The following is a 56,953-nucleotide window of genomic DNA, read 5'->3' as shown; positions in this document are numbered from 1 at the left end:
AGCAGCGCCGCGACGAGGGTCGTGGTGTCCATGCCGAGTTCGGCGAGGATCGTGGCGACCGCCAGCGGATGGGTGATGTACGGATCGCCGGACTTGCGCTTCTGGCTGGCGTGCCGTTCCTCGGCGACGTCGTAGGCCCGCTGCAGCTGCGAGAGGTCGGCCTTCGGATACAGCTCGCGGTGGATGGTGACCAGCGGCTCGAGGACCGGCTTGAGGCTCGTGCCCCGCTGACCGGTGATGCGTCGCGCCAGGCGGGCGCGTACCCGCCTCGACGCGGAGGTCGATGCCGGTGTGGGGGTCGGGTTCTGACCGGAATTGTGGGACCGATCGAGATTCTGGGTCATGCCTCCACCTCCCGTCGCGGCTGCGAACCCGGTTCGTCACCGATGCGCATGTCCGGACCGTACGGGCCCGGCGGGTTCACCGGCACCTGTGGCAACTCTATCTCTCAGATCCGCACGAGAGACGTGAGCGGGTACTTCTGTAGCCGCGCCCGACCACCGAGGGCTTCGATCTCGGTGACGACGGTGATCCCGACGACCTCGGCGCCGACGCGTTCGAGCAGTTCGACGGTCGCGGCGAGGGTTCCGCCGGTCGCGAGGACGTCGTCGACGACGAGCACCTTGCGGCCCTGGAGGGCCATCCAGTCGCCCGGGATCTCGATCGCGGCGGTGCCGTATTCGAGGCTGTATTCACAGGTCTGGACGGGCGGCGGGAGTTTGCCCGCCTTGCGGACGGCGAGCACACCCACCCCGAGGGTGCGGGCGATGCCGCCGCCGAGGAGGAAGCCGCGCGCATCGATACCGGCGACGAGTTCGGCGTCGGGCGCCGCGGAGGCCAGCGCCGCGATCACGGCCGAGAAGGACGGTCCGTCGGCGAAGACGGGCGTCAGGTCGGCGAAACGGACACCCGCGGTCGGGAAATCGTCGACCCATCGGGTGTGTTCGGCGACGGCCACGGCAGCTTCCTCGACGAGCCGCGGGTCGCCGATCCGTTGAGCGTTCATCCTCCGAGTATCCACCGGTCCATGTTCCAGCCCGCACCCGCGGTCGTCGGGTTGGGCACCCCGGCATGCATTCCCGCCGCGAACCCGATCGTGCGGGGCTGCGCGAACAGGGGCAGGGTGGGGACGTCGCCCCACAGGATGCGTTCGGCCTCGGTCGCGAGTCCCGCGATGGCCGCGTTGTCCTTCGCCACGAGCAGGCCGTCGAGCAGTTCGTCGACGCGGCCGATCGAATAACCGCCGACGTTGCTGCCGGCCCCGGAGTGCAGTGCGTCGCGGGCGTGCTCCATGTCGGCTGCGCCACCGGCACCGGCGGCCGTGGCCGTCCCGACGAGGATCGCGTCGACCTCCCCCGCCGTCAGCTGCGACGGCGTGAAGGTGTCGGAGCCGGCGTCGACGATCTCGATGCCCGCCTCGCGGCAGGACTCGCCGATCAGCTCGACGGTGCGCGCGCGGCGCTCGTCCGGTCCGAGATAGCCGATACGGACCTGCATCCGGTCCTGACCGGAGGCCTCGCGTTCCGAACGCGCGGCGTCGATGTCCACCTCGGCGTAACGTTCGGCCGACGGCGCGGTCTGCGGGTACAACGGCGAATCGGGCGCCAGGAGCCTCGACGTGATCGGGCCCGTGACGCCGTCCGACTCGTCGGAGGCGCCCAGCTCGTCGAACAACTGCGTCCGCGGCACGCACAGGGCGACGGCGCGACGCGCCGCCGGGTTCTGGAACACCCCGCTCGTGGCGAACACCAGCTGTTCGAGATTGCGCGAGACGACCGTGGAGACCTCGGCGTCGTCGCCGAGATTGCTGTGGCCGATAGATCCCTCGGCGGCATCGACGACGTGGATGCGGCCGTCCTCCGCCGCCGCGGACGCGTCGGTCCCGCGCGGCCATACGACGATGCGATCGGTGCCCGGGGCGTTCCCCCACCACCGTTCGTTCGCGACGAGCGTCAGACCGTCCTCGGCGGTGTACGACTCGATACGGTACGGACCCGCCGACGGGAAGAGGGCCGGGTCGATCTCACCCGGGGTGAGAGACCAGCCGGTGTTCCAGAACTCCGCGATGCGCCGGACGGCCTCGGTGTCGTTCGTCGTGATCGCCCCGACCAGGTCGGACACACCCGACCGTCCTGCCGCCACGTGGGCCGGCATCAGCTCGGTGGCCCCGAACAGCGCCTTCCAGTTCGTGTCCTCGCGGCCGGGTCGGAAGACGACGGTGGCCTCCTTCGACCCGGGCTGACAGTCGACCCGGTCGATGTCGGCGTAACCACCACGATGGGCAGCGTCGAACAGCGGGACCTGCTCGCCGGACTCGTCGGGAGCGGTGAAGCGTCCGCTCGACGCAGCCCAGGCCAGGACGAGGTCGTCGCAGGACATGGGCACACCGTCGGAGTAGACCGCGTCCGGCGACAGGCGGTACTGCACGGTGAGCCCCTCACCGGGCACGACCGAGGCAGTGCCGATGTCGGTGTCCGCGATCACCCGGCCCTGCGGACCGACGTAGCCGAAGCCCGGCAGCACCCGGGCGAACGCCTGGCGCGCGCCCGAGGCCGCACCGTCGACGGTGTTCGCGTTGTAGGTCGTCACCGTGTTGTCGATCGCGTACCCGATCGAGTGCACCGGTTCCTCGTCCGTGCCGCACGCGACGGTGGAGAACGCGAGTGTCGAGGCCACCGCCGCGCACGCGAGGAGCGTGCCGCGGCGCCTCGGCGACCGCCTCGTCGTCGGGTCGTTCCGCTCGCTCACCGCCATGTCAGGACCTTCTCTTGCCGCGCTTTCCGGTGGGTCGTGCCCCGGGGGCAGGGCCGCGACGGACCGTCGCCCGGTCGGGCAGGGATCCGGCGCCCTGCACCGTCGGCACCACCTTTGCGTCGACCGCGTCGGCCGACTGCGATCCGGCCGGCGTCCCGGCCTTCGCCGCGCGGGCGGCGGCCTCCTCCCGCTTGGCGAGCACCTTGCGGGTGTGCTTCGCGACCGGACCACGCCATTCCTCGAGCGTAACCAGCAACGGGGTCGCGAAGAAGATCGACGAGAAGGTACCGACGACGATGCCGACCAACTGGACGAGGGCGAGGTCCTTGAGCGTGCCCACACCGAGGAGCCACACCGCGATGACCATCAGCGCCAGCACCGGCAACACCGAGATGATCGTGGTGTTGATCGAGCGCATGAGCGTCTGGTTGACGGCGAGGTTGGCCTGCTCGGCGTAGGTGCGGCGGTGCAGGTGCAGGATGCCGCGGGTGTTCTCCTCGACCTTGTCGAAGACGACGACCGTGTCGTAGAGCGAGAAACCGAGGATCGTGAGCAGACCGATGACGGTCGCAGGACTGACCTCGAAGCCGACGAGGGCGTAGACACCCGCTGTCACGATGATGTCGAAGAACAGGGCGGTGATCGCTGCGATCGCCATGTTCCGCTGGTATCGGATCGTGATGTAGATGCTGACGATGACGAGGAAGACCACCAGCGCGATGAGCGCCTTGTTGGTGATCTGGCTTCCCCACGTCTCGCTGACGTCGGCGACGCTGATCGAGTTGCGGGACGGCTCACCGTCCGGCCCGGCGGGCTGGAACTCCTCGAACAGCGCGGTCTGCAACTCGGCGACCTGCTCGCCGTCGAGGGTCTCCGACCGGATCTGGACGGTCGCTCCGTCGCCGGCGCCGACAGTCTGCACCGCCTCGGGTTCGAAGCCGATGGTGTCGCTGAATACGGTCTCGACTTCCTCGACGGAGACGCCCGGCACGGCCGGCATCTGGATGCGGGTGCCGCCCTCGAAGTCGATACCCCAGCTGAATCCGCGCAGCAGCATGCTGAGCAGGGCGATCAACACGATCACCGCGGTGACGATGTACCACCGCTTGCGGCGTCCGACGATCTCGAAGGCGCCCGTGCCGGTGTACAGACGGGACAGTCGGCTGTGCTGCGGCGCGGCCGTCGTCGTGGTCGTGTCGGTCATCGTCACGCCTCCTTCGCAGCGGTCGCGGCGACGAGACGACGCTCGTCGGCCACCTGCTGGATCGCGCCCAGACCGTTCACGCTCGGCTTGGACCAGAACTTCGACTTCGAGGCCAGGAACACCAGCGGCCAGGTCACCAGGAACACGACGACGACGTCGAGGATCGTGGTGAGGCCGAGGGTGAACGCGAAGCCGCGGACCTGACCGACGGCCAGGACGTAGAGCACGGCGGCGGCGATGAAGCTGACCGCGTTACCGGAGAGAATCGTGCGGCGGGCCCGTGCCCAGCCGCGCGGCACCGCGGAACGGAAACTCCGCCCCTCGCGGATCTCGTCCTTGATCCGTTCGAAGAACACGACGAACGAGTCGGCGGTCATGCCGATACCGATGATCAGACCGGCGACGCCGGCGAGGTCGAGCGTGAACCCGATGTATCTGCCGAGCAGCACCATGACCGCGTAGACCGCCATTCCCGAGAGAACGAGCGACAGCGCGGTGAGCAGTCCGAGCATCCGGTAGTACGCGAGGCAGAACAGGAGCACCAGCGCCAGACCCACCGCACCGGCGATCAGCCCGGCCTCGAGCGAAGCCAGACCCAGAGTGGCGGAGACGGTCTCGGCTTCGGATGCCACGAACGACAGCGGCAACGACCCGTACTTGAGGGTGTTCGCCAGCTCTGCGGCCTGCGTATTCGTGAACTGGCCGGTGATCGAGGTGGCGCTGCCGGCGGGGGTGGCGCCCTGGATCACGGGCGCGCTGACGACCTTCGAGTCGAGCACGAAGGCGGCCTGCTGACCGATGTTCGCGGCGGTGAACTGCGCCCACGTATTGCTGCCCTCGCTGTCGAAGGTCAGGCTGACCTCGTAGCGCGACTGCTGCTGATTGAAACCGGAGGTCGCGTCCTCGATCTGCTGGCCGTCGATGATGCTCGGGCCCAGCAGGTAGATCGCGGTGCCGTCGGTCGAGCACGCGACCAGCGGAAGCGCCGGGTCGTCGTTGCCGGCGAGCGGGTCGGCCGCGGAGCAGTCGAGGGCGAGAGCCGCCGCCTGCTGCACGGCGGGGTCCTCGCTCTGACGGGTGGCCTTGGCCGTGGCGATGTCTGCAGCCGCCTGTTCCTGCGGCGTGAGCGAGCCGTCGTTCTCGGGAGCCTCGGGTGCTCCGGAGGGCTCGGCCGGAGCCTGGGGCGCCTCGACGGGGGCCTCGGGCGTCTCGGCCGGTGCCGGGGCATCGGTGGGCGCGGTGGGATCCTGCGCCGGGAACGGACGTCCCTGCGGTTCGGGTGCGTCGGCGGGCGGAGCCTGGTCGGCCGGCGCGGGTTCACCGGGTGCCGGTTCGGCAGGGGCCGGTTCTGCGGGCAGTCCGCCCTCGGGGGTACCGGCACCGGGCTGCTCGGCGAGATCCTCGGCGGTCATGTTCGCGTCGATCGGTCCCCCGATCACCGGCCTGATGTACAGCCGGGCGGTCTGGCCCAGCGTCCTGGCCTGGGCGCTGTCCTCACCCGGGACGGTGATCACGAGGTTGTCGCCCTCGACGATCACCTCCGAACCCGACACACCGAGCCCGTTGACGCGGGTCTCGATGATCTGCTGGGCCTGGCGGAGGCTGTCCGGACTCGGGCTGCTCCCGTCGGGGGTTCGCGCGGTGAGGGTGACGCGGGTGCCACCCTGCAGGTCGATGCCCAGCTTCGGGGTGGGCGACTTGTCCCCGGTGAAGAAGACCAGTGCATACAACGCGGCGAGAATCACCCCGAACAGGGCGAGAGCGCGCACGGGATGCACCGATCCGTTGGAAGGTGCCACGGTCTGTCAGTCTCCTCGATGCGAGTGAGTGGTGGTCGGGTGCAGTCGCGCGGCGCTCGGCACCGGCACCGGAGACTCCGGTGCCGAAACCGTGCGTCGCGAATCGGCTGTCAGTACTCGGTCGGACGTCCCTCCGGCGGGTTCGCATCGTCGTCCTTGCGGAGCAGATCCGGATCCTGCGGGGTCTCGGTCTCGACGCGCTCCCGGATGACCAGACGCGACCAGGTCGTGACGACACCCGGCGCGATCTCGAGATCGACGGTGTCGTCGGCGAGGGCGGCCACCGTGGCGTGCAGACCCGCGGTGGTCATCACGCGGTCGCCGATGCGCAGGGAGTCCTGCAGCGCCGTCACCTTCTGCATCTCCTTCTTCTGACGCCGCACGCCCAGGAAGGTCGGGACGAGCAGTGCCAGGATCAGGAGAGGGAAGAGCAGTTCCATCGTTGAAGTCAGTCCTCGGTCGTTGTCGGTGGGTGGTGACGCGAGCGACACCAGCGGGTCGTGGTGGCGCATGCGGCACCACGACGTCGGGATCGGCCTCCACGGACCGACGCAGTAGACCAGTGTGCCATTCCCCGGGCGAGGGCCCTACCTCCGTACGTCCGGATCGTCCGGGTCGGACGGATCGACACCGCCCTCGAGGGTCGTGTCCGGGTCGTCCTCGAACAGCTCGAGCTGTGGTTCGCGCGCACGCACCTCGATGCCCCCGGTGGCGGCCTCCGGCGGCGGGGTGAGGCCGAGCTGCAACCAAGCGGCCTGCGTGGCCACACGTCCGCGCGGAGTGCGCGCGACCATGCCGGCACGGACCAGGAACGGCTCGCACACCTCCTCGACGGTGGCGGGCTCCTCCCCCACGGCCACCGCGAGTGTCGACACGCCGACCGGGCCACCACCGAAACTGCGGACGAGTGCGCCGAGAACGGCGCGGTCGAGACGATCGAGACCGATCGGGTCGACGTCGTACACCTCGAGCGCGGCCTGGGCCACGGCCCGGGTCACGACACCGTCGGCGCGCACGTCGGCGTAGTCGCGGACGCGGCGCAGCAACCGGTTGGCGATACGCGGCGTGCCGCGGGAGCGACCGGCGATCTCCGCGGCGGCGTCGTCGCGGAGATCGATCCCGAGGATCGATGCGGAGCGGTCCAGGATGCGCTGCAGCTCGGGGGGCTCGTAGAAGTCCATGTGCGCAGTGAAACCGAACCGGTCGCGCAGCGGGCCGGTGAGGGCACCGGAACGGGTGGTCGCACCGACGAGGGTGAAGGGTGCGACCTCGAGCGGGATGGACGTCGCGCCGGGCCCCTTGCCCACCACGACGTCGACGCGGAAGTCCTCCATCGCCAGATACAGCATCTCCTCCGCCGGTCGGGCGATGCGGTGGATCTCGTCGATGAACAGCACGTCGCCCTCCGCGAGGTTCGACAGCATCGCAGCGAGATCACCGGCGCGTTCGAGCGCGGGACCGGAGGTCAGTCTCAGTGACGTGCCGAGTTCGGCGGCGATGATCATCGCCATCGACGTCTTGCCGAGACCGGGCGGACCGGACAGGAGGATGTGATCGGGAGTGCCGCCGCGCAGCTTCGCTCCTCGCAGAACGAGCTGCAGCTGTTCGCGGACCCGCGGTTGCCCGATGAAGTCGTCGAGACTGGTCGGGCGCAGACTGGTCTCGATGTCGCTGTCGGAGGGCAGATGCTCCGCCGTGACCGGCGACCGCTCGCGGTCGGCCGATGCAGCATCGAATTCGCGGGCCGCTCCTGCGGCCTCGAACTCACGGTACTCGTCGGTCACCGCGACCTACCCAGCAGCTTGAGCGCCGAGCGCAGTGCCGTCGAGACGTCGGCGCCCGGCTCCTCGGCAAGGACCTTGTCGGCGGCCGGTTCGGCCTGACGCGGCGTGAATCCGAGGCCGACCAGCGCCTCGACGATCTGGTCGCGCAGCGGCGAGGCACCGGCCGCGACAGGCGACGATCCCGTGGCACCGAAGGCCGCGACCTTGTCGCGCAGTTCGACGATCATGCGTTCGGCACCGCGCTTGCCGATCCCGGGTACCCGCGTCAGCGCTGCGGTGTTGCCGTCGGCGAGAGCCGCACGCAGCGCATCGGGTTCGAGGACGGCGAGCGTGGCCATGGCGAGCCGGGGGCCGACGCCGCTGACCGTCTGCAGCAGGCCGAACAGTTCGCGCGCCTCGGCGTCCACGAAGCCGTACAGCGTCATGGAGTCCTCGCGCACGATCATCGCGGTGGCAAGTCTGGCCTGCTCGCCGCGCCGGAGACCGGCGAGGGTCGCAGGTGTGGTGTTGATCCGATAGCCGATCCCACCCGCCTCGATCACCACGTGGTCGAGGGCTATGTCGAGTACCTCGCCGTGTACCGAGGCGATCACCGGCTACCTGCCTTCCGTGCGGCCGACTGTTCGCGCAGCCGCTCCTCGTAGCGTTTCTTCTGCTGGGCGGCCGCAGCTTCGGCGGCCGCGAGTCTGGCGATCAGCGGGGCCCGCCAACAGTGTGCGACGGCCAGCGCGAGCGCGTCGGCGGCGTCGGCGGGCTTCGGCGCGGCGTCGAGCTTGAGGATGCGGGTGATCATCGTGGTCACCTGCTTCTTGTCGGCCGTGCCACTGCCGGTGACCGCGGCCTTCACCTCGCTCGGCGTGTGGAACATGACCGGGATCGAGCGACGCGCCGCAGCCAGGGCGACGACGCCGCCGGCCTGCGCGGTGCCCATCGCGGTGCGCACGTTGTGCTGGGAGAACACGCGCTCGATCGCGACGACGTCGGGCTTGTAGCGGTCCATCCACTCCTCGACCGAGTCGGAGACCTTGAGGAGCCGGTGCTCGAGGTCGAGTTCGGGCGAGGTGCGGATGACACCGACGGCGACAGGGATCACGTCGCGTCCGCGTCCCGTGTCGACCATCCCCAGACCACATCGGGTCAGACCGGGGTCGACACCCATCACGCGCACCCGACTCACCTCTCGACACCCGAATACGGCCGGGTTTCCGACGCCTTCGACGGACCCGACCTTGCTTCGCACGATTGCGAACGCCTGTTCGAGAGCATAGCGGCCGGGATCGGGTGCCGGGAGACCGACACGCGACCCCGGCCGCTGTGACAAGTACGACGAGCGTCGCTCGTGGACGACTACGACGAGAGCGTCGCTCAGGCGTCGAGTTCGGCGAGGACGTCGTCGGAGATGTCGACGTTCGTGTAGACGTTCTGCACGTCGTCGCAGTCTTCGAGCGCGTCGACCAGCTTCATGACCTTGCGTGCACCCTCGGCGTCGACCGGCACCTCGACGGACGCCCGGAAATCGGGGTCGGCCGAGTCGTAGTCGATGCCGGCGTCGACGAGAGCCGTACGCACGGCGATCAGGTCGGACGCCTCGGAGACGATCTCGAAGGAGTCGCCGAGATCGTTGATCTCCTCGGCACCCGCTTCGAGGACGACCTCGAGGATCTCGTCCTCGGAGCGGCCGTTCTTCTCGAGCACGACGACGCCCTTGCGGGTGAACAGGTAGGCGACCGAACCCGGATCGGCCATGTTGCCGCCGTTGCGGGTCATCGCCGTGCGGACCTCGCCCGCGGCGCGGTTGCGGTTGTCGGTCAGACACTCGATGAGCAGCGCGACACCGTTGGGGCCGTAGCCCTCGTAGGTGATGGTCTGCCAGTCGGCACCGCCGGCTTCCTCACCGCCGCCACGCTTGCGGGCACGCTCGATGTTGTCGTTCGGGACCGAGCTCTTCTTCGCCTTCTGGATGGCGTCGAACAGGGTCGGGTTACCCGCCGGGTCGCCACCACCGGTCCGAGCCGCCACCTCGATGTTCTTGATGAGCTTCGCGAACATCTTGCCGCGCTTGGCATCGATGACCGCCTTCTTGTGCTTGGTGGTGGCCCATTTGGAGTGGCCGCTCATTCGCTTCGAGCCCCTTCCGGAGAAGTGTGGTCGGCGTCAACCGACAGGTCGGAGAGTCGATTCTACTCGCTCCCGGTGTGGGCCACCGGCACGGTGGCCGTGTCGTCATGTCGCCGAGGCCGTCGGGCGCACCCGAGGTCGGGTCGCCGAGCGCACGGTCTCCACGAACAGCCGATGCACGCGATGGTCACCGGTGATCTCGGGGTGGAAGGACGTCGCGATCACAGCGCCCTGCCGCACTGCGACCACCCGACCCGCCGCCGGCCCGTCCGGAACCGTGGCCAGGACCTCCACGTCGGGCCCGATCTCCTCCACCCACGGGGCTCGGATGAACACCGCGCGCACCGGCCCGTCGCCGAGACCCGTCATCGGCAGGTCGGTCTCGAACGAGTCGACCTGCCGGCCGAAGGCGTTGCGGCGCACCACGATGTCGAGGGCGTCGAGGTGTTCGGCGTCCTCGGTGGTGTCGAGCACCCGGGAGGCGAGCAGGATCATGCCGGCACACGAACCGTAGGCGGGCAGCCCGGCCTCCAACCGGGCCCGCAGCGGTTCGAGCAGATCGAACACACGCAGCAGACGGCTGACCGTAGTGGATTCGCCTCCCGGAAGGACGATGCCGTCGACCTCGTCGAGTTCGCGTTCGCGACGCACCGCGATCGTCCGCGCGCCTGCCTCCTCGAGAGCGCTGCGATGTTCGCGGACGTCGCCCTGCAATGCCAGGACGCCGATCGTGGGAGAGGAAATGGTCACCGTTGCCTGCCTGTCCGTTCGGGGTCGCCGATGCGCAGGCACTTTGTAGGGACGTCTTCGTCGGGGACGCCCTCGTTCAGGACTCGCGCAGGTACCGCGTGAGTCCTTCCTGCACCACCGCCGCGACCATGTTGCCGTTGCGATCGAAGATCCGCCCCTGGGTCAGTGCGCGCCCCAGCCCGGCGGAGGGTGACGTCTGGTCGTAAAGCAGCCAGTCGTCGGCGCGGAACGGCCGCAGGAACCACATCGCGTGGTCCAGCGATGCACCCTGCGTCCGTTCGTCGTCGTGGCCGACACTCGCCGAGCCGAGCAACGTCATGTCGCTCATGTACGCGAGCGTGCACACGTGGAAGACCGGGTCGTCGGGGAGGATCTCGCGGGACTTGAACCACAGCTGCTGCTGTGCAGCCATCCTGCTCGACGAGTCCATCCGGTCGCGGGGAACGAACCGGAAATCCCATTCGGCCCATTCCTTCTTCGCCCACAGCAGGGTCGCGTCGTCGACCACAGTCTCCGGATCGGGCAGTTCCTCCGGAGCCGGCACCCGCGGAATCGTGTCCTGGTGCTCGATCCCCTCGTCGCGTACGTGGAACGACGCCGACATCGTGAAGATCGCCTTGCCGTCCTGGACGGCCGTCACGCGCCGGGTGCAGAAGGAGCGGCCGTCGCGGATCCGGTCGACGAGGTAGACGATCTGCATCGTCGGGTTCCCCGGCCGGAGGAAGTAGCCGTGCAGCGAGTGGACCCCGAATGCGGGATCGACGGTGCGGACCGCCGACACGAGCGCCTGACCGGCCACCTGACCACCGAACGTCCGCGGCAGCAACGTCTCCGTCGCTATGCCCCGGAAGATGTCGTTCTCGATCTGTTCGAGCGCCAGGATCTGCTCGATCTTCGCCATGGGAACTCCTTCTGTGCACCGTACGCAAGAAGGCTAGCTGCACGGAGGTGTGCCGAACGCCGTGTCCCCGGAAGGTGGCGAGAGAACCGGGATCGCTATCGAGTAGCGAATATGACACCCTCGGTAGAACGGAGGGGGTGCAATGCGACAAGTCACCGATATGGTGCGCAGGAACAGCGTGACGATCACGGGCAACCGACAGGGCCCGGTGGTCGTCCTCGCGCACGGTTTCGGCTGCGACCAGCACCTGTGGCGCCTGATGATCCCGCTGCTCGAACCCGACTTCACCGTGGTGCGGTTCGACCACGTCGGCTCCGGGCGTTCCGATGCGACCGCCTGGGACTCCCAGCGCTACTCGCGGATGGAGACCTACGCCGAGGACGTCGTGGACCTGTGCCGGAGCCTGGATCTCGGGCAGGTGCTCTTCGTCGGCCACTCGGTGAGCGCATCGATCGGTGTCCTCGCGGCGGCCGCTGCCCCGGAGGTCTTCTCCGGTCTCGTGCTGCTCGCGCCGTCCCCGCGCTTCACCGACGATCCGGCCAGCGGATACCGAGGTGGGTTCAGCACCGACGACATCGACGAGCTGCTCGAATCCCTCGAGGCGAACTATCTGGGCTGGACCGAGTCGATGGCGCCGGTCATCATGGGCAATCCCGAGCGACCGGAGCTCGGCGACGAACTCGCCGAGATCTTCTGCCGCACGGATCCCGAGGTGGCGCGCGCCTTCGCCCGGGTGACCTTCCTGTCCGACAACCGCTCCGACCTGGCCGCGGTGTCGGTGCCCACGCTCGTCGCCCAGTGCGCCCACGATGCGATCGCTCCGCGCGAGGTCGGTGCCTTCGTTCACGAGCAGATCCCCGGGAGCGAACTCGTGACCCTGAACGCGACCGGCCACTGCCCGCAGCTCAGCGCACCCGAAGAGACAGCAGCCGCGATCGCGGCGTTCGCGCGCCGATCGGGGTGACGGCGACGACCGATCGAACCCTCGATCCCCGTATCCGACACGGCGATGCGCTGTACGACAACGCGCCGTGCGGATTCCTGACGACGCTCCCGGACGGCCGGATCACGGAGATCAACCGGACCTTGACGGACTGGCTCGGGTTCACGAGCGACGAACTGCTCGGCAAGCGGTACTTCTCGGACCTTCTCAGCGTGGGCGGCCGCATCTACCACGAGACCCACTACGCGCCGCTCCTCCTCATGCACGGACAGATCAACGGGATCGCCCTCGAACTCGTCCGTGCCGACCGGACCCGGCTGCCGGTCCTGGCCGCCTCGGTGGTCGAGCCGGACGCCGAGGGCAGGCCCACGCTGATCCGCACGATGCTGTTCGATGCCCGCGAGCGCCGCGCCTACGAGACGGAACTGCTCCGTGCCCGTCGCGAGGCCGAACTCGAGCGTGAGCGGCTCCGCACGATCAACGCCACACTCCAGGCGACCCTTCTTCCGCCGAGCCTGCCCGCGGTACCGGGACTCGAGGTCGACGCGTACTACCACATCGCGTCCCCCGACGAGGTCGGCGGCGACTTCTACGACCTGTTCCCCGCGCGCGCCGGCACGTGGGGGCTGTTCCTCGGCGATGTGTGCGGAAAGGGCGCTTGCGCAGCGGCGGTGACGTCGATCGTCCGCTACACGCTGCGCGCCGCGGCGGTCTACGAGACGGTCCCGTCCGCGGCGCTCAGGACGCTCAACACCACCCTGCTCGACGAACGCGACAGCGAAACGCGAGCTCCCTTCTGCACGCTCACCTTCGGCACGGTCGCGCCCGATCCGGACACCGGACGGGTCGACATCCGTCTCGCCTCGGGTGGGCATCCGCCGCCGCTCCTCGTGCGCGCGAACGGCAACGTCGACTATCTCCCCACGATCGGCGGACAGCTGATCGGAATGCTGCCCACGCCGCGGCTCGTCGAGCACACCTTCGCGCTGCGCCCCGGCGACATGCTGCTGCTGTACACCGACGGGGTGACCGAGGCCCTCGTCTCCGGTGAGACCCGTGAACGCTTCGGGGAGGACCGGCTCCTCGAGCACGTCCGCGCATCGAAGCCGACGAGCGCGGCGGAAGCGGTCGGGGCCGTCCGCGAGGCGCTCGCGACGCTCGGGGCGGGCGTGCAGGACGACGTCGCCCTGCTCGCCCTGCACGCGCCCCGGTAGAACGATCACCAGCCGCGTTCGGCGAGCCGGTGGGGCTGCGGGATCTCGTCGACGTTGATACCGACCATCGCCTCGCCGAGGCCCCGCGAGACCTTCGCGAGCACGTCGGGATCGTCGTGGAAGGTGGTGGCCTTGACGATCGCGGCCGCACGCTGGGCGGGGTTGCCCGACTTGAAGATTCCGGATCCGACGAACACGCCCTCGGCCCCGAGCTGCATCATCATCGCGGCGTCGGCGGGGGTGGCGATGCCACCGGCGGTGAAGAGGGTGACGGGCAGCTTGCCGGCGCGGGCGACCTCGACGACGAGGTCGTAGGGGGCCTGCAATTCCTTGGCGGCGACGTAGAGCTCGTCCTCGGGAAGCGAGGTCAGACGCCGGATCTCCTGGCGGATCCGGCGCATGTGGGTCGTGGCGTTCGAGACGTCGCCGGTGCCGGCCTCGCCCTTGGAGCGGATCATCGCCGCGCCCTCGTTGATACGGCGCAGTGCCTCTCCGAGATTCGTTGCGCCGCACACGAACGGCACGGTGAACGCGAACTTGTCGATGTGGTTCTCGTAGTCGGCGGGGGTGAGCACCTCCGACTCGTCGATGTAGTCGACCCCGAGGGCCTGCAGGACCTGCGCTTCGACGAAGTGGCCGATGCGCGCCTTGGCCATGACGGGGATCGAGACGGCCTCGATGATGCCGTCGATCATGTCGGGATCGCTCATGCGCGACACGCCGCCCTGCGCGCGGATGTCGGCGGGCACGCGTTCGAGGGCCATGACCGCCACCGCGCCGGCGTCCTCGGCGATCTTCGCCTGTTCGGGGGTCACCACGTCCATGATCACCCCGCCCTTGAGCATCTCGGCCATGCCACGCTTGACGCGGGCGGTACCGGTGACGGGGGCGGTGTCGGGGCTGGTCACGATGGGAGTCCTCCTCGGTGGACGGATCGGCGAAAGCTGCCGGCGCACGGGCGACGGGCAGCGGAACCGAGCCTAGGGGCGCAGCCGAGCCGGTCCTATAGCCAGTTCGGAACAACTGGACTGCCGCACACCGGTCCACTCCTCGGACGGGCACTGAAGATCCTGCGCATTCCCGAAAGGAACCGTCCAGTTTCACGAACTGGATCTCTACGTAAGAGGCCCTGCGACCGGACCGAAAGGGTTCAAAATTTCACCGGATCGCGCGGATCTCCGGCTCCAGCCGCCGCGTCGCGACCTGCCTCGCCTCATCGAGGAGCTCGGGCAGATCGTGCGGGTAGACCGGGTTCCCGGACCGCACCAGCGCCTGCAGTTCGTCGTCGTCGAACCAGCGATGGTCGAGGCGCATGCTCCGTTCGAGATCGGTGAAGCCGTCTGCAGCGGGTTCGAAGGACGGCACCCGCACCGAGAAGAACAGCTCCTCCGAGTGCAGGACCTCACCGTTGAACGGGAAGACGGCCACGCGCCGCCACATCGGCCCGCACAGGAGGTCGCGCTCGACCCGCAGACCGGTCTCCTCGGCGAGCTCCCGGAGCGCGGCCGTCGCCAGGTCCTCGCCGGGCTCGACGGCGCCACCGATCGTGAACCAGAAGTGCCGCTCGGGCACCGCGGGGTCGTGTCCGCGCAGCAGCAGGACCCGGCCGTCCTCGTCGAGCACGACGACGCGAGCCGACGTGCGTGCCCGATCCGGCACCGGGGTGGTTCGCGAAGCGGGAGCAGGGGCCGCTCCTGAGGAAGGGGACGTGCCGGGAACGGCCGGAGGCGCGGTGGCGACCGCACCCGCCCGCTCGGCAATCTCGAAATAGGTGGGCAGCGGCGCGGTTCCCCCGAGGTGCAACCAGCGGACCGGCCGTCGGGTGCGCAACGCCAGGGTGTCGCGCACCGCGTCGTTGTGGAAACGACGGGCGATGAGCACCCGCGCCTCCGCGTCGGCGAGCTCGGCCACGAGTTGGGGGCGCAGCCGGCCGGTCTCGAGCCGTGCCAAGGAGGCCGACAACGCGTTCTCGGCCTCCTCGCGCCGGGCGCGGTCCGCACGTTCGGCAGTATCGGCGAGCAGGGCGAGTGTGCGTCCCTCCGGGACCGGGATCGATGCCACGATGCTCCGCACGACCGCCGCGCGACGCGCCAGGGCCGCATCGAGTGCCTGCCAGGACAGATCCGAGCGCACATGGAGGCGGTCGAGTCGGTTGGCGGTGGAATAGGCCCACACACCGATCGCCACGACCACGGCGGCGATCAGCGACAGGACGAGGATCGTCACCGCGCTGACGGTCACGACCGGACCTCCCGCACCGGGCCGGCACCGACGGTGACGGTCTCGTAGACCCGCAGGATCTGATCTGCGACCACCGGCCAGTCGTACGCTTCGACCACCGTGGATCCGAAGTCGACCAATGCCTGCCGGCGGTCGTCGTCGTCGAGGACCTCGAGGAGTCCACGCGCGAGCGCATCGGCATCGGCGACCGGGACGAGGACCCCGGCCTGCCCGTCGCGCAGTACCCGGCGGAAGGCGTCGAGCTGGGAGGCGACGACCGCCGTCCCCGCGGCCATGGCCTCGACGAGCACGATGCCGAAGCTCTCACCACCGAGGTTCGGCGCGCAGTACACGTCGGCGCTGCGCATCGCGGACGCCTTCTCGTCGTCGTCGACCTGCCCGAGCAGCCGCAAGTGCCGGAAGTAGCGTCCCGCTTCCTTCCGCAAGCGGTCCTCGTCACCGCGCCCGACCACGAGGATCTCGATGTCGGGATGTCGGGCGACGAGCGCCGGCAACGCGCCGAGCAGGATCTCCATGCCCTTGCGGGGTTCGTCGTACCGGCCGAGGAAGAGCACCGTGCGGCCCGCTCGCGGGTAGCCCGGCAGCAGCGGGGCGTGCCGGAAGAACGGCACGTCCACACCGTTGGGGATCTCGACCGCATCGGCACCGAGAGAGGTGACCTGCCACCGCCGGGCCAGCTCGGACACCGCGATCCGGCCGCTGATCTTCTCGAGATAGGGCTGCAGGACACCCTGGAAGGTGCTGAGCACCAGCGATTTCGTCGTCGACGTGTGGAAGGTCGCGACGATCGGTCCTTCCGCCACCTTGAGCGCGAGCATCGACAGGCTCGGCGCGTTCGGTTCGTGGATGTGGAGGACGTCGAAATCGTTGTCGTTGATCCAGCGGCGGACTCGGGCATAGGAGACCGGACCGAAACTCAGGCGCGCGACGGACCCGTTGTACGGGATCGCGACGGCGCGACCGGCGGAGACGACGAAGTCGGGCAGGGGCGTCGTCTCCGACGCGGGTGCCAGCACACTCACCTCGTGCCCGCGGCCGATGAGGACCTCCGCGAGATCCACGACGTGTGCCTGTACTCCACCGGGAACGTCGAAGGAGTACGGGCAGACCATCCCGATCCTCACCTACGCCTCCATCCGGGCGCGGCGAGCCTCCGACAGGTCGTCGAGCCACAACGGCTGCAGCATGTGCCAGTCCTCGGGGTGGGCGGCGATGTTGGCGGCGAACCGGTCGGCGAGGGCCTGTGTGGCAGCGTCGATCCCGACACTCACGTCGAGCTCCGGATCCACGCGGAACCCCCAGCCGTCCTCGGTGAACCAGCAGTGCACCGGCAACAGTGCCGCACCGGTGTCGATGGCCAGTTTCGCCGGTCCGGCGGGCATGCGGGTGGGTTCGCCGAAGAAGGTGACCGGCACTCCCTTGCGGGCGAGGTCGCGTTCGCCGAGCAGGCACACGATCCGGTTGTCGCGCAACCGCGCGGCAAGCTCCCCGAACGGCGGCGTCTCCCCGCCGCTCGAGGGGAAGATCTCGAAACCGAGACCCTCGCGGTAGTCCACGAAGCGGCGGTAGAGGGACTCCGGACGCAGGCGCTCGGCGACCGTGGTCAATCCGCCGAAGTAGCGGACGCACCACACGCCGGCGAGATCCCAGTTCCCACTGTGGGGCAGCGCCAGGATCGCGCCGCGACCGGCGGCGAGCGCCGCCTCGATGTGCTCACGGCCCTCGATGGACGAATCGATCGACTTCGCGGTCGCGTCGAGATCCATCGACGGCAGGCGGAACGCCTCGCGCCAGTAGCGCGCGTAGGACCGGACCGACCGGCGGATCAGATCGTCGGGCACCTCGTGCGGCTGCACCCCGAGCACCCGCGCGAGGTTGCGGCGCAGTTGCTGCGGTCCGCCGCCACGGCGCGCCGCATGGTCGGCGCCGGCGTCGAACAACCGTCGCGCGACGCCGTCGGGCAGTGCCCGGACCAGGCGCCAGCCACCCGCGTACGCGAGATCGGACGCCTTCTCGCCGACACTCACTGTGCTCCCCCGTCGTCCCGGGTCTCCGTCGTCCGCCCGGCCGGGGGCGTGATGGGAAGCAGTTCGCGCGCACCCGCGGAGTTGCGGACGGCGAGCACCCGCTGGAAGACGGTGATCACCGATCCGACGACGAGCAGCCACATGGCGATGTGGATCGCCCAGTCGAGTCCGAGGCCGGTGAGACCGGCGCCGACGAGCACGATCACGAGCCGGTCGGGTCGTTCGATCAGACCGCCGTCGGCGGACAGTCCACTCGCTTCGGCCCGCGCCTTCGCGTACGAGATGACCTGCGAGGTCACCAGACAGAGCAGGGTGGCGACGAACAGCGGACGGCTCTGCTCGTGGTAGACGGACCACCACGCGAGACCGGCGAAGATCGCGCCGTCGGCGACCCGGTCGCAGGTCGCGTCGAGAACCGCGCCGAAGCGCGTTCCGCCACCGCGGGCCCGGGCCATGGCTCCGTCGAGCATGTCGAACATGACGAACAGCCAGATGACCATCGCACCCCAGAACAGGTGTCCCATGGGGAACAGGGTCACGGCGGCGGCGATCGTGGCGACGGTGCCGACGAGTGTGACGGCGTCCGGAGTCAGGCCGGTACGGATCAGCGCCTTGCCGAGCGGCGCGGTGACCTTCGACACCGACGCACGCCCGAAGAAGCTCAGCATCCCGCGACCCCTGTCTTCCTGTCCGACCGTTGTGTCCGGAATCCGATCCTGCCACGAGTAGGGCCGGAAATGCGCAGTCGGCCCGCAGCGGATCGACACGCGAACGGCACCACGGCCGTACGATGCGATCGCGACGACTCGGGGAGGGCTGTCACTCGTCCCATGCCGAGGCGAGCAGTGCACGGGTGTCGCGCAGCAACTGCACCATGACCTTCGACCCACCGAGGACGGTGATGAAGTTGGCGTCGCCGCCCCAGCGCGGCACGACGTGCAGGTGGAGATGCTCGGCCAGCGAGCCTCCCGCCGCGGCACCGAGGTTGAGGCCGACGTTGAAGCCGTGCGGACGCGAGACGCGCTTGATGACGCGGAGCGCCCGCTGCGCGAACTGCATGAGTTCGGCGCTCTCCTCGGGCGTCAGGTCCTCGAGGTTGGCCACCCGGCGATACGGTACGACCATCAGGTGCCCCGGGTTGTACGGGTACAGGTTGAGCACCGCGTACACCGTTTCGCCGCGAGCGACGACGAGACCTTCCTCGTCGGACATCTTCGGGATATCAGTAAAGGGTTCGTACGGCTCGTCGCGACCTCGCGGGGACTCGGTGATGTACGACATCCGGTGCGGCGACCACAGGCGCTGCAGGTGGTCGGACTCCCCCACACCGCGATCGACCATCGACGCGGGACTGTCGTCGGTCGCGGGGATGTCGGCTGGCCCCGGAGTGCGATCGCCCGTCACGACGGGCTGCCTTCCCCACCGGAACCGACGAGCTCGGCGGTGGGCGAGGCGTTCTCGCGGCGACGGACCCATTCGGTCACGATCCGCACGGCCTCGTCGACCGGCACGCCGTTGACCTGCGTGCCGTCGCGGAAACGGAAACTGACCGCGCCCGCCGCGACGTCGCGCTCACCGGCGAGCAGCATGAACGGCACCTTCTGCGTGGTGTGGGTGCGGATCTTCTTCTGCATACGGTCGTCGGAGACGTCGACCTCGGCCCGGATCCCCTGAGCCTTCAGCTTGCCCACGACGTCGAACAAGTGGTCCTCGAAGTCCGCGGCCACAGGAATGCCCACGACCTGGACGGGCGAGAGCCACGCCGGGAAGGCACCGGCGTAGTGCTCGGTGAGCACGCCGAAGAACCTCTCGATCGACCCGAAGAGCGCCCGGTGGATCATGACGGGCCGGTGTTTCGCCCCGTCGGTGCCGGTGTACTCGAGCTCGAATCGCTCCGGCAGATTGAAGTCGAGCTGGATCGTCGACATCTGCCAGCTGCGGCCCAGGGCGTCCTTGACCTGCACCGAGATTTTCGGACCGTAGAAGGCCGCACCGCCCGGATCCGGGACGAGGTCCAGACCCGAGGCCTCGGCGACCTCACGCAGGGTGTCGGTCGCGACGTCCCACAGCTCGTCGCTGCCGACGAACTTCTTGGGATTCTTCGTCGACAGTTCGAGGTAGTAGTCGTCGAGCCCGTAATCCTTCAGCAGGTCGAGGATGAACTTCAGGACGCTGGTGAGCTCGGCGCGCATCTGCTCCGGGGTGCAGAAGATGTGCGCGTCGTCCTGCGTCATGCCGCGCACACGGGTGAGTCCGTGGATCACACCGGACTTCTCGTAGCGGTAGACGGATCCGAACTCGAACATGCGAAGCGGCAGCTCGCGGTACGAGCGGCCTCGCGACCGGAAGATCAGGTCGTGCATCGGGCAGTTCATCGGCTTGAGGTAGTAGTCCTGACCCGGCTTGCGAACCGTGCCGTCCTCGTTGAGCTCCTCGTCGATGTGCATCGCCGGGAACATGCCGTCGCGGTACCAGTCGAGGTGACCGGAGACCTCGTAGAGGTGGCCCTTGGTGATGTGCGGCGAGTACACGAACTCGTAGCCGGCCTCGACGTGCCGCTGACGCGAGTAGTTCTCCATCTCCTGGCGGATGATGCCGCCCTTCGGATGGAAGACCGGCAGTCCCGAGCCGAGCTCGTCGGGAAACGAGAACAGGTCGAGTTCGGTGCCGAGCTTGCGGTGGTCGCGGCGCTCGGCCTCGGCGAGGAGTTCGAGGTGCGCGTCGAGCGCCTCGGTGGACTCCCAGGCCGTGCCGTAGATGCGCTGCAGGCCGGCGTTGTCCTGGTCGCCGCGCCAGTAGGCCGCGGAACTGCGCGTGAGCTTGAACGCCGGGATGAACTTGGTGGTGGGCACGTGCGGGCCGCGGCACAGGTCCTTCCAGACGAGCTCACCCGTGCGGGGGTTGAGGTTGTCGTAGATGGTCAGTTCCTTGCCGCCGACCTCCATCACCTCGGGGTCCGGCTCGAAGTCACTGCTTCCTGCCTTGTCGTCGATGAGTTCGAGTTTGAACGGTTCGTCCTTCAATTCCTCGCGGGCGTCCTCGAGGCTGTCGACGACGCGACGCGAGAAGCGCTGGGCATCCTTGACGATCTTCTTCATCCGCTTCTCGAGCTTCGCGAGATCTTCGGGCGTGAAGGGACGCTCGACCTGGAAGTCGTAGTAGAAGCCGTCGCGGATGGGCGGGCCGATGCCGAGCTTCGCCTCCGGGAACTCCTGCTGCACGGCCTGTGCGAGCACGTGGGCGGCCGAGTGGCGGATGACGCTGCGACCGTCCTCGGTGTCGGCGCCGACGGCCTCGACCTCGACGTCCGATTCCGGCGTCCACGAAAGATCGTGCAGCGTGCCTTCCGAGTCGCGGACGACCACGATCGTCTCGGGCCCCTTGGTGGGCAGACCCGCGTCACGGACCGCCGCGCCCGCAGTGGTCCCCGCGGGCACCCGGACGGTCGTGGCTGGTTTCGTGGATGCGGGCGTGGTCACTGTGACGGACTCCTCGGCTCGATGCCTGATACGTGGTCGTCGCCGGACGCGTGCTGCGGTCGACGATCGCGAGCACACGGCAACTTCATCATGCTATCGACATCCGCCCGGGCAGCGAACACAGGGAGCCGAGCGGAGAAACTCAGAGGTGGTTGAGACCCGTCAGCACCCGTTCGAGCAGTTCGACGTTCGGTCCCACCTTGTCGGCCGTGCGGTGCACGGTGATCTCGCCGGTCGCCGCGAGATCCCCGACGAGCACGCGCGCGACACCGAGCGGGATCTGCGCGAGGGCCGCGATCTCCATGATCGATCTCGGCTGGGCGCACAACGCCAGCACGAGGCGATGCTCGTCCATCGCCGGACCGGACTCACTGCCCATCGCGGAGGGGACGGCCGACACGAGCACTTCGAGAGGCAGCTCCACCTCGGCTCGGGTGCGTCCCCCGCTCCGCACGAACGGGCGCACGAACGACGACGTCTCTGGCTGGTTCATGTCCTCGATTCCCACACTGGTCCCGGTGCCCGCATTCCGGCCGGCCGGCTGCTCTGCACCGCCCGACAACGCTCTGTCGACCGGCTGCGCTGTGTCGACCGGCTGCTCTGCACCGCCCGACAACGCTCTGTCGACCGGCTGCGCTGTGTCGACCGGCTGCGCTGTGTCGACCGGCTGCGCTGCGGGACGGTACATCTCGGCTGCCGTGACCTCGTCCACGACGGGGCCCGGCTCGCGGTGATTCCGTACCGGCACGGCGTGATCCGCCGGCCGCCGACGTCGACGGGACCGACCGGATCCGAATCTCGCTCCGGTCGCCCCCACGACCGGCCATTCGCTGTCCGCAACGCTCATCCGGACGTGCCCTCCTCGACGACCACGATCCTGCCATCACTACGCGCACTTCGGCCACAAGCACCACAGCTGTGCCCACACGACACGCGTGGTCGGGCCCGAGGGGGCCGTTGCGGTTCGAAGGAAACAAGCGCTCGCGGGCGACCACCCGACCGGGCGCCACGCACGCTCAACGATTTCATCAAGGTACGAAAAAAGGCACCCCTGCGGGGGTGCCTTTCGTCACTGCTGATCTCGGTGGTCCCGGCTGGGATCGAACCAGCGACCTCCCCGGTGTGAACGGGACGCTCTTCCACTGAGCCACGGGACCGGGCCGCTCCGCAGCGGCTCGAACGAGATGGAACACTAACACGCTCCCGCCATGAAGACGAATCGCCTGGTCCCAGCGTTTCGACGCGGATGTTCCGTGCAGCGCGTTCGGGTGGCGCCTCTCGCGCGCGTACGCGAGCGGGCAGGAGACCGTGCTCGTAGAGACGAGAAGGCGCACCCGGAGCCCCGGGACGTGGACGGCCCTCAACTCGGGAGGACCGGGGAACGCAAGTGTCGGCCGGAGCGACACGAGCGGGGGACGCGGGCTCGGCCTCCGAAGCCCTATTCGTCGCCTCCCGCAGGGGTCATCAGCCCGTCACCTTCGCGAAATCTACCGGTTTTCTGCCGTTGACCTGCGGATTTGTGCGTTTCGTAGATGCTCGGCTACTGTTTTGAACCGCACCACGGAGAGCACGACGCCGAACGGTGCGAATGCGGATGTAGCGCAGCTGGTAGCGCATCACCTTGCCAAGGTGAGGGTCGCGGGTTCGAATCCCGTCATCCGCTCGAGAGGTTGGACTCGACCTTTTACGGTGGAGTGGCCGAGTGGTGAGGCAACGGCCTGCAAAGCCGTGCACACGGGTTCGATTCCCGTCTCCACCTCGCGCGATTAGCTCAGCGGGAGAGCGCTTCCCTGACACGGAAGAGGTCACTGGTTCAATCCCAGTATCGCGCACCAGGTTCGACCAGCACGTGGGCCGAGCCGGTTCACCGAAAGAACGTGCACATGCGGATGTAGCGCAGCTGGTAGCGCATCACCTTGCCAAGGTGAGGGTCGCGGGTTCGAATCCCGTCATCCGCTCCATTCCGGCGATCACCATGCCGGCGCGATTAGCTCAGCGGGAGAGCGCTTCCCTGACACGGAAGAGGTCACTGGTTCAATCCCAGTATCGCGCACAGAAGATGAAGGCTCCCTTCGAATTTCGAAGGGAGCCTTCATTCGTTCGTGGAGACGCATTCGTTCGTGGAGACCGCCGATCGTCCGGGCCACCCGGTGAGAATCCGGCAACGGGTGATCCGGTGCGGAGATATTCCCCCGCACCGGACCGGCGCGTCACGCGCCGAGCGTGTTGATCCCCGCGATCATCGCCCGCAGCGACGACTCGTTGCCGGTCTCGCCCGTGCCCATCACCCAGGTCGTGCGCTCGCCGGAGCGGCACAGCAGGAAGGTCGCGGACATCTCACCGAGGTCGTGGCGGTGGAACGACAGGATCTCGATGTTCAGCCCGAGGTCGTACAGCATCGCGGTCATCGCGGCGATCGGTCCGCAGGTCGTGGCGGATGCCGTATGGATCGTGTCGCCGATCGCGATCGTCGCCTCGAAGGCGCTGCGTCCCGCACCCAGGGCCGTCGCGGTCCAGCCACCGAGGCGGACCGGGCCGTGCTGCGCACCGTAGGTGGATTCGAACTCCGTCCAGCTCATGCCGGAGGCTTCCTCGCGCAATCCCCGAGGAAGGCCGCGTCCGTAGCGGGCGAAGAACGGATCGGCATCAGGGGTGCCAGAGGGGAACATCGGAGCGAAACCCGAGAAGGAGGTGAAGGCGTTCATCGTTCGTAGTGGTCTTCCACGAGAAGGAAGGACCGACGCGTAGCTCAACGACCCGCAGCGAGGGGTCGGTCCGAATCAGACCCCGCTACGGCGGTGAACTACGAGTACGCGCTTCATAGCCGCGACGGTACAACGCACCGACATTTCGTGCAAGTCGCATGCACGGGACCGTGTGACGCAACCGTGACCACGGTCGCTGGAACCTGAGGGATCCCTCATGTAGCGTGGATGTTGCCATCCCCCCGATGGTGTCGAACCCCAGCCATGACCCCCCATCCAAGGCTGGGGTTCAGCCATATCCGGACCCTTCTCCGTCTCGCGTCCGGGCTCGTGTCTCCGTCTCGCATCGACACGCGGGGCACCTGCCGTATCGTCCCGTCCGAGTGCTTCACTGGTGTGCATGTCCATGCCACCACTCGAAGAAGCAGTCTCCGTCGACGAGGCGGGCATCTGGGACGCCGAGGCGATCGCCCAGGTCGCCGCCGCGACCTTCCCGCTCGCCTGCCCTCAGGACGCCGCCGAGGACGACATCGCCGACTTCATCGAGCGCACCCTCAGCGCGGAGAAGTTCGCCGAGTACCTGTCCTCCCCCGAACGCATCGTTCTCGAGGCGCGCGCGGGTGAGGAGATCGTCGGTTATCTGATGGCAGTGGACGCCGCTCCCGAGGATCCGGCGATCGACGCGATGATCACGGCGCGGCCGGCGATCGAGATCAGCAAGCTGTACGTGATGCCGGGCCATCACGGTTCCGGAATCTCTGCGGCGCTCATGGATGCGATCGTCGCGCGGGCCCACACACTCGGGCGTGTGGGCCTGTGGCTCGGCGTCAACCAGGAGAACACCCGCGCCCGGCGCTTCTACGAGAAGCAGGGCTTCGAGGTGGTGGGCACGCGCACGTTCGTCGTGGGGGCGCAGACGCACGACGATTTCGTCATGCAGCGCACCCTCCGAAGGGATGCCGGCCGGTGAGCCGGTGATGGGGTGAAGGTCGACCCGGCGCGCATGAGCGCCGGGTATCCGATCAGCCCGCGGCAACCTCGAATCGGGACAGCGCCAGCAGACGGGACGTCGCGCGCAGGTACTTCTTGCGGTAGCCGCCCGCGAGCATCTCGGGCGTGAAGATCTCGTCGAGCTTGGCGCCGGAGACCGTCACGGGGATGCTCGCGTCGTACATGCGGTCGGCGAGGACCACCAGACGCAGGGCCACCGACTGGTCCTTCGCCGGGTGCACACCCTCGAGGAATACGGCGGGGACACCCTCGACGAGCTTGCCGTAACGGGACGGGTGCAGCGTGCTCAGGTGCGCGCACAGCTCGTCGAAGTCGTCGAGCGTCGCACCCGGGATCGCGTCGGCGCGCTCGGTGAGCTCTGCCGAGTCGACCGGATCGGGTGCAGGCGGCAGGTCGCGGTGACGGTAGTCGGGGCCGTCGACGCGGATGGTCTCGAAGATCGACGCGAGCTTCTTGATCTCGCGCAGGAAGTCCTGTGCCGCGAACCGTCCCTCACCCAGCTGGCCGGGGAGCGTGTTGGAGGTCGCGACGATCGAGACGCCGCGGGCCGACAGTTCGGTCAGCAGGCGCGAGACGAGCATGGTGTCGCCCGGATCGTCGAGTTCGAACTCGTCGATGCACAGCACGCTGTGGTTCGACAGCTCCTCGACGGCCTTGTTGAACCCGAGGGCGCCGACGACGTGGGTGAGCTCGACGAACGTGCCGAAGGCCTTGGGCGCGGGTGCGCTGTGGAAGATCGAGGCGAGCAGGTGGGTCTTGCCCACGCCGAAGCCGCCGTCGAGGTAGAGGCCGGCCCCCTGCGGCTGGGAGCGGCGGCCGAACAGGCCGCGCTTGCCGCCGCGGATCTTCCCGATCTTGCCGACGAACTCCGCAGCGGTCGTCACCGCGGCCGCCTGGCTCGGCTCGTTCGGATCCGGAATGTACGACTCGAAGCTCACCTCGTCGAACATCGCGGGGGGCACCATCTGCGCCACCAACTGGTCTGCAGGCACCACCGGATTGCGGTCGACGAGACGTTCGTGCATCAGCCCAGGGTACGACCGCATCATGCTCGGATCCTCACTCGAATCCGGAATGCGACCTACTTCACACGGCGTTCACCTCGGCGTCATGCACCGGGAGGACACTTCGGATCGGCCGCTCGACCACCGGTTGCGCGCGGCCGCCGGTGAACCTGGCAGGCTGTGCGCATGCGCAGATCGGGAGTGATCGCCGCGATGTTGATCACGGTTGCCGCGGCGTCGACCGCGTGCGGAGCAGGACCGTCGATACGTCCCGACGTCGCCGTGGTGCGCGACGATCCCGGTGTCGCCGTCGACGGGACCCCGCAGGACGAGACCGAGGTACCCGAACTTCCGGTGCCGTCGGCCGAACCGGCGTGGCGGAACTGCACGGACGAGACGCTCTCCTCGTTCGACGCACCGCCGGGTGCCCAGGGCCTCGTTCTCGAGTGCGCGGAGGTCGTCGCCCCGATCGATGCGGCCGGCACCGTGACGGGCACCTTCCCGCTGGCAGTCATGCGCGCACGACTGCCCGACACCCCCACCGACGTGGCGCCGCTGGTTCTCACGACCGGCGCCGACGTCGCGTCGACGCGCGCACTGACCGCCATGGCGACCGGCGCGATGTCGGGTGCACTGGCGATGCGTCCGATCGTCGCGGTGGATCGGCGCGGGATCGGCAACTCGCTCGCGATCGACTGCATCTTTCCTGCTGATCGTCGCGGTCTCGGCGATCTCGGACAATTCGGTCGCACCGGCGATGCACCCGAACGCGTCGCCGATCTGGGTCGTCAGGCGACCGTCTCGTGCACCGACTACCTGCAGCCGCAGCAGCTGATGTTCGGCGCATCACACGCCGCCGACGACATCGAACGCCTCCGGCAGGCATGGGGCGTGGACCGGATCGGTCTTCTCGGGGTGGGGAACGGTGCGACGGTCGCGCTCGCCTACGCCGCCGCCTATCCGGGCGCGGTCGGCCGTCTCGTCCTCGACTCCCCCGCCGCGGCCACCGCCGACGCCGAACTCATGGCCGAGTCGCAGGCCCGCGGCGCGGAGGCCGCCGTCGATGCCTTCGCCCGGCAGTGCACCGCCCTCGACTGCGCCCTGGGCGACGATCCGCGCGCGGCGATCGAGGATCTGCACGAGCAGGCCACCGAGGGTGAACTCGCGCCGGTCTCGGCCAATTCCTTCCTCACGGCGCTGACGGGTGTCCTCGGCACGCCGCGCGCCGATCTGCAGGCCCGCGTCCGTGAGGTGGCGGACGTCCTCGCAGCCGCGCGGGACGGCGATGTCATGCCGCTCATCGAACTGGTCGGTGTGGCCGAGGAGAGGCTCTCGACGGACGGTCAGTTCGTCGCCCGGTGCAGCGACGGACAGCGCTGGCCGACCCCGACCCACGCGGGCGATCTCGCCCGGAGTTGGTCCACCCTCTATCCGCTGTACGGCGCGGATCTGGCGACGGGCCTGACGGCATGTGCGGCGTGGCCGAGCCTGCCTCCCCCGCCGCTGCCGGCGGCGCTCGACGTGCCCGTGCTCGTCTCCTCGGGGGCCGCGGACCCGGTCGTGGGCAATGCCGGCGTGGAGTCGGTGACCGGTGTGCTCACCGCAGGCGGTATCGCCTGGGCGTCACTGTCGTGGCAGGGTGCCGGTTACTCGGCGGTCCTGCACTCGGGATGCGTGCAGGCGCGGGTGGAGACCTATCTGTCCGACGGAGAACTTCCACCCAACGGGAGCCTGTGCCCCGCGTGACGTTCCCCGGTCGGGGGCAGGGCGTGTGCACGGGTCCGCAGGCCCGCGGTGTACCGTGCCGTAGTGTTCCTCAGAAGTCTCGAACCCCGGACCGCACGTACGACCGCCGAGGTGGTCAAGGCTGTGGTGTGGCCCCTTGCCGTACTGACGGTTCTGCACCGGGTCGTGATCAAAGCGGTCAACGGGTTCCGGACGGACGACTTCACCCCGGTCTACAACGCCGCGCTGGCCTTCCTCAACCGCCGGCCGGTGTACACCGCCGAGTTCCAGTGGGTCGATCCCCACTACCTCTATCCGCCTTCCGGCACGTTGTTGATCGCCCCGATCGCGGTGATCGACCCCGAGCGGTCGCGGTGGTTGTTCATTCTCGCCAATGCGATCGCGATCCTCGTCGCGCTCTACCTGTTGCTGCGCATGTTCGGTCTGCGACTCGATTCGCCGATCGCGCCGGTGCTGGTCTTCGCCGCGTTCGCGTCCGAGACGGTGACGAACACGCTCGTCTTCACGAACATCAACGGTCTCGTCCTGCTCGGCGAGATCGCGTTCCTGACGCTGCTGCTCAAACGACGTGATCTGTGGGCGGGGGCTGCGCTCGGCCTGACCTTCGCCGTCAAACCGATCCTCGCTCCCCTGCTGTTGCTCCCGCTCGTGCGCGGACAGTGGAAGGTCTTCATCACCGCCGCGGGTGTCCCGATCGCGCTGACGATCATCGCGTGGCCCCTGTCGGTCGACGCGTGGCAGTTCGTCGAGCACACCGTGCCGTACCTGCTCGAGTCCCGCGACTACTTCAACAGCGCGATCGTCGGCAACGGCATGTACTACGGGCTCCCGGCCTGGCTGATCTTCGGTCTGCGGGCGGTGCTCGCGGTGATGGTCGCGGTGTCGGTGTGGTTGCTCTACCGCTACTGCCGCCACGACGAGGTGTTCTTCGTGTGCACCGCCGGCGGTGTGTTGCTCGCGGCTTCGTTCCTGCTCGGATCGCTCGGCCAGATGTACTACTCGATGATGCTGTTCCCTCTGCTGATGACGGTGCTGCTGCCGAACTCCGTGATGCGGAACTGGCCCGCCTGGCTCGCCGTGTACGGCTTCCTGAGCTACGACTCGTGGCTGTCGAACCGGTGGGTGGAGGCCGGGCGCGCGGCGGAGTACATGAAGACAACCTTCGGCTGGTCGCTGCTGCTCATCGTCGTCTTCGCCGTCCTGCTCGACCGTTACCTCGTCGCGAAGCGCGAAGGGCGCCTGGCGGACGGCATCGAGCCGTCGCACCTGCTCGAGGAGAAGCAGCCCGCACGGACGTGATCGTCCGTGCCGGTGCAGACGTGACGCGCGCGCCGAGCGCGGTTAGCGTGGAGATCATGACGTCTGCTCCTCGATCCGAACCCGCACCCAAGGTCGTCCACACCGACGAGGAATGGCGCGCGAAGCTCACTCCCGCCGAATTCGCCGTGTTGCGTCAGGCCGGCACCGAGCGTCCCTTCGTCGGCGAGTACACCGACACCGAGACCGAGGGCATCTACGAATGCCGCGCGTGCGGTGCCGAACTGTTCCGCAGCACCGAGAAGTTCCACTCCCACTGCGGGTGGCCGTCGTTCTTCGACCCCGCCGACTCCGACGCCGTGATCCTGCGCGAGGACAACTCGCTGGGCATGCGGCGCATCGAGGTGGTGTGCGCGACGTGCCACAGCCATCTCGGGCACGTCTTCGAGGGCGAGGGTTACCCGACGCCCACCGACAAGCGGTACTGCATCAACTCGATCTCCCTGCGCCTGGTTCGGTCGGAGTGATCCCGGCCGCGGCCAGCGCGGTCCACAGTGCGTCGTGCCGCTCGGTGGTCGGTGTCGGTTCGACGAGTTCGAACGCGCATCCGATCGACCGGGCGGCACCGTCCGCCTTCTCGCTGTCGCCGATCATCAGCGTCCGTCGCGGGTCGACACCGAGTCTGTCGACGGCGTGGCGGAAGATCTCCGGTTCGGGCTTGACGGCGCCCACCTCGAAGGACAGCGCGAACACCGACACGAGGTCGTCGATACCGAGCCGGGCGAAGGCCGGCCGCAGGTCGAAGGCGATGTTGCTCACCACGCCGACGGCGATCCCGTCTCCAGCGAGCGCCTCGATGACGGGGACGGTGTCGGGATAGACGGTCCAGCAGTCGGGGTCGGTCACCTTCTCGTAGAGCGCCTGTGCCTGTTCGGGATCGGCCACGCCCGATCTGCGCAGCACCGTCAGGTAGGCCTCGCGGTGCCAGCGCGGTTCGCGGTCGCGGTTGGTCCACGCGTGGTGCTCGTCGGCGTCCATCTCGACGGGCTGCCCGACGGGTTGCGTCAGCCGCCGCATGAGTTCGGCCTGCCGGTGCACGTCGAAGGGTCTGCCCTCGTGGTCGGTGACGTCCGCGAGCCAGCTCTCGTCCTCCTCGAGCCGGAACAGGGTGCCGGAGAAGTCGAACAGGACGGCATCGAAGGGGGTCTCGGCCATGTCCCGAGGCTAACGGCTGAGCGACAGTGGCAGGTCGGCTCGGCTAGATCTCCTCGAGCAGTCGCATCGCCGCCATCGCGGCGGGGCCGGCCGCTCGCAGGGAATGTCCCGATGCGGACCGAGTCATGTGGCGCGAGGCTACCGACCGAGGGGCCGGCTTGCCACAATGTCTCGCATGGCTGAGACGGGTACGAGAATCCGGCGACACACGAAGCTGTCCGTCGTCGGCGCCGGGAGCGTCGGTACCGCGGTGGCGTATGCATGTCTACTCAGGGGTTCGGCAGACGCGATCGCGCTGTTCGACACGAACTCCGCGAAGGTGCGCGCGGAGGTCCTGGACCTGAACCACGGCACGCAGTTCGCGCCGTCGTGCCGGATCGAGGGCAGTGACGACATCGCGGTCACCGCCGGTTCCGATCTGATCGTCGTGACCGCGGGGGCCAAGCAGCATCCCGGCCAGTCGCGTCTGGATCTCGCGGCGGCGAACGTCGCCCTGACACGGGACCTGACTCCCGGCCTGCTGTCCGTCTCCCCCGATGCAGTGATCGTCTTCGTCAGTAATCCGGTCGACATCGTCACCCGCGCCGCGATCGCGGCGACCGGCGTCTCGGATGGCCGGATCTTCGGGTCGGGCACGGTGCTCGATTCCGGCCGGCTGCGGTATCTGCTCGCCCACCGCGCCGACGTCGCGGTCGAGAACGTTCACGCGTTCGTCGTGGGGGAACACGGCGACTCGGAGGTCGCCCTGTGGTCGAGTGCGACGATCGGCGGCGTGCCGGTGGAGTCCTTCGCCGTCGACGGACGACCCGTCTTCGGACCGGACACCCGCGCCGAACTCTTCGAGGAGGTCGTGCGCAGCGCCTACGAGATCATCCGCGGCAAGGGCGCCACGAATCTCGCGATCGGACTGTCGAGTGCCCGCATCGTGGAGGCCGTGCTGCGGAACCAGCGCCGGGTGCTCGCGGTGTCGACGCTGCAAACCGGGCGGCACGGCCTGCAGGACGTCTGCCTCTCGCTTCCCACCGTCGTCGACGCGCGCGGCGCGCACACCGTGCTCGAGGTGCCGTTGTCGCCGGAGGAGGAAACGGGTCTGGCCACCTCGGCGGCCACCCTGCGCGACGTCCAGTCGTCCCTCGGACTGTGACCGCTCAGCGCTGCCGGACGACCGGCGGATCGTAGGCCCGGATGGGCGGCAACTCGCCGTCGAACCGCTCGACGTCGACGAGCACGTGCTGACCCGTGCATCCGTGGGACAGCGACGACGTGCCGACGTCGGGGGTGAGCACGTTCGCGTTCCCGTGCACGCACATCGATCCGGGATCGGACGGATCCAGCGGGTCGTACCAGGCTCCCGTCGCGAGCTGGACGACGTTCGGCAGCAGACCGTCGTCGAGGACCACCCCGGCGAGGCACGAACCACGATCGTTGAAGACGCGGACGATGTCGCCGGCTTCCAGACCTCGCGCGGCAGCGTCGTCGGGACGCATCCGGATCGGTTCACGGCCACGGATCTTCGACGCCTGGCTCACCGAGCCGTGATCGAGCTGCCCGTGCAGGCGCGTGGCCGGCTGATTGGCGATCAGGTGCAGTGGGAACCGCTCGACCCGCGGGGAGCCGAGCCATTCGTCGGGTTCGTACCAGGTGGGGTGCCCGGCGCAGTCGTCGTAGCCGAACGAGTCGATATCGGCGGAGAAGATCTCGAGCAGTCCGCTGGGAGTCCGCAACGGGTTCGCCGCGGGATCGGACCGGAAGTCCTCGAAGAGGGTCAGATCGTCCTCGGTCCGCATCCGGACCGGTCCGCCGTACCAGAAGTCGTCGAAGGGCGGCGGGTCCTCGATGCGCCGGTCGTCGGCGAGGACGAAACCGCGCCACTGCTCGTAGAGGTGTTCGAGCCACTCCCGGGAGGTCCGGCCCTCGGTGAACTGCTCGCCGAAGCCGAGGCGGTGGGCGAGAGCGGTGCAGGTGTCGTAGTCGTCGCGGGCGTCGGCGAAGCGTGGGACGGCAGCCTGCATCGCGACGAGCAGCGGATCGTTGCGCGTGCACGTCAGGTCGTCGCGCTCGAGCGCCGTGGTCGACGGCACGACGATGTCGGCGTGCTTGGCCATCGGCGTCCAGTACGGGTCGTGGACGACGATCGTGTCGGGCCGTTGCAGGGCGCGGCGGAGCCGGCCGATGTCCTGGTGGTGGTGGAAGGGATTGCCACCCGCCCAGTACACGAGCCGGATGTCCGGGAAGGTCAGGCGACGGCCGTCGTAGTCGAATTGCTCCCCCGGCCGCAACAGCAGGTCGGAGATCGCGGCGACGGGGATGAAGTCCTCGACGTCGTTGTTGCCCTGGAACAGGGTGGGCAGCGGATACGGGACGGGCGCGAGACCGGGTTCGTTCATCGAACCGTAGCCGTGGCCGAAACCGCCCCCGGGAACGCCGAGTTGGCCGAGCATCGCGGCGAGGGTCACGCCCGCCCAGGGCGCCTGCTCGCCGTGCCGCACGCGTTGCAGCGACCATGTGACCGACACCAGGGTGCGGCCACGGGCCATGCGTCGCGCGAGGTCGACGAGGGTTCCCGCCGGGATGCCCGACAGTCCGGCGGCCCACTCGGGGGTCTTCGGGACGCCGTCGGTGCGGCCGAGCAGGTACTCCTCGAAGCGGTCGTAACCGGTGCAGTAGCGGTCGAGGAACTCACGGTCGGCCAGACCCTCGGTGGCCAGGACATAACCGAGGGCGAGCATGATCGCGACGTCGGTGCCCGGCCGGGGCGCGAGCCACTCGTGCTCACCGTGCACGTCGCTGCGGATCGGGCTGAACGAGACGATCCGTCCGCCGCGGGCCCGCATCCGGTCGAGGGCGTCGCGGGTGGGGTGATCGCTCGTGCCGCCGTCGTTGACGGCGGTGTTCTTCAGCGGGATCCCGCCGAAGCACACCATCAGATCGGTCTCGCGGGCGATGACCTCCCAGGAGGTCGAGCGCGCGAACAGTTTCCAGTGGGTGCCTACGACGTGCGGCATGATCACGCCGGTCGCGCCGAGCGAGTAGGAGTGCACCGAGCGGGTGTAGCCGCCGAACATCTTCAGGAAGCGGTGCACCTGGCTCTGTGCGTGGTGGAACCGGCCCGGGGCGGACCAGCCGTAGGAGCCGCCGAAGATCGCCCGGTTGCCGTGCCGGTCCTTTACGCGCTGCAGTTCGCCCCCGAGGATCTCGGTGAGTTCGTCCCACGAGACCGCGACGTACTCGTCGTCGCCGCGTCGTGTGCTCGGTCCCGGTCCGTTCTCGAGCCAGCCGCGACGGACGGCCGGACCGGCGATGCGAGCACGGTGCCGCACCGATCCGGGGATGTTCCCCAGGATCGGTGAGGGGTCGCGGTCCCCGGCGTAGGGCCGCACGGCGACGACCTCGCCGTCGCGTGCCTGCGCCGAGAACATCCCCCAGTGCGCCATCTGGGAGAACAGACGACCTTCTCCCTCGGGTGGCACCGCGCTCGTCGAGGTCACGTCAGGGCAGCGACGCGACGAGGGCTTCGACGTCGACCCGCGGTCCGGTGAAGAAGGGGGTCTCCTCCCGGACGTGCAGGCGCGCGTCGGTGGCACGCAGGTCGCGCATGAGATCGACGATGCGGTGCAGTTCCGGCGCCTCGAAGGCGAGGATCCACTCGTAGTCGCCGAGCGCGAAGGCCGGAACGGTGTTGGCGCGGACATCGGGGTAGCCGCGGGCCGCCATGCCGTGGTCGGCGAGCATCTTGCGACGCTGCTCGTCGGGCAGGAGGTACCACTCGTAGGACCGCACGAAGGGGTACACGCACACGTAGTTGCCCGGCTCCTCCCCCGCGATGAAGGCGGGCAGGTGGCTCTTGTTGAACTCCGCGGGTCGGTGCAGTGCGGTGTTCGACCAGACCGGGGTGCTCGCGCGGCCGAGGATCGTGGTGCGCCGGAAGTCGGCGTACAGCTTCTGCAGATCCTCGATGTGCTCGGCGTGCGTCCAGATCATGAAATCGGCGTCCGCGCGGGTGCCGGCCACATCGTAGATACCGCGCACGATCACGTCGGTGTCGTCGAAGCGGGCGAAGAACGCTTTCGCGTCCTCGATCGCCGCGGCGCGGTCGTCGCCGAGGACGCCGGGCCGGACCTGGAAGACCGACCACATCGTGTAACGGAGGGTGGAATTGAGCTTGTCGTAGTCGAGACGTGCCATGACGTTCATCCTTCCATTCGTGCAGTCAGGCGTGCGGCCGCAGCCGTGCCTGTTGCGACACATGCGGGTACACCCACACCGTGCAGCATCGCGCCGGCGACCTCGAGTCCGTCGATCCCTGCGATCTCGGCCTCGAAGGCGGCGACGATCTCGCCGTGGTGTTCGCGGTACTGCGGCAGCCCGCCGTGCCACCGCTGCACGAAGGCGGCCACCGGTTCGGCGTCGACTCCGGTGACGGTCGCGAGATCCGCGCGGGCCAGCGCAATCAGGTCGGCCTCGGACGCGTCGACGAGCGCGTCGTCGCCGAACCGTCCGAACGACGCACGCGCGAGTGCGACGGGACGTTCGGCGAGGTGCGGCCACTTGCGGCTCGACAGCGTGAAGGCCTTCGCCGACAGTTCCTCCCCCGTCGCGACGAGGATCCCGGAGTTCTGCGGCAGGCCGGCGTCGTGCGGCAACGCGAGCGCGACCACCACCGACGAGGCGAGCGGGATCTGCGCGGCGCACTGCGCGGCGGATCGGACACTGTCGGAGAGCAGCCGGGCGGCGTCCGGGGCGGGCACGGCGAGCACCACACCGTCGACCTCGCCGAGCGGATCGACCGACCACCGGCCACCGCTGCGCTTCAGTCCGGATGCGGCTGTGCCGTAGAGGAACTCGGCGTCGGCCTCGCGGACGAGGGCTTGGATCAGCACGCCGTAGCCCTCGCGCAGCGTCCCGAAGACCGGGGCGTCCGACTTCGGGGGCAGAGCGCGGGCGACGGCGTCGCTCAGGCTCGTCGCGCCGGCGTCGAGAGCCGCGGCGAGCGTCGGGACGGTGGCACGGACACCCGCGGTGTCGGACAGCCCCGAGTACACCCCACCGAGCAGGGGGTCGACGCTGCGCTGCACCACCTGCTCACCGAAGCGTGATCGGACGAGATCCGCGACGGAGACGTCGGAGTCCCGGTCCCAGTGGAACGGCACTGTGGGTTCGGCGGCAATGCGCGCCAGGGTCTCGTCGTCGACGAGACCCTCCACGGCCTGCGCCGAGGCGGGGATGCCCATGAGCGTGCCCGCCGGCAGCGGATGCAGTCGCGCGTCGGCGTACAGGAGCGGACGGGCAGCCGAAGGGTGGACGATGTGGGCGCTCAGGCCGAGTTCCTCGACGAGCGCGACCACCTCGGGTCGGCGTGCGATGAACGCCTCGGCGCCGACGTCGACAGGATCACCCGCGAGCGGGACCGTGCGGAGCTTGCCGCCGAGCCGCGACGATCGCTCGAGCACGACGATGCGGGCGGCGGCGCCGAGCGAACGACGCAGCCGATACGCGGCGACGAGCCCGCTGATCCCACCGCCGACGACCGCGACCGTCGGCGGGGTCACAGCGAATGCACCAGCTCGACCACTCGGGTGATGGCATCGGGATCGGTGTCGGGCAGCACGCCGTGACCGAGATTGAAGATGTGTCCGATGGCGCCGGTCTCGAGAGCACGGTCGGCCTCGGCGACGATGCGGCGCACCTCGCGTTCGACGACCTCCCGGCCCGCGAACAGAATCGCGGGGTCGAGGTTGCCCTGCAGGGCCTTGCCGGGGCCGACGCGGGTCGCGGCGACGTCGAGCGGGATGCGCCAGTCGACGCCGACCACGTCGGCGCCCGCCTCACCCATGGCGCCGAGGAGCTCACCGGTGCCGACACCGAAGTGGATGCGCGGCACCCCCGCACCGGCGATCTCGGCGAAGACACGCTCGGAGTGCGGCAGGACGTACTCGCGGTAGTCGGCGAGCGAGAGGGCGCCCGCCCACGAGTCGAAGAGCTGGACGGCGTCGACACCGGCGCCGATCTGCGCGCGCAGGAAGCCGATAGCGACATCGGTGAGCTTGCCGAGGAGCGCGTGCCAGGTCTTCGGGTCGGCGTGCATGAGCGCCTTGGTGTGCTCGTGGTTGCGGCTGGGTCCGCCCTCGACGAGATAGGACGCCAAGGTGAAGGGCGCCCCCGCGAAGCCGATGAGCGGGGTGTCGCCGAGTTCGCGGGTCAGCAGACCGACCGCGCGGGCGACCGCCCCGACCTCCTCGGCCTCGAGGGACGGCAGCGCGGCGACATCGGCGGCGGTACGGACGGGGTTCGCGACGACCGGGCCCGTCCCGGCGACGATGTCGAGGTCGATACCTGCCGCCTTGAGCGGGACGACGATGTCGGAGAACAGGATGGCAGCGTCGACCTTGTGCCGCCGCACCGGCTGCATCGTGATCTCGCAGACGAGCTCGGGGTCGAAGCACGATTCGAGCATGCCGACGCCGGCCCGGATCTCCCGGTACTCGGGCAGGGAGCGGCCCGCCTGGCGCATGAACCACACGGGCCGGTGGACGGGCCGCTCACCGCGCGCGGCCGCCAGCAGGGGCGCATGCGGCAGGATCCTTCGCGCGGGGTACTCCGCGGGCACCGCAGAGCCGACGTTCGTGTTCTCCAAGCCGGTCATCGATCCTCGTTCTTCGGGCACTGCGCGCCGTCGCGCAGGGCAGCGTCTGTCGGGTCCCGGACCGAGACGTGTGGCGCGGACCCGCTGCCCATGCTGCCACGACCGCGCCGCCCACCGGAATCGGCGCGCCTCCCGCGTGCGGTGCGTCACCGGCACTAACCTCCGCTCGGTGACCACCTCGCCCGCCGAGCCGGCCCGCTTCCGTTCCGCAGTCGATGCGATGAACGCGGCTACCGTGCGCCCGGAGATCGAGGTCGGGCCGATCCGACCCCCGCAACGGCTCGCTCCCTACAGCTATGCACTGGGCGCCGAGGTCCTGCACGACGAGACGGAGGGGGTGCCCGAGCAGTCGGAGGGCGACGCGTTCGGCCGTCTCATCCTGCTCTACGACCCCGACGGCGACGAGGCGTGGCACGGGACCACCCGGCTCGTCTCGTACATCCAGGCCGACGTCGACGAGAGCCTGGCAGCGGACTCGCTGCTGCCGGAGGTCGCGTGGAGTTGGCTCGTCGACGCCCTCGCCGCGCACGGTGAACCGCTCACGGCGCTGGGCGGCACGGTGACGGCGACGACCTCCGTGCGGTTCGGGGACATCGCGGGCCCGGGACGCGCCCACCAACTGGAACTGCGCGCGTCGTGGACTCCGCAGTCCGACATGCTGACCCTGCACGTGGAGGCGTTCTGTGACGTCCTCGCATATGCCGCGGGTCTGCCTCCGGCGGGGGTTGCGCGACTCCAGCGGTGAAAGCCGCTGCAATCCGACCGGATTTCTAGAACCTGTTCTACTCTTGATTCCATGCAGCGTCTCAGCGGGCTCGATGCCGGTTTCCTCTACCTCGAGACCCCCAGTCAGCTCCTCCACATCTGCGGGCTGATCGTGCTGGATCCGTCCACCGTCCCGGGCGGCTACGACTACGTGAGACTGCGCAACGAACTCGAAGCGCGCCTCACCGCCGTACCCCAGTTCCGGATGAAGCTCGCCGACAGCAGGTTCAACCTCGACCATCCGGTCTGGGTCGACGACCACGACTTCGACCTCGACCGGCACGTCCACCACGTCGGCGTGCCCGCCCCGGGCGGCCGGACCGAGCTCGCGGAGCTGTGCGGACACATCGCCGCGCAACCCCTGGATCGCTCCCGGCCACTATGGGAGATGTGGTTCGTCGACGGTCTCGACGACGGCAGGATCGCCGTCATCGCGAAAATGCATCACGCCGGAGTGGACGGGGTCTCCGGTGCCGCACTCATCGCGCAGCTGTGCAGCCTCGACCCGGCCGATCCCCGGCCCGAACCGGTGCAGTGGGGTGCCGGCGACGCGAACGATCTCGCCATCGCGATCGCCGGAGCCCTCAACGTCGCCCGCCGGCCTCTCCACCTGCTGCGGATCCTTCCCGGCGCGGTCACATCGCTGACCTCCTGGATCGCCCGCGCCCGACGCGGCGACGCCATGCCCGCGCCGTTCACGGCGCCGCGCACCCCGTTCAACTCCACCATCACCGGACACCGCACCGTCGGCTTCGCCGAGCTGAACCTCGACGACGTGAAGCTGGTGAAGAACGTCTTCGGCGTCACCGTCAACGACGTGGTGATGGCGGTGTGCGCCGGCGCGCTACGCCGATATCTGGAGCGGCGCAGCGAGCTGCCCGACTCCCCGCTCATCGGGATGATCCCGGTCTCGGTCCACGGCAGGTCGGATCGGCCGGGACGCAACCAGGTCTCGGCGATGTTCGCCGACCTCCACACACACATCGCCGACCCCGCAGAGCGGCTGCGGGCACTCTCGGAAGCGAACGCGGTGGCCAAGGAACACAACGCCGACCTCGGCGCGAACCTGCTGCAGGACTGGTCCCAGTTCCTCGGCGCGGCCGTGTTCGCCCCCGCGATGCGCGCCTACGCCGGACTGCGGCTCGCCGACCGGCACCCGGTGATCCACAACCTCGTGATCTCCAACGTGCCCGGACCTCCCGTGCCGCTGTACTTCCTGGGCGCCCGCATGACGGCGATGTACCCCTTCGGCCCGATCTTCCACGGCGCAGCGCTCAACATCACGGTGCTCTCCCTCGACGGCAGGCTCGACATCGGTCTGATCTCGTGTCCCGATCTCGTCCCCGACCTGTGGAAACTCGTCGACGACTTCTCCCCCGCCCTCGAGGACCTCATCCTCGCGGCCGGCGCGGAGAACGACGACATCCTCACATCGGATGTGGAGCGCGACGATGTCGTCTCGCAGGAGAGGTGACGGTGTTCTGAGGGGAGTTCGCGAGGCGTCGAGCGGGTCCGTGCGTGTCCACCGATCGGACGTTCCGGACAGGAACGGAATTGCACACGGGGACGACACCGCTAGAGTCACGCCCATGCCGGCACAGAACGACGAGGACGAGCAGAAGAGCACGAGCGTGACCACGGTGCCGCTCCTCGAACCCCGCGACGGCGTCCCGAAGGTCGTCACCACGGCGCGCGGGGTCGCCGACGCGGCAGCGATGCTCGCGCAGGGACACGGCCCGCTCGCCGTCGACGCCGAACGCGCATCGGGCTACCGCTACTCCGGGCGCGCCTATCTCGTACAGCTCCGTCGTGACGGCGCCGGCACGGTGCTGCTCGATCCCATTCCCACGCGGGACGACCTCGCTCCCCTGACCGAGGTGATCAACGACCTCGAATGGGTCCTGCATTCCGCCGACCAGGATCTCCCCGGCCTGGCCGAACTCGGACTCCGTCCGGCGAAGTTGTACGACACCGAACTCGCCGGTCGTCTCGCCGGATTCCCCCGCGTCGGTCTCGCCGCGATCGTGGCCGAGACCCTCGGCCTCGAACTGCGCAAGGGCCACGGTGCGGCGGACTGGTCGACGCGACCGCTTCCCGACTCGTGGCTCAACTACGCCGCACTCGACGTCGAACCGCTCGTCGAACTCCGCGACGCGATGGCGAGCGAACTCGAGCGGCAGAACAAGACCGAGTGGGCCGCTCAGGAATTCGAGCACATCCGGCTCGCGGGGCCGCCCGCTCCGAAGCCCGATCGGTGGCGGCGCACGTCCAAGATCCACGCGATCAAGGACCGACGCCGCTTGGCGATCGTCCGGGAACTGTGGACCACCCGCGACGAGATCGCCGCCCGGCGTGACATCGCCCCGGGGCGCATCCTTCCCGACTCCGCGATCATCGCCGCCGCGGAGGCGAATCCCACGAGCGTCGAACAGTTGCAGGAGCTTCCGGTTTTCGGCGGTCCGCGGCAGCGGCGTTCCTCCCGTGCGTGGTTCAACGCGATCGAGCGGGCCCGTGCACTGCCGGAGGACCGGCTCCCACCTCTCACGCCGCCCCTGACCGGGCCTCCCCCGGCCGGCCGGTGGTCGCGTCACCACCCTGAGGAGGCCGCACGTCTCGCCCTCGCGCGCGGCGAACTCACCGCTCTGAGCGAGGAAGTCGCCGTTCCCGTCGAGAACCTGATCAGCCCCGAACTCGTTCGGCGCCTGTGCTGGGACTGGGACGTCTCCGACGGGGCCGACGTCGAGGAGTACATCGACGGCCGCTTCGCCGAGGGCGGGGCACGGCCGTGGCAGCGCGCGCTGACCGTGCCGCGACTCGCGAAGGCCCTGACGGCGGAGAACTGATCTCCGCCGTCTGCTCTGCGTGCCATCTACTTCCGGCGGCTGCCGCGTCCTGGACATCACATCAAGGCCGAAGAACCGCTCGTACACGTCGCGGCCGCCGTGGAACATCACCGCGGCGATCCACAACTGGAGCCTCGGATCGAAGGCGTTGTATCCGTCGGAGCGGACCGGTGCGTGGGCGCGGTCGACGAAACGCACCACCCTGCGCCGTTCCTCGTCGTCGCCGAACGCCACGAGGAAGATGTACGCGCTCGTGTTCCGGAAAGGTGTGACGGGGTCGATGAGCGCCCTGCTGTGTTCCACCACACCGTGCTCTACCGGAGGCAGAGCGATCTCCATGAGGAACCTCCGGGTGAGGTCGGCGGGAACGCCGCTTCACCCACCACACCCCGTACGGTCGCGTCCGGTCGTCGCCGAGTCATGGAACAGGACTGTATTTCCAGATCGCACGGTGTCAAGCGGAGGTCCTCACCGCTTGGGAAGGTCGCAGACAGAGCGACGGCGCGGAGAGAATATTTCTTAACTTCTTACCCACTCGGAGGCGTCGCCACACTCCATGCCGCGTTCGAAGTCCGCCTTGTGGGCGAGTTCTCGCCGGAAACGTCGAGTCGGCCGTTCACCCCGGCGTAATGTTCCCCTGAAGAAAACACACTGTGTCCAACCCTTTTCCCGCTCTCGCGGCCAGTCCGATCCAGGAGTTCCTCGGTGACCCAACCATCGACCGCACACGCCGCGAAAGTCATCGCCGTGACCGTCGCGGCGGCCGTGGGCGGTTTCCTGTTCGGCTTCGACAGCTCGGTCATCAACGGCGCCGTCGACTCCATCCAGGACAACTTCGCGCTCAGTTCGTTCGTGACCGGTTTCGCCGTCGCCATCGCCCTGCTCGGTTGTGCCGTCGGCGCGTGGTTCGCCGGACGCCTCGCCGACAGTTGGGGCCGCAAGCGGGTGATGCTCCTCGGCTCCGCCCTGTTCGTCATCTCGTCGATCGGGTCCGGTCTGGCCTTCAGCGTTCCCGATCTCATGCTGTGGCGTGTGCTCGGCGGCCTCGGCATCGGTATCGCGTCGGTCATCGCACCGACCTACATCTCCGAGATCGCACCCGCTCGCTACCGTGGCGCCCTCGCATCACTGCAGCAGCTCGCCATCACTCTCGGCATCTTCGCGGCCCTGCTGTCCGACGCGGTGCTGCAGAACGCCGCCGGTGGAGCGTCGAACGAGCTGTGGTGGAATCTCGAGGCCTGGCGGTGGATGTTCCTCGTCGGCGTCGCGCCTGCCGTCCTCTACGGTGTACTGGCGCTGACGATCCCGGAGTCCCCCCGCTATCTCGTCGGCAAGGACATGGACGAAGAGGCTGCGGCCGTCCTGGCCAACGTCACGGGCGAGCTCCGGCCCGACGAGCGTGTCCGCGAGATCCGGCTGACGCTGCGACGCGAGTCGAAGGCGTCCTTCGGCGACATCCGCGGCCCGGTCTTCGGTCTGCAGCCGCTGGTGTGGGTCGGCATCACGATGGCCGTCTTCCAGCAGTTCGTCGGTATCAACGCGATCTTCTACTACTCGACGACACTGTGGAAGTCGGTGGGCTTCACCGAGAACCAGTCGTTCACGACCTCGGTGATCACCGCCGTGATCAACGTGGTCATGACGTTCGTCGCGATCCTGTTCGTCGACAAGATCGGTCGCCGTCCGCTGTTGATGACCGGTTCGATCGGCATGTTCGTCAGCCTGCTGCTCGCCGCGATCGCCTTCTCGCAGGCGGTCGGCAGCGGTGAGGACGTCGAACTTCCGGCACCGTGGGGTGCGCTCGCCCTCGTCGGCGCGAACGCCTTCGTGATCTTCTTCGCCGCCACCTGGGGTCCGATCATGTGGGTGATGCTCGGCGAGATGTTCCCGAACCGCATGCGCGCGGTGGCCCTCGGTATCAGCACCGCCGCCAACTGGATCGCGAATTTCACGGTGACACTGGCGTTCCCACCACTCACCTCCGCGGTCGGTCTGTGGTTCCTGTACGGACTGTTCGCGTTCTTCGCCCTGCTGTCGTTCTTCTTCGTCAAGGCCAAGATCCCCGAGACCAAGGGCATGGAACTCGAGGAGATGCAGAGCTAGCCGATACAGACGCCAGGGGCGGTATCCGGATCACCGGATACCGCCCCTGGCGTTTGCTCACCTGCGTCGGTCGGACTCAGCCCGCTTCGCGGTCGGACTGCTCGACCGCCGACGGTCGCGATCGCTCCTCGGGTTCGCTGTCGAGGCCGGCGACCCAGCCGGTGACCTGACGCGCCACGTCCTGGGCAGTCAGACCGAGTTCGGCGTGGATCTCGTTGCGGGAGGCGTGATCGAGGAACTTCTGCGGCACCCCGAGATCGCGGGCGGGCACGTCGACGCCGTTGCGGCGCAACGCGGCGGAGACCGCCGAGCCGACACCACCGTGGAGGCCGCTGTCCTCGATTGTGACGACGATCCGGAAGCCGCGTGCGAGGTCGACCACCGCGTCGGGCACGGGGAACACCCATCGCGGGTCGACGACCGCGGCGTCGATGCCCTGCCTGGAAAGACGATCGGCGACGTCGAGCGCGAGACCGGCGAAGGCGCCGACCGCGACGATCAGTGCGTCGCCGCACCGCGACGGCGGCATCCGCAGCACGTCGACCGTGCCGTCGAGACGCTCGATCGCCGGGATATCTTCTCCCACCGAGCCTTTGGGGAACCGGAGGACGGTCGGGCCGTCGGAGACGTCGAGCGCCTCACCGAGTTCCTCTCGCAGCGTCGCCCCGTCGCGCGGAGCGGCGACCCGGATGCCGGGAACGATTCCCAGCAGGGACAGATCCCACATGCCGTTGTGACTGGCCCCGTCGGAACCCGTGACGCCCGCCCGGTCGAGCACCACGGTGACCGGCTGCCGAAGCAGTGCGACGTCCATGAGCAGCTGGTCGAAGGCGCGGTTGAGGAAGGTCGAGTAGACGGCGACGACGGGATGCATTCCGCCGAGCGCGAGACCCGCCGCCGACGTCACCGCGTGCTGTTCGGCAATGCCGACGTCGAAGGTGCGCTCGGGGAACCGTTCGCCGAACTTGGCGAGGCCGGTCGGTCCGGGCATCGCGGCGGTGATCGCCACGACGTCCTCCCGCTTCTCCCCCAGCGCGATGAGTTCGTCGGAGAAGACCGACGTCCAGTCGGGAGCGGAGGCGGACTTCGCCCGACCCGTGCGCGGATCCATCACGCCGGTGGCGTGCATCTGATCGGCGAGGTGGTTCTCGGCGGGCGCGTAGCCCGCTCCCTTGCGGGTGACGGCGTGGACGAGGACCGGACCGCCGTACGCCTTCGCGCGACGCAGCGCCGATTCCATCGCCTGCTCGTCGTGCCCGTCGACCGGGCCGAGATACTTGATGCCCAGATCGGTGAAGAGCACCTGCGGGCTGACCGCGTCCTTCACACCGGCCTTCATGCCGTGCAGCACCGAGTAGGCCGCCGAGCCGATCCAGGGGATCCGCTTGACGATGCGCCGACTGTTGTCGAGCACCTTCTCGTAGCCGGGCTTGAGGCGCAGCGCCGCGAGGTGCTCGGCGAGACCGCCGATCGTGGGCGCGTAGGAGCGGCCGTTGTCGTTGACGACGATCACCATCGAACGGTTCTGCCCGGCGGCGATGTTGTTGAGCGCCTCCCAGCACATACCGCCGGTCAGCGCGCCGTCGCCCACCACGGCCACCACGGTCCGATCGGACTGTCCGGACAGCGAATAGGCCTTGGCGAGTCCGTCGGCGTACGACAGGGCCGCCGAGGCGTGCGACGACTCGATCCAGTCGTGTTCGCTCTCCGCGCGGCACGGGTAGCCGGACAACCCGCCTTTCTGCCGGAGACCGTCGAACTCGTCGCGACGACCGGTGAGGATCTTGTGGACGTAGGCCTGGTGACCGGTGTCGAAGAGGATCGGATCGCGTGGCGAATCGAACACCCGGTGCAGAGCGATGGTCAGCTCGACGACGCCGAGATTGGGACCGAGGTGACCGCCGGTCGCCGCGACCTTCTCGACCAGGAATTCCCGGATCTCCCCCGCGAGCTCGGTGAGCTCCACAGGAGAGAGTCGACGTAGATCGTCGGGCGACTGGATGCGGGACAGAACACCCAACTGGAACAGCTCCCTCCGGCTCGTGCCTCACGCTCGTCGCGCGAGTGATTTCCTCAGTCTACGGAGCGCGGGAACGGAGCGTCTCCCGCCACCGCCTCGCTTCCGCGTGATCTCCTGGTCACCGGCGGACGGATCGTCCGCCGGTGAGCGAGGTCACCCTCACGAGGAGATGTCGGCGCGATCGGCCGGCGACTTCTCCTCGACGAGGTCGATGGTGGTGCGCAACGCCTGGTTCGGGATCAGCACCACTGCCACCAGGGTAACGACCGCGAACGCCGCCGCCACGAGGAAGAGGGTCGCCGTCGCGTCGCCGTAGGCGGCACGGATGACTTCGGCCACCGGCTCGGGCAGCTGGGAGAAATCGAGGCTTCCACCCGATCCGCCGCCGGAGGTGTCCACACCGAGCTTCGCGAGACCGTCGGCGGAGATCGTCGCGACACGGGACGCGAGGATCGAACCGAGCACCGACACACCGATCGCGCCACCGAAGGTGCGGAAGAAGGCGACCGAGCTGCTTGCGGCGCCGATGTTGCGCACGCTCACGGTGTTCTGCACGGCGAGGACGAGGTTCTGCATCAGCATGCCGGTGCCCAGACCCACGATCGCGATGTACACGCTGATCAGCGTGAGCGAGGTGAGGTGGTCGACCGTGCCGAGCAGGCCGAAACCGACCATCTGCAGGATCGCGCCGCCGATCAGGAAGCCCTTCCACTTGCCGAAGCGCGTGATGAGCCCACCGGAGAGCATCGACGAGACGAGCGTGCCGGCGACCATCGGGATGGTGAGCAGACCGGCGACCGTCGGGCTGTAGGCCCGCGAGGTCTGGAAGTACTGGCCGAGGAAGGTGGTGGCGCCGAACAGACCGATACCGACGGCCACGGACGCGATGATCGCGAGACCGGTGGTGCGTTCGGTGACGATCTTCAGCGGGATGATCGGATCGGCGACCTTCGTCTCGACGATCAACGTCGCGACGAGCAGGACGATGCCGGCACCGACGTACAGGGCGGACTCGACCGAGATCCACTCGTAGTAGCCGGCCTTGCCGGCGAAGGACACCCAGACGAGCAGGACGCTCACCGCGGCGGTGATGAGCGTGGCGCCGAACCAGTCGATGCTCACGTTCTCCTTGCGGACGGTCGTGACATGCAGCGTGCGCTGCAGCAGGATCAGCGCGACAACGGCGATCGGAACGCAGACGTAGAAGCACCAGCGCCAGCCGAGGAGGTCGACGATGACACCACCGAGCACGGGTCCACCCGACATGGCGACGGCCATGACGGCGCCCATGTAGCCGGAGTACCGGCCACGCTGGCGGGGCGGGATGATGCTGCCGATGATCGCGACGACGAGAGCGGTCAGACCACCCATGCCGATGCCCTGGATCACGCGGGCGGCGAGCAGGACCGGCACGTTGTGCGCGATACCGGCCAGGACCGAGCCGATCACGAAGACCAGGATCCCGAGCTGGACGAGCAGCTTCTTGTTGAACAGGTCGGCGAACTTGCCCCAGATGGGCGTCGACGCGGCGTTCGCCAGCAGCGCCGTCGTGATGACCCAGGCGTACTGGGTCTGCGTGCCGTTCAGATCCGCGATGATCGTCGGCAGGGCGGTCGAGACGATGGTGCTGCTCAGCAGCGCCGTGAAGAGGGCGGCGAGGAGGCCCGACAGCACGACGAGGATCTCGCGGTGCGTCATCTGCTCCTCGGCTGCCGGAGCATCCGGCTGCGCTCCCTGTCCGGAGACTGTGGTCATGAATTGGTCCTTCGAGTATCGATGACGAGCGGAGCCAGGGAGGAGGTGAGACGTTCGAGCGTCGTGATGGCGCCTGCGATCTCGTCCTCGTGCCAGTCCGAGAGTTCTGCGGAGAGCCGTTCGGTCCGGCGCTTCTTCACGATGTCGAGGATCTCGATACCCGCGACCGAACAACTCACCCGATGAGCACGACGATCGTCGGGATCGGGATGTCGATCCACGAGGCCTCGCTCGACGAGTTCGGCGATCTGTCTGCTCAACGACGACTGGCTGACGCACATTTCGACGGCGAGCTCGCTGGGCCGGCACTCCCCCATCCGTGCGAGCACGAACAGCACCGCGACGAGCGCGGAAGGAAGCACATCGGTGTCGTGGTGCACGAGTGCACCGCGCAGCGTGCGACCGAACATGAAGATGGCGTCGGCGAGTTCGTGGGCCTGAGCCTTTTCCGGCACAGCGAACCTCCGTCGGAATGAACTAATTGATTACGTCATGCAACTATACAGATTAGTTGCGTACTACAAGCAATCTCTTTTCACGTCACACCAACTGTTGGATGCGGCGCTCGTCACACCTCGCCCCGAGCGGGTGCGACGGGAACCCGGTTCAACGGGTGAACAGTCCGATGCACTCCACGTGATGGGTGGAGGGGAACGCCGCGAAGGCCCGGACGTCCGCCAACTCGAATCCGTGGTCCCGGTACAGCCCCACGTCACGACCGAAGGACGCGGGATCGCAGCCCACGTGGATGATCCGGCGCGGTCCCGCTGCTGCCACGGCGGCCACCACGTCCTTGCCCGCCCCCGCCCGCGGCGGGTCGAGGACGACCACCTCGGGAGCCGGCAGATCGGGAATCACCCGCTCCACGCGCCCGTGACGGAAGGACACCTGGCCGAGGTCGGCGAGCGCCTCGATCCCGTCGTCCACGGCGGTCTTCGACGACTCGACCGACACCACCCGACCGGACGGACCGACCTGCTCTGCGAGCACGGCCGCGAAGACCCCCACTCCGCCGTACAGATCCCATGCCGTCGCACCCTCCGAGGTCTGCGCCCAGTCGGCCACCGCAGCCGAATAGGTCGACGCGGCACCGCGGTGGGCCTGCCAGAAACCGGTCGGCGCCAACCGCCACTCGCGTTCGCCGACCCGCTCGACCACACGTCCCGAGCCTTCGATCACCTTCTCCGGACGGCGCGCGTTCACCGCCGCCCGCCGCGACGCCGCGCCGCGCCGGCCCTGCCGTCGCGCACCACCCGAGAGGACCGGAGGTGCGATCTCCACCACGTGCCGCCGGCCGTCCGCGTCGAGTACGACCTGCAGCTCCGCTCCCGGCTGCCACACACGATCGGTGAGGCCGACGTAGGCGTGCGGATCGATCTGCGGGCACGCCAGTTCCGGAACGACCTCGTTGCTGCGGTACCGGCGGTATCCCGGGTTCCCCACCACGTCCACCGCGAGCCGGACCCGGGTGCGCCACAGGGTGCCGTTGGACGCACCGCCCGGCACCTCCTCGACGGTCACCTCGCGGTCCACCCCACCGAGCCGGCGCAGCTGCTCGGCCACCACCGCGCCCGTGAAACGGCGTTGCGCCTCGACGGTCATGTGCGCGAGGTCGCAGCAACCCGCCCCTCCCGGACCGGAGATCGGGCAGACCCGATCGACGCGGTCCTCGGACGCCTCGAGCACGTCCTCCACGTCGGCGAAGCAGAACGACCCGCCCCGATCCTCGGTGACCCGAGCGAAGACACGCTCCCCCGGCAGTCCGTGCCGCACGAACACGACGCGCCCCTCGAACCGCGCGACACACGCACCACCGTGGGCGGGATTGCCGAGGATCACCTCGATCCTCCGGCCGGACCAATCCGTACGCGGGTGTGCCTGACGATTCACCGCGGTTCCTCCTCGTTGTCCAACTGTCGATCCTGCCCGTTGGGGGCGGCCCGCCCCACCGCACCGGCGTCCGCGGACGAGCGCAGCTGCCAGGGCACACTCGTCACCATCACCCCCGGCTGGAAGAGGAGCCGGCTCTTGAGCCGCAGGGCGCTCTGGTTGTGGAGCAGTTGCTCCCACCAGTGCCCCACCACGTACTCGGGGATGAAGACGGTCACGACGTCGCGGGGAGAATCGCGCCGCACCCGGCGGACGTAGTCGAGGACGGGCCGCGTGATCTCCCGGTAGGGCGACTCGACGACCTTCAACGGCACGGTGAGATCGCTCTTCTCCCATTCGAGTACGAGACGCCGGGTGCTCTCGTCGTCGACGTTCACGGTGATCGCCTCGAGGGTGTCGGGGCGGGTCGCCCGCGCGTAGGCGAGGGCGCGCATCGTGGGCAGGTGCAAGGTCGAGACGAGCACGATCGAATGGGTGCGGCTGGGCAGCACCCCGTCCCAGTCCGCCCTCTCGAGTTCGGCGGCGACCGTGTCGTAGTGGTGCCGGATCGCCTTCATGAGCCCGAACGCGACGACCATGGTCACCACTGCGATCCACGCCCCGGCGACGAACTTGCCCGTCAGCACGACCAGCAGCACCACCGACGTGGAGACGCACCCGACGCCGTTGATCAGCCGCGACCGCGCCATGCGGCCCAGCGCCGACGGATCCGTCTCGGTGCTCAGTTCCCGCGTCCAGTGCCGCACCATGCCGGCCTGCCCCAGGCTGAACGCGACGAACACACCCACGATGTACAGCTGGATGAGCCGGGTGACCTCGGCCTCGAAGACCCACACGAAGACGACGGCGATCCCGGCGAGGAAGAGGATGCCGTTGCTGAAGGCGAGCCGGTCGCCGCGGGTGTGGAACTGGCGCGGCAGGTAACGGTTCTGCGCGAGAACCGAACCGAGCACCGGGAATCCGTTGAAGGCCGTGTTGGCGGCGAGCACGAGGATCACGGCGGTGACGATCGTGATCAGGACGAACGCGGCCGGCACCCCCTCGAAGACGGTGTGCGCCAGCTGGGAGAGCAGCGTCTTCTGCTCGTAACCCTCGGGTGCACCGCGCAGCTGGGTGTCGGGATGCTCGGCCACCACCACACCGAGCCGCTCGGCGAGGAAGACCACCCCGAGGAACAGCGTGACGGCGATGCCACCGAGCACCAGCAGGGTCGTCGCGGCGTTGCGTGCCTTCGGCTTCTTGAAGGCCGGCACCCCCGTGCTGATCGCCTCGACACCCGTCAGCGCCGCGCAACCGGACGAGAAGGCGCGCGCGAGTAGGAGGACGAAGGCGAGCGCGGTCAGATCCGTCTGCTCGGCGACGAGTTCGAAGTCCGCCGACTCCGCACGCAGGTCGTCGCCGAGGACGAAGATCCGGAACATCCCGGCCCCGAGCATCACCAGCATGCAGCCCACGAAGGTGTAGGTGAGCACGGCGAACGCCCGGCCGGCGCGCCGGATTCCGCGCAGGTTCACCGCGGTGAGCAGCACGATCGCGACGACGACGAAGAGCACCTTGTGCCGGGCGACGAACGGGACGGCCGATCCGACCGTCGCCGCCGCGGACGACAGCGACACCGCGACCGTCAGGACGTAGTCGACGAGCAGCGCACTGCCGACGGTCAGCCCTGCCGTGGGCCCGAGATTCTTCGTGGCGACCTCGTAGTCGCCGCCGCCGGACGGGTAGGCGCGCACGGTCTGGCGGTAGCCGGCGACCACGATCACGAGCACGAAGGCGACAGCGAGTCCGATCCACGGCGAGAAGGCGTAGGCGGACAACCCCGCGACGGAGAGGACGAGGAAGATCTCCTCGGGTGCGTAGGCGACCGACGACAGCGCGTCGGAGGCGAAGACCGGCAGTGCGGTGCGCTTGGGCAGCAACTCGTGCCCGAGAGTGTCGCTGCGGAAGGGGCGACCCAGCACGAGCCGCTTCGCCGCGGTGGAAAGCTTGGACACGCGCAAAGCCTATGCGGTTCCGGCCCCGAAGTACCCCTCGGCCGGGTCACGACCTCTCGAAGATCGTCACGCGGTACCGTTCGGATCGGCGGTCCACAGCGGTCCGTCTCGGAAAGATCGACCGGAACGGAGTCCACTGGGGTGTACGTGGTGGTGATGGGGTGCGGTCGGGTCGGTTCGGCGGTGGCCACCGCACTCGTCCGGCTCGGCCACGAGGTCGCGGTCATCGACCGCGATGAGAGCGCGTTCGGACGACTCGGCCCGGACTTCCCCGGGCGCACCGTGCTCGGCATGGGCTTCGACCGCGACGTCCTGATCTCTGCCGGCATCGAACACGCCGACGCCTTCGCGGCGGTCTCGTCCGGCGACAACTCGAACATCATCTCGACGCGCGTGGCCCGCGAGACCTTCGGCGTCGAACGCGTCGTCGCGAGAATCTACGACGCCAAGCGGGCCGCCGCGTACGAGCGGCTCGGCATCCCCACCGTGGCGACTGTGCCGTGGACCACCGACCGTTTCCTGCATGCGCTCACACACGACAGCGAGACCGCCCGCTGGCGCGATCCCACCGGATCCGTCGCCATCGCCGAGGTGAACGTGCACGAGGGGTGGGTCGGACGACGCGTCACCGACCTCGAGGATGCCACGGGTTCGCGCGTCGCGTTCCTGATCCGGTTCGGCACCGGGTTGCTGCCCGACCGCAGGACGGTGCTGCAGGCCGACGACTCCGTCTATATCGCGGCCGTGTCCGGTTCGGTCTCGGAGGCGATCACACACGCCGAGAACCCGCCGGTCGACGAGAACTGACCCGTCCACCCGAGAGGAAGCCCACATGAAGGTGGCGATCGCCGGCGCCGGAGCGGTGGGGCGCTCGATAGCGCGGGAACTGCTGCGCAACGCCCACGAGGTGATGCTCATCGAGCGCAAACTCGACCACGTAGAACCCGAGTCCGTGCCGGACGCGACGTGGGTACACGCCGATGCCTGCGAACTCAGCTCGCTCGAATCCACCGGACTCGAGCAGTACGACGTCGTGATCGCGGCGACGGGCGACGACAAGGCCAACCTGGTCCTCAGCCTGCTCGCGACCACCGAGTTCGGTGTTCCACGGGTCGTAGCCCGCGTCAACGATCCGCGCAACGAGTGGCTGTTCGACGAATCGTGGGGTGTGGACGTCGCGGTGTCCACACCGCGCATGCTCGCGGCGCTGGTCGAGGAAGCCGTCACCGTGGGCGATCTGGTGCGGCTGATGACGCTGCGCAAGGGCGCGAACCTGGTGGAGGTCACCCTGCGCGACACCACCGCCCTCGCCGGGAAACCGGTCCGGAAACTGGAACTGCCGCGCGATACGGCACTCGTGGCGATCCTGCGCGGCGGGCGGGTGATCGTCCCTCAGCCGGACGATCCGCTCGAGGGCGGGGACGAACTGCTGTTCGTCACGGCGGAGGACGTCGAGGACGATCTCCGGCAGGCGGTGAACCGCTAGTCGCGGAGTCTGTGCCGACTAGTTGCAGAGCCGGTGCCGACTGGTCGCGGAGCCGGTGCCGGCTAGTCGCGGAGCCGGTGCCGACCGGGGAGCCGAGGCTGCCCGTCGTGCGTGCCGTGCTCGTCGCGGGGCTTGTTCGACAGCCCGTCGTCCGTCGCCGGATCGTCGGCCGGCGCGTCACCGACCGTCTCCGAGGGCGCGGGTTCGACGATGCGGTCGGCACGCCGGACCGCCCAGAGGGTCACGAGCAGGGCAAGAGCAGTAAGCGGCCAGCCCATGCCGATCCGGGCCACCGCGAGCCAGCCGGTGCGGTCCTCGTCGTAGAGGTGGTTCTGCACGAGATAGCGACCGAGGAAGACCAGGGTCCACGCGAGGGTCGCGACGTCGTAGGCGCGCACCGCGGTGGTATGCGAACGCCACCGCGATCCCTGGCCGTTGAGCATCCCCCAGATCACGCCCACGAGCGGTCTGCGGACGAGCACGGACAACAGGAATGCGCCCCCGTAGACCAGGCTCGCGTAGATCCCGAAGAGGAAGTATCCCTTCGCGTCGCCGGTGCGATGAGCGATGAAGGCACACAGGGCGACTCCGAAGAAGCCCGAGATCGCGGGCTGGATCGGGGTGCGCTGGATCAGGCGCCACACGAGCACCGCGAGGGCGACGCCCAGCGCGGACCAGATGGCGACGGTGAGGCCCCACAGGCTGTTGACGGGGACGAACACCAGCACCGGCAGCGTCGAATAGACCAACCCGCTGATCCCACCGAGTTGTTCGAGCATCGTCTGCTGGTTGGTGTCGCTCACTCCTACGAGCCTGCCACATCCGGCACAGGGGTACGACCCTGCGTGCACCAGGGGCACCACTCCGCGCGCACAGAGGTCAGGCGGGCTCGCGCAGCTCGTAGTAGGGGTTGTAGATCACCTTGCGTCCGTCGCGTTCGCCGACACGACCGCGGACCATCAACGTACGCCCGGGCTCGATCCCCGGAATGCGCCGACGACCGATCCACACGAGCTGGATCGAGTCGGTCCCGTCGAAGAACTCCGCCTCGACGACGGCGGCAGCGGCACGCGAACACGACTCGACACTGCGAAGACGTCCGTACATGGTCACTTCCTGACCGCGGGCGCATTCGACGACGGGTAGGGCGCCCGTGGAGTGCGAGGATTCGGCCATCTGCTCGGCATCGAGTTCTTCGATGTCCTCGGTGAGCCGCCGTGTGAGCCGACGCAGGTAGCCGGCCGGGGAAGCCATAACACGCTCCTGTACGGAAGGGGCACGGATCTCGCGCCACCGGACTCTTCTTCGCCCGCCACTGTAGACCCATTCTCGCCGGATACAAGTTGCACGGTGCACACGCGCGTGCAGCCGTCGGTCGTCCTGCTGTGCGGGCAGGTGAGCGCGGTCTCCGGGGTTCGATGGTGCAGGATCGTCCGCATGTCCCACAGCGAATCCCCGGTCCCCCCGACCGCCGGCACCGCGGTCGTGCTTCCCGGCACGGGTTCGGACGCATGCTTCGCCGAGAAGGCGTTCGGCGCCGAACTCCGACGGCGGAGCATCATCCCGATCGCCGTCGATCCGGATCCGCGCGGTGTGGTGGCGAGCTATCTCACCGCGCTCGACGAGGCGGCCGAGAACGGGCCGATCCTCGTCGGAGGGGTCTCGATCGGTGCAGCCGTCGCGTTGAGGTGGGCATACGACAATCCGGACCGGGTCGTCGGCGTCCTCGCTGCCCTACCTGCATGGACCGGCGATCCGCGGGAGGCGCCGGCCGCCGCGAGCGCGCGGTGGACGGCCTCCGAACTGCGCGCCCACGGGCTCGATACGGTCACCGCTGCGATGACGGCGTCGAGTCCGCCCTGGCTCGCCCGGGAATTGACGCGTTCGTGGAGCGCCCAGTGGCCCGATCTCCCGTCCGCGCTGGACGAGGCCGCACACTACCGGGCACTCGACGTCGACGAACTGCGTGCCGTGACCGTGCCGGTCGGTATCGCCGCCGCGGTGGACGACGCGGTTCATCCGCTCGCAGTGGGGCGGCAATGGTCGCGGGAGATCCCTCACGCGGAACTCGCGACGGTGACACTCGAACAGGTCGGGGACGACCCCTCCGTGCTCGGGAGGTTGTGCCTCGCCGCGCTCGACAGGATCGTCCCCGTCCCGAACCGATGATCGGTACCGGCCTCAGAAACCGAGTTGCTGCATCGCCGAACCGGATTCGCCGCGGCGCGGCGGCGTCTGCCGGGCGGGCGGGACCTGCTGCGTCTGCTGGGCGGGCTGTTCCGGCGGGGCCGTCCGCGGAGCGGGCTGCGCCGGAGCTGCGCCCTGTTGCTGCTGCGCGGCGGCCTGCTGTTGCTGCTCCTGCGCCGCGACGAGCTGGCGGGTGAGTGCCTCGGGCAACACGATCGGCAGCGGTGTACGGACCGGATGGGGTTCGGATCCGCGACGGACGACGGTGCCGGAGATCACCGACCGTGCGATCCCGACGAGTTCGGAGTCGGCTCCGGCGTTCCCCGAGGGCGCCGCGACGACGCAGCGGATCATCCAGCGGAAGCCGTCGACACCGATGAACCGGAGATCCGCGTTCGCGGTCCTGCCGTGCAGTTCGCGACCCCACGGCCCCGATTCGATGCTGACCTCGGCCTTGTCGTTGCGCAGCGTCTCCGCGAGCTCGGCGGCGACCTCACGCCACTGTCCCGGCGACTTCGGTGCGGCGTACGCGGAGACCGTGATGCGCCCGAACTGGGTCACGAGATGGACGTTCTGCGGCGTCCCGTTCGGAGCCATCTCGACCTGGATCTGACCACCGGCCGGCAGCGGTACGAGCACGGATCCGAGGTCGAGACGGGAGGCGGTCACCGTCTCCTCGTCGACCTCGTCGATGTCGTACGGGCCGGAATCGGCCGCACTTCCGGTGGCGTACTCGTCGTACTCCTCGTCGGCGGGCTCGTCGTACGCGCCGAGGTCGCCGGCGGAAGCGGCGTCGGTCGCCTCGATGTTCGACCCGCGGTCCTTGCGGCGTCGTCCGAACATGTCAGGAACCCTCCTTCACGAGGCCGGCGTGCCCGCCGCTCGATCCGTATCCGCCGCTGCCCCGCGCCGTGTCGTCGAGCTCGTCCACTTCGACGAATTCGACGAGTTCGACACGCTGGACGAGCAGCTGCGCGATGCGGTCGCCTCGGCGGAGTTCGACGGCGCGCTCGGTGTCGTGGTTGATCAGACACACCTTGATCTCTCCACGGTAGCCCGCGTCGACCGTCCCGGGAGCGTTCACGACGGACAGACCGAACTTGGCGGCGAGGCCCGAACGCGGGTGGATCAGGCCGACCGTGCCCACGGGCAGCGCGACGGCGATGCCGGTGCCGACGAGCGCCCGCTCCCCCGGGCCGAGGGTCACGTCGACCGACGTGCACAGGTCCACACCGGCGTCACCGGGGTGGGCACGAGTGGGCACGGGGAGCTCCGGATCGAGCCGGCGCAGCGGTATCGGGGGAAGATCGGTCACGTCGTCCGAGACTACTCGCGTGCCGGGTCGCTCCGCCGAGGCGACTATCCTTACGGTGTGTCCCGTTCCTCGCGCACCTCACCGACTACACCTCCGACGGCCGACGCTCCGACCTTCTCGGAGCGGATGTGGGTGCCGTGGTGGTGGTGGCCGATCGGGCTCGGTGTGGCCGCCCTGCTCGCGGCCGAGCTGCACATGGGTGCCCCGGGGATGTACGCGTGGCTTCCCTACGTCCTTCTGCTCCCGGTCCCGATCTGGGTCCTGACCTGGCTCTCACGCAGCCGGGTCGAGGTGGTCGACGGCGAACTCGTCGTCGGTCGCGCACATCTGCCCGTCGACGTGATCTCGCGGGGTGTGGTGGTTCCGGCGTCGGCCAAGAGCGCCGCGATGGGCCGCCAGCTCGATCCAGCGGCGTTCGTCCAGCACCGTCCCTGGGTGCGGACCATGGCGCTCGTCGTGCTCGACGACCCGGAGGATCCGACACCCTACTGGCTGGTGAGCACGCGGCGGCCTGCCGAACTGCTCGCGGCGCTGGGTTGCGACGAGTCGGGCCGCAAGGACGATCCGACCCGCAAGTAGGCTGTTCGAACGGGCACCGGGTCCCCGGATACGACAGGGCCCGGATACGACACGGCCCCGGATGCCGGGAACAGCAGAGGCTGCCGCGGCGCCGGGGCACGCAGGAGAGAGACGCGGGTGACCACGGCGCATCGTCGTCACCCGGCCTCGTTTCGCACCTATGTCCTCACGCTGCCCTATGTCCTCACGCTGCGCAGTCCCGGCAGATCATGACACCGTTCTCCTCGCTCGCGAGTCTGCTCCGGTGATGCACCAGGAAACAGCTCGAACAGGTGAATTCGTCGGCCTGCTTCGGGACGACACGCACCGACAGCTCTTCGCCGGACAGATCCGCCCCGGGCAGCTCGAAGGACTCGGCGGTGTCCGATTCGTCGACGTCCACCACAGCGGACTGGGCCTCGTTGCGCCGGGCCTTCAGTTCCTCGAGTGAATCCTCCGACACATCGTCGCTGTCGGTCCGCCGGGGTGCGTCGTAGTCAGTCGCCATTTCCTCTTACCTTCTAGTACTCGTACCGGTAGCCGGCCGGGACACGGACGGTGCTCCCGGCCAGGGCAACGCACGGCCGTCCGTTGGAGTTCCCGACGGGTGTGCCATTGCTGTGGCATACCCGAATTGACTCTGTTTTCGCGCCGCACCGCCCATTCTTGGACGGTTCGGCCGCCGAACAATAGCCGACCTCACGCACGAATATGCAATCGATGCGTGGAAACGCCGGGAATTGTCTGGCAATCGTCATCAACAACACAACGACTCGTGACATTTCCTCGGCTCGGCGGTTCCACCGACCACGTCCGCGACCTCTACAGTGAGTGCGACGAACACGGCATGACACGAGAGGCAGGGCCGCGTGGTTTCCCTGATCACCGAAGGAAGCGCAACCGATGACCGCGGCCGCCCGTTCCGTCGGCGCCGGGTGGTCCCGGCCGCCGTGGCGGGTGCCGTCCTCGCCGCAGGCACGATCGTCGTGTGGTCCTCCGTGTTCACCTCGTCCGAGCCCGTCACGACCACCGTGGCGTGCAACGCTCCCCCGACCGAGGCCACCGACCCCGAAGGCCCGCAACCGGCTCCGCTCGGCGAGGTCGTGGACCGGTCGACGCTGCTCGAGGTCGAACCCGCTCCCCTGACGGCCACCCGGGTGCGCGTCTACAACGCCAACGGCGAACGCGGCCAGGCCACGCACGTGGCCGCTCAGCTGAGCGATTACGGTTTCTCGAGCCCGC

53 protein-coding genes, 6 tRNA genes and 1 pseudogene (2 of these 60 cut by a window edge) are annotated in these 56,953 nt (G+C 68.8%); 21 read left to right on the top strand and 39 right to left on the bottom strand.

Going from position 1 to position 56,953, the window contains the following annotated elements; all coding sequences use genetic code 11:
- The 12 genes from RBB84_RS06275 to RBB84_RS06220 form a co-directional block, all read right to left on the bottom strand.
- Positions 1–344 carry the 5' end (the start) of a RelA/SpoT family protein gene (locus RBB84_RS06275; protein WP_024100749.1) on the bottom strand. Its footprint begins 1,969 nt before the window's first position, so the window shows 344 of its 2,313 coding nt (coding positions 1–344); it begins with the start codon at positions 342–344; its stop codon lies off the left edge, out of view.
- Positions 345–448: 104 nt separating this feature from the next.
- Entirely contained in the window at positions 449–1,006 is a 558-nt protein-coding gene (locus tag RBB84_RS06270; RefSeq protein ID WP_016694929.1) for an adenine phosphoribosyltransferase, read from the bottom strand.
- Positions 1,003–2,754: an ABC transporter substrate-binding protein gene (locus RBB84_RS06265; protein ID WP_024100748.1), complete on the bottom strand. Its 1,752-nt coding sequence runs from the start codon at positions 2,752–2,754 to the stop codon at positions 1,003–1,005. The genes RBB84_RS06270 and RBB84_RS06265 overlap by 4 nt, the downstream gene beginning before the upstream one ends.
- Before the next feature lies 1 nt (position 2,755).
- A complete protein-coding gene (gene secF, locus RBB84_RS06260) occupies positions 2,756–3,958 on the bottom strand; it encodes a protein translocase subunit SecF (RefSeq protein ID WP_228045024.1) in 1,203 nt (400 codons plus the stop codon).
- A gap of 2 nt (positions 3,959–3,960) precedes the next feature.
- Positions 3,961–5,757: a protein translocase subunit SecD gene (gene secD, locus RBB84_RS06255; RefSeq protein ID WP_024100747.1), complete on the bottom strand. Its 1,797-nt coding sequence runs from the start codon at positions 5,755–5,757 to the stop codon at positions 3,961–3,963.
- Positions 5,758–5,867: 110 nt separating this feature from the next.
- A complete protein-coding gene (gene yajC / locus RBB84_RS06250) occupies positions 5,868–6,197 on the bottom strand; it encodes a preprotein translocase subunit YajC (RefSeq protein ID WP_006551392.1) in 330 nt (109 codons plus the stop codon).
- A 147-nt stretch (positions 6,198–6,344) separates the two neighbouring features.
- Complete coding sequence (gene ruvB, locus RBB84_RS06245) at positions 6,345–7,442, bottom strand: Holliday junction branch migration DNA helicase RuvB (RefSeq protein ID WP_228045124.1); 1,098 nt, start codon at positions 7,440–7,442, stop codon at positions 6,345–6,347.
- A gap of 95 nt (positions 7,443–7,537) precedes the next feature.
- Positions 7,538–8,134: a Holliday junction branch migration protein RuvA gene (gene ruvA / locus RBB84_RS06240; RefSeq protein ID WP_006551390.1), complete on the bottom strand. Its 597-nt coding sequence runs from the start codon at positions 8,132–8,134 to the stop codon at positions 7,538–7,540.
- A complete protein-coding gene (gene ruvC / locus RBB84_RS06235; RefSeq protein ID WP_033096573.1) occupies positions 8,131–8,709 on the bottom strand; it encodes a crossover junction endodeoxyribonuclease RuvC in 579 nt (192 codons plus the stop codon). The genes ruvA and ruvC overlap by 4 nt, the downstream gene beginning before the upstream one ends.
- A gap of 197 nt (positions 8,710–8,906) precedes the next feature.
- Positions 8,907–9,659: a YebC/PmpR family DNA-binding transcriptional regulator gene (locus tag RBB84_RS06230; protein ID WP_006551388.1), complete on the bottom strand. Its 753-nt coding sequence runs from the start codon at positions 9,657–9,659 to the stop codon at positions 8,907–8,909.
- 105 nt (positions 9,660–9,764) lie between these two features.
- Positions 9,765–10,403: a pyridoxal 5'-phosphate synthase glutaminase subunit PdxT gene (pdxT, locus tag RBB84_RS06225; RefSeq protein WP_051121558.1), complete on the bottom strand. Its 639-nt coding sequence runs from the start codon at positions 10,401–10,403 to the stop codon at positions 9,765–9,767.
- An 82-nt stretch (positions 10,404–10,485) separates the two neighbouring features.
- Positions 10,486–11,310 (bottom strand): acyl-CoA thioesterase II, encoded by an 825-nt coding sequence (locus RBB84_RS06220; RefSeq protein ID WP_006551386.1) that lies wholly within the window; start codon positions 11,308–11,310, stop codon positions 10,486–10,488.
- Positions 11,311–11,452: 142 nt separating this feature from the next.
- Here RBB84_RS06220 and RBB84_RS06215 point away from each other — a divergent pair, with 142 nt between their 5' ends.
- The gene (locus RBB84_RS06215) at positions 11,453–12,274 is read left to right on the top strand and encodes an alpha/beta hydrolase (protein WP_064256328.1); all 822 of its coding nucleotides are present in this window, start codon (positions 11,453–11,455) and stop codon (positions 12,272–12,274) included.
- On the top strand, positions 12,271–13,467 hold the full coding sequence (locus RBB84_RS06210) for a SpoIIE family protein phosphatase (RefSeq protein WP_064256329.1): 1,197 nt from the start codon (positions 12,271–12,273) through the stop codon (positions 13,465–13,467). The genes RBB84_RS06215 and RBB84_RS06210 overlap by 4 nt, the downstream gene beginning before the upstream one ends.
- Positions 13,468–13,472: 5 nt before the next feature.
- On the opposite strand, the gene pdxS is transcribed toward RBB84_RS06210, so the two are convergent.
- The 9 genes from pdxS to RBB84_RS06165 all read right to left on the bottom strand — a co-directional run bounded on the left by pdxS (position 13,473) and on the right by RBB84_RS06165 (position 22,371).
- Positions 13,473–14,375 (bottom strand): pyridoxal 5'-phosphate synthase lyase subunit PdxS, encoded by a 903-nt coding sequence (pdxS, locus tag RBB84_RS06205; RefSeq protein ID WP_064256330.1) that lies wholly within the window; start codon positions 14,373–14,375, stop codon positions 13,473–13,475.
- Between the two features lie 250 nt (positions 14,376–14,625).
- Positions 14,626–15,708, bottom strand: coding sequence for an NUDIX domain-containing protein (locus RBB84_RS06200; RefSeq protein ID WP_006551382.1), 1,083 nt, complete (start codon positions 15,706–15,708; stop codon positions 14,626–14,628).
- Entirely contained in the window at positions 15,705–16,832 is a 1,128-nt protein-coding gene (locus RBB84_RS06195) for a glycosyltransferase family 4 protein (protein ID WP_024100742.1), read from the bottom strand. The genes RBB84_RS06200 and RBB84_RS06195 overlap by 4 nt, the downstream gene beginning before the upstream one ends.
- Positions 16,833–17,735, bottom strand: coding sequence for a phosphatidylinositol mannoside acyltransferase (locus RBB84_RS06190; protein ID WP_006551380.1), 903 nt, complete (start codon positions 17,733–17,735; stop codon positions 16,833–16,835).
- Positions 17,732–18,403: a phosphatidylinositol phosphate synthase gene (pgsA, locus tag RBB84_RS06185; RefSeq protein ID WP_064256331.1), complete on the bottom strand. Its 672-nt coding sequence runs from the start codon at positions 18,401–18,403 to the stop codon at positions 17,732–17,734. Before pgsA ends, RBB84_RS06190 begins: the two co-directional genes overlap by 4 nt.
- 151 nt (positions 18,404–18,554) lie before the next feature.
- Entirely contained in the window at positions 18,555–19,076 is a 522-nt protein-coding gene (locus tag RBB84_RS06180; protein ID WP_051121556.1) for an HIT domain-containing protein, read from the bottom strand.
- 59 nt (positions 19,077–19,135) lie between these two features.
- Positions 19,136–21,214, bottom strand: coding sequence for a threonine--tRNA ligase (thrS, locus tag RBB84_RS06175; protein WP_064256332.1), 2,079 nt, complete (start codon positions 21,212–21,214; stop codon positions 19,136–19,138).
- 142 nt (positions 21,215–21,356) lie between these two features.
- The gene (locus RBB84_RS06170; protein ID WP_350247281.1) at positions 21,357–22,061 is read right to left on the bottom strand and encodes a DUF742 domain-containing protein; all 705 of its coding nucleotides are present in this window, start codon (positions 22,059–22,061) and stop codon (positions 21,357–21,359) included.
- Positions 22,062–22,299: 238 nt separating this feature from the next.
- Positions 22,300–22,371 (bottom strand) — tRNA-Val (locus RBB84_RS06165).
- Between the two features lie 433 nt (positions 22,372–22,804).
- Here RBB84_RS06165 and RBB84_RS06160 point away from each other — a divergent pair.
- The 5 genes from RBB84_RS06160 (at position 22,805) to RBB84_RS06140 (ending at position 23,267) form a co-directional block, all read left to right on the top strand.
- Positions 22,805–22,877 (top strand) — tRNA-Gly (locus tag RBB84_RS06160).
- 25 nt (positions 22,878–22,902) lie between these two features.
- Positions 22,903–22,973: transfer RNA gene (locus RBB84_RS06155), tRNA-Cys, on the top strand.
- 1 nt (position 22,974) lies between these two features.
- Positions 22,975–23,049 (top strand) — tRNA-Val (locus tag RBB84_RS06150).
- Positions 23,050–23,099: 50 nt separating this feature from the next.
- A tRNA-Gly gene (locus RBB84_RS06145) sits at positions 23,100–23,175 on the top strand.
- A gap of 20 nt (positions 23,176–23,195) precedes the next feature.
- Positions 23,196–23,267: transfer RNA gene (locus RBB84_RS06140), tRNA-Val, on the top strand.
- A 157-nt stretch (positions 23,268–23,424) separates the two neighbouring features.
- Here RBB84_RS06140 and RBB84_RS06135 read toward each other — a convergent pair.
- Entirely contained in the window at positions 23,425–23,919 is a 495-nt protein-coding gene (locus RBB84_RS06135) for a 2-isopropylmalate synthase (RefSeq protein ID WP_006551375.1), read from the bottom strand.
- 400 nt (positions 23,920–24,319) lie between these two features.
- Here RBB84_RS06135 and RBB84_RS06130 point away from each other — a divergent pair, with 400 nt between their 5' ends.
- Entirely contained in the window at positions 24,320–24,889 is a 570-nt protein-coding gene (locus RBB84_RS06130) for a GNAT family N-acetyltransferase (protein WP_006551374.1), read from the top strand.
- 52 nt (positions 24,890–24,941) lie between these two features.
- Here the strand turns inward: RBB84_RS06130 and zapE are convergent, their stop codons facing one another.
- Complete coding sequence (gene zapE / locus RBB84_RS06125) at positions 24,942–25,955, bottom strand: cell division protein ZapE (protein ID WP_006551373.1); 1,014 nt, start codon at positions 25,953–25,955, stop codon at positions 24,942–24,944.
- Positions 25,956–26,120: 165 nt separating this feature from the next.
- On the opposite strand from zapE, the gene RBB84_RS06120 reads away from it, so the two are divergent.
- The 3 genes from RBB84_RS06120 to msrB all read left to right on the top strand — a co-directional run bounded on the left by RBB84_RS06120 (position 26,121) and on the right by msrB (position 29,464).
- Positions 26,121–27,680 carry an alpha/beta fold hydrolase gene (locus RBB84_RS06120; protein ID WP_033096718.1) on the top strand — a complete coding sequence of 520 codons (1,560 nt, stop codon included), beginning with the start codon at positions 26,121–26,123 and terminating at the stop codon, positions 27,678–27,680.
- A gap of 63 nt (positions 27,681–27,743) precedes the next feature.
- On the top strand, positions 27,744–28,979 hold the full coding sequence (locus tag RBB84_RS06115) for a glycosyltransferase family 87 protein (RefSeq protein WP_019289230.1): 1,236 nt from the start codon (positions 27,744–27,746) through the stop codon (positions 28,977–28,979).
- Positions 28,980–29,035: 56 nt separating this feature from the next.
- Entirely contained in the window at positions 29,036–29,464 is a 429-nt protein-coding gene (gene msrB, locus RBB84_RS06110; protein ID WP_033096717.1) for a peptide-methionine (R)-S-oxide reductase MsrB, read from the top strand.
- Here msrB and RBB84_RS06105 read toward each other — a convergent pair.
- Positions 29,427–30,152 (bottom strand): HAD-IA family hydrolase, encoded by a 726-nt coding sequence (locus tag RBB84_RS06105; RefSeq protein ID WP_019289229.1) that lies wholly within the window; start codon positions 30,150–30,152, stop codon positions 29,427–29,429. The genes msrB and RBB84_RS06105 overlap by 38 nt on opposite strands.
- A 175-nt stretch (positions 30,153–30,327) precedes the next feature.
- Here RBB84_RS06105 and RBB84_RS06100 point away from each other — a divergent pair, with 175 nt between their 5' ends.
- Positions 30,328–31,296, top strand: a complete 969-nt coding sequence (locus RBB84_RS06100) for an L-lactate dehydrogenase (RefSeq protein WP_064256217.1) — start codon at positions 30,328–30,330, stop codon at positions 31,294–31,296.
- Between the two features lie 4 nt (positions 31,297–31,300).
- Here the strand turns inward: RBB84_RS06100 and RBB84_RS06095 are convergent, their stop codons facing one another.
- From RBB84_RS06095 to hemE, 4 genes are read right to left on the bottom strand one after another with little or no spacing between them, the layout of a single operon-like run.
- Positions 31,301–33,586 carry a molybdopterin-dependent oxidoreductase gene (locus tag RBB84_RS06095; protein ID WP_350247640.1) on the bottom strand — a complete coding sequence of 762 codons (2,286 nt, stop codon included), beginning with the start codon at positions 33,584–33,586 and terminating at the stop codon, positions 31,301–31,303.
- 55 nt (positions 33,587–33,641) lie between these two features.
- Positions 33,642–34,337, bottom strand: coding sequence for a hydrogen peroxide-dependent heme synthase (gene hemQ, locus RBB84_RS06090; RefSeq protein WP_024100734.1), 696 nt, complete (start codon positions 34,335–34,337; stop codon positions 33,642–33,644).
- Positions 34,338–34,342: 5 nt separating this feature from the next.
- The gene (locus tag RBB84_RS06085) at positions 34,343–35,701 is read right to left on the bottom strand and encodes a protoporphyrinogen oxidase (protein WP_064256218.1); all 1,359 of its coding nucleotides are present in this window, start codon (positions 35,699–35,701) and stop codon (positions 34,343–34,345) included.
- Positions 35,698–36,795: a uroporphyrinogen decarboxylase gene (hemE, locus tag RBB84_RS06080; RefSeq protein WP_064256219.1), complete on the bottom strand. Its 1,098-nt coding sequence runs from the start codon at positions 36,793–36,795 to the stop codon at positions 35,698–35,700. Before hemE ends, RBB84_RS06085 begins: the two co-directional genes overlap by 4 nt.
- Before the next feature lie 169 nt (positions 36,796–36,964).
- Between hemE and RBB84_RS06075 the strand changes: the two genes are divergently transcribed.
- The 3 genes from RBB84_RS06075 to RBB84_RS06065 all read left to right on the top strand — a co-directional run bounded on the left by RBB84_RS06075 (position 36,965) and on the right by RBB84_RS06065 (position 40,403).
- Positions 36,965–37,540 (top strand): DUF3000 domain-containing protein, encoded by a 576-nt coding sequence (locus tag RBB84_RS06075; protein WP_024100732.1) that lies wholly within the window; start codon positions 36,965–36,967, stop codon positions 37,538–37,540.
- A 51-nt stretch (positions 37,541–37,591) separates the two neighbouring features.
- A complete protein-coding gene (locus RBB84_RS06070; RefSeq protein WP_019289223.1) occupies positions 37,592–39,034 on the top strand; it encodes a wax ester/triacylglycerol synthase family O-acyltransferase in 1,443 nt (480 codons plus the stop codon).
- A 115-nt stretch (positions 39,035–39,149) separates the two neighbouring features.
- Positions 39,150–40,403, top strand: a complete 1,254-nt coding sequence (locus RBB84_RS06065; protein WP_064256220.1) for a ribonuclease D — start codon at positions 39,150–39,152, stop codon at positions 40,401–40,403.
- 123 nt (positions 40,404–40,526) lie between these two features.
- On the opposite strand, the pseudogene RBB84_RS06060 reads toward RBB84_RS06065, so the two are convergent.
- Positions 40,527–40,742, bottom strand: a pseudogene (locus RBB84_RS06060) (oxygenase MpaB family protein); the annotation flags it as partial.
- 366 nt (positions 40,743–41,108) lie between these two features.
- Here RBB84_RS06060 and RBB84_RS06055 point away from each other — a divergent pair.
- Positions 41,109–42,506: a sugar porter family MFS transporter gene (locus RBB84_RS06055; RefSeq protein WP_024100730.1), complete on the top strand. Its 1,398-nt coding sequence runs from the start codon at positions 41,109–41,111 to the stop codon at positions 42,504–42,506.
- 76 nt (positions 42,507–42,582) lie between these two features.
- Here the strand turns inward: RBB84_RS06055 and dxs are convergent, their stop codons facing one another.
- The 5 genes from dxs to RBB84_RS06030 all read right to left on the bottom strand — a co-directional run bounded on the left by dxs (position 42,583) and on the right by RBB84_RS06030 (position 50,165).
- Entirely contained in the window at positions 42,583–44,526 is a 1,944-nt protein-coding gene (gene dxs / locus RBB84_RS06050; RefSeq protein ID WP_072740497.1) for a 1-deoxy-D-xylulose-5-phosphate synthase, read from the bottom strand.
- Between the two features lie 159 nt (positions 44,527–44,685).
- On the bottom strand, positions 44,686–46,281 hold the full coding sequence (locus RBB84_RS06045; RefSeq protein ID WP_006551358.1) for an MDR family MFS transporter: 1,596 nt from the start codon (positions 46,279–46,281) through the stop codon (positions 44,686–44,688).
- Positions 46,278–46,736 carry a MarR family transcriptional regulator gene (locus RBB84_RS06040; protein ID WP_006551357.1) on the bottom strand — a complete coding sequence of 153 codons (459 nt, stop codon included), beginning with the start codon at positions 46,734–46,736 and terminating at the stop codon, positions 46,278–46,280. Before RBB84_RS06040 ends, RBB84_RS06045 begins: the two co-directional genes overlap by 4 nt.
- Positions 46,737–46,887: 151 nt before the next feature.
- Complete coding sequence (locus RBB84_RS06035) at positions 46,888–48,171, bottom strand: TRAM domain-containing protein (RefSeq protein ID WP_064256221.1); 1,284 nt, start codon at positions 48,169–48,171, stop codon at positions 46,888–46,890.
- Entirely contained in the window at positions 48,168–50,165 is a 1,998-nt protein-coding gene (locus RBB84_RS06030) for an APC family permease (RefSeq protein WP_064256222.1), read from the bottom strand. The genes RBB84_RS06035 and RBB84_RS06030 overlap by 4 nt, the downstream gene beginning before the upstream one ends.
- 141 nt (positions 50,166–50,306) lie before the next feature.
- On the opposite strand from RBB84_RS06030, the gene RBB84_RS06025 reads away from it, so the two are divergent.
- Both RBB84_RS06025 and RBB84_RS06020 read left to right on the top strand, forming a co-directional pair.
- On the top strand, positions 50,307–50,972 hold the full coding sequence (locus tag RBB84_RS06025) for a TrkA family potassium uptake protein (protein ID WP_006551354.1): 666 nt from the start codon (positions 50,307–50,309) through the stop codon (positions 50,970–50,972).
- Between the two features lie 25 nt (positions 50,973–50,997).
- Positions 50,998–51,651: a TrkA family potassium uptake protein gene (locus RBB84_RS06020; RefSeq protein WP_016694461.1), complete on the top strand. Its 654-nt coding sequence runs from the start codon at positions 50,998–51,000 to the stop codon at positions 51,649–51,651.
- A gap of 62 nt (positions 51,652–51,713) precedes the next feature.
- On the opposite strand, the gene RBB84_RS06015 is transcribed toward RBB84_RS06020, so the two are convergent.
- Both RBB84_RS06015 and RBB84_RS06010 read right to left on the bottom strand, forming a co-directional pair.
- A complete protein-coding gene (locus RBB84_RS06015) occupies positions 51,714–52,454 on the bottom strand; it encodes a DUF3159 domain-containing protein (RefSeq protein ID WP_006551352.1) in 741 nt (246 codons plus the stop codon).
- Positions 52,455–52,530: 76 nt separating this feature from the next.
- The gene (locus RBB84_RS06010) at positions 52,531–52,905 is read right to left on the bottom strand and encodes an OB-fold nucleic acid binding domain-containing protein (protein ID WP_006551351.1); all 375 of its coding nucleotides are present in this window, start codon (positions 52,903–52,905) and stop codon (positions 52,531–52,533) included.
- Positions 52,906–53,088: 183 nt separating this feature from the next.
- Between RBB84_RS06010 and RBB84_RS06005 the strand changes: the two genes are divergently transcribed.
- Complete coding sequence (locus RBB84_RS06005; RefSeq protein ID WP_063714178.1) at positions 53,089–53,820, top strand: alpha/beta hydrolase; 732 nt, start codon at positions 53,089–53,091, stop codon at positions 53,818–53,820.
- Positions 53,821–53,832: 12 nt separating this feature from the next.
- Here RBB84_RS06005 and RBB84_RS06000 read toward each other — a convergent pair whose 3' ends face one another.
- Positions 53,833–54,681, bottom strand: a complete 849-nt coding sequence (locus RBB84_RS06000; protein ID WP_064256223.1) for a DUF3710 domain-containing protein — start codon at positions 54,679–54,681, stop codon at positions 53,833–53,835.
- Between the two features lies 1 nt (position 54,682).
- Positions 54,683–55,153 carry a dUTP diphosphatase gene (gene dut / locus RBB84_RS05995; RefSeq protein ID WP_064256224.1) on the bottom strand — a complete coding sequence of 157 codons (471 nt, stop codon included), beginning with the start codon at positions 55,151–55,153 and terminating at the stop codon, positions 54,683–54,685.
- A gap of 126 nt (positions 55,154–55,279) precedes the next feature.
- Here dut and RBB84_RS05990 point away from each other — a divergent pair, with 126 nt between their 5' ends.
- On the top strand, positions 55,280–55,732 hold the full coding sequence (locus tag RBB84_RS05990) for a DUF3093 domain-containing protein (protein WP_006551347.1): 453 nt from the start codon (positions 55,280–55,282) through the stop codon (positions 55,730–55,732).
- A 184-nt stretch (positions 55,733–55,916) separates the two neighbouring features.
- Here the strand turns inward: RBB84_RS05990 and RBB84_RS05985 are convergent, their stop codons facing one another.
- Positions 55,917–56,219: a DUF4193 domain-containing protein gene (locus tag RBB84_RS05985; protein WP_006551346.1), complete on the bottom strand. Its 303-nt coding sequence runs from the start codon at positions 56,217–56,219 to the stop codon at positions 55,917–55,919.
- Positions 56,220–56,580: 361 nt separating this feature from the next.
- Here RBB84_RS05985 and cei point away from each other — a divergent pair, with 361 nt between their 5' ends.
- A protein-coding gene (cei, locus tag RBB84_RS05980) for an envelope integrity protein Cei (protein ID WP_024100723.1) crosses the window boundary here: on the top strand, positions 56,581–56,953 show its 5' portion. It continues 311 nt past the right edge of the window; the window shows 373 of its 684 coding nt (coding positions 1–373); its start codon is at positions 56,581–56,583; its stop codon lies off the right edge, out of view.

The organism is Rhodococcus sp. D-6 (assembly GCF_040256695.1).
Taxonomy (GTDB): Bacteria; Actinomycetota; Actinomycetes; order Mycobacteriales; family Mycobacteriaceae; genus Rhodococcus; species Rhodococcus pyridinivorans.
This window is presented reverse-complemented; position numbering and strand designations above follow the sequence as displayed.

What these genes read in the sequence shown, in the direction of transcription:
- RBB84_RS06180 (WP_051121556.1), bottom strand. Translation starts at nt 19,076, where the DNA reads ATGGTCGATCGCGGTGTGGGGGAGTCCGACCACCTGCAGCGCCTGTGG.
- RBB84_RS06105 (WP_019289229.1), bottom strand. Translation starts at nt 30,152, where the DNA reads ATGGCCGAGACCCCCTTCGATGCCGTCCTGTTCGACTTCTCCGGCACC.
- RBB84_RS06020 (WP_016694461.1), top strand. Translation starts at nt 50,998, where the DNA reads ATGAAGGTGGCGATCGCCGGCGCCGGAGCGGTGGGGCGCTCGATAGCG.
- RBB84_RS06095 (WP_350247640.1), bottom strand. Translation starts at nt 33,586, where the DNA reads ATGGCGCACTGGGGGATGTTCTCGGCGCAGGCACGCGACGGCGAGGTC.
- yajC (WP_006551392.1), bottom strand. Translation starts at nt 6,197, where the DNA reads ATGGAACTGCTCTTCCCTCTCCTGATCCTGGCACTGCTCGTCCCGACC.
- pgsA (WP_064256331.1), bottom strand. Translation starts at nt 18,403, where the DNA reads ATGCTGAGCTTCTTCGGGCGTGCGTCGGTGTCGAAGGTCACCGCGCCG.
- RBB84_RS06100 (WP_064256217.1), top strand. Translation starts at nt 30,328, where the DNA reads ATGGCTGAGACGGGTACGAGAATCCGGCGACACACGAAGCTGTCCGTC.
- RBB84_RS06120 (WP_033096718.1), top strand. Translation starts at nt 26,121, where the DNA reads ATGCGCAGATCGGGAGTGATCGCCGCGATGTTGATCACGGTTGCCGCG.
- RBB84_RS06230 (WP_006551388.1), bottom strand. Translation starts at nt 9,659, where the DNA reads ATGAGCGGCCACTCCAAATGGGCCACCACCAAGCACAAGAAGGCGGTC.
- RBB84_RS06270 (WP_016694929.1), bottom strand. Translation starts at nt 1,006, where the DNA reads ATGAACGCTCAACGGATCGGCGACCCGCGGCTCGTCGAGGAAGCTGCC.
- RBB84_RS06010 (WP_006551351.1), bottom strand. Translation starts at nt 52,905, where the DNA reads ATGGCTTCCCCGGCCGGCTACCTGCGTCGGCTCACACGGCGGCTCACC.
- RBB84_RS06070 (WP_019289223.1), top strand. Translation starts at nt 37,592, where the DNA reads ATGCAGCGTCTCAGCGGGCTCGATGCCGGTTTCCTCTACCTCGAGACC.
- RBB84_RS06000 (WP_064256223.1), bottom strand. Translation starts at nt 54,681, where the DNA reads ATGTTCGGACGACGCCGCAAGGACCGCGGGTCGAACATCGAGGCGACC.
- zapE (WP_006551373.1), bottom strand. Translation starts at nt 25,955, where the DNA reads ATGCACGAACGTCTCGTCGACCGCAATCCGGTGGTGCCTGCAGACCAG.
- RBB84_RS06045 (WP_006551358.1), bottom strand. Translation starts at nt 46,281, where the DNA reads ATGACCACAGTCTCCGGACAGGGAGCGCAGCCGGATGCTCCGGCAGCC.
- RBB84_RS06135 (WP_006551375.1), bottom strand. Translation starts at nt 23,919, where the DNA reads ATGAACGCCTTCACCTCCTTCTCGGGTTTCGCTCCGATGTTCCCCTCT.
- RBB84_RS06170 (WP_350247281.1), bottom strand. Translation starts at nt 22,061, where the DNA reads ATGAGCGTTGCGGACAGCGAATGGCCGGTCGTGGGGGCGACCGGAGCG.
- hemQ (WP_024100734.1), bottom strand. Translation starts at nt 34,337, where the DNA reads ATGGCACGTCTCGACTACGACAAGCTCAATTCCACCCTCCGTTACACG.
- RBB84_RS05990 (WP_006551347.1), top strand. Translation starts at nt 55,280, where the DNA reads ATGTGGGTGCCGTGGTGGTGGTGGCCGATCGGGCTCGGTGTGGCCGCC.
- RBB84_RS06215 (WP_064256328.1), top strand. Translation starts at nt 11,453, where the DNA reads ATGCGACAAGTCACCGATATGGTGCGCAGGAACAGCGTGACGATCACG.
- hemE (WP_064256219.1), bottom strand. Translation starts at nt 36,795, where the DNA reads ATGACCGGCTTGGAGAACACGAACGTCGGCTCTGCGGTGCCCGCGGAG.
- secF (WP_228045024.1), bottom strand. Translation starts at nt 3,958, where the DNA reads ATGACCGACACGACCACGACGACGGCCGCGCCGCAGCACAGCCGACTG.
- RBB84_RS06265 (WP_024100748.1), bottom strand. Translation starts at nt 2,754, where the DNA reads ATGGCGGTGAGCGAGCGGAACGACCCGACGACGAGGCGGTCGCCGAGG.
- RBB84_RS06005 (WP_063714178.1), top strand. Translation starts at nt 53,089, where the DNA reads ATGTCCCACAGCGAATCCCCGGTCCCCCCGACCGCCGGCACCGCGGTC.
- RBB84_RS06065 (WP_064256220.1), top strand. Translation starts at nt 39,150, where the DNA reads ATGCCGGCACAGAACGACGAGGACGAGCAGAAGAGCACGAGCGTGACC.
- msrB (WP_033096717.1), top strand. Translation starts at nt 29,036, where the DNA reads ATGACGTCTGCTCCTCGATCCGAACCCGCACCCAAGGTCGTCCACACC.
- RBB84_RS06220 (WP_006551386.1), bottom strand. Translation starts at nt 11,310, where the DNA reads ATGGCGAAGATCGAGCAGATCCTGGCGCTCGAACAGATCGAGAACGAC.
- RBB84_RS06130 (WP_006551374.1), top strand. Translation starts at nt 24,320, where the DNA reads ATGTCCATGCCACCACTCGAAGAAGCAGTCTCCGTCGACGAGGCGGGC.
- RBB84_RS05985 (WP_006551346.1), bottom strand. Translation starts at nt 56,219, where the DNA reads ATGGCGACTGACTACGACGCACCCCGGCGGACCGACAGCGACGATGTG.